At 32.3% G+C, this 57,671-nt stretch carries 53 protein-coding genes, 5 pseudogenes and 1 riboswitch (2 of these 59 cut by a window edge); of the genes and pseudogenes, 34 read left to right on the plus strand and 24 right to left on the minus strand.

Annotated elements, in window-relative coordinates; translation table 11 throughout:
* The 4 genes from M1D64_RS00210 to M1D64_RS00225 all read left to right on the plus strand — a co-directional run.
* Window positions 1-2,500: the 3' portion of a YhgE/Pip domain-containing protein gene (locus M1D64_RS00210; protein ID WP_129531079.1), read on the plus strand. Its footprint begins 356 nt before the window's first position; only the last 2,500 of its 2,856 coding nucleotides appear in the window; the start codon falls outside the window, past its left edge; its stop codon occupies window positions 2,498-2,500.
* Window positions 2,501-2,585: 85 nt separating this feature from the next.
* Window positions 2,586-3,041 carry a MarR family winged helix-turn-helix transcriptional regulator gene (locus M1D64_RS00215; RefSeq protein ID WP_075340034.1) on the plus strand — a complete coding sequence of 152 codons (456 nt, stop codon included), beginning with the start codon at window positions 2,586-2,588 and terminating at the stop codon, window positions 3,039-3,041.
* A 546-nt stretch (window positions 3,042-3,587) separates the two neighbouring features.
* Window positions 3,588-4,205, plus strand: coding sequence for a CadD family cadmium resistance transporter (locus tag M1D64_RS00220; protein WP_037538729.1), 618 nt, complete (start codon window positions 3,588-3,590; stop codon window positions 4,203-4,205).
* Window positions 4,206-4,223: 18 nt separating this feature from the next.
* A complete protein-coding gene (locus M1D64_RS00225) occupies window positions 4,224-4,565 on the plus strand; it encodes an ArsR/SmtB family transcription factor (protein ID WP_075340033.1) in 342 nt (113 codons plus the stop codon).
* Window positions 4,566-4,584: 19 nt separating this feature from the next.
* Here M1D64_RS00225 and arsC read toward each other — a convergent pair whose 3' ends face one another.
* From arsC to M1D64_RS00240, 3 genes are read right to left on the minus strand one after another with little or no spacing between them, the layout of a single operon-like run.
* Complete coding sequence (gene arsC, locus M1D64_RS00230; protein ID WP_075340032.1) at window positions 4,585-4,986, minus strand: arsenate reductase (thioredoxin); 402 nt, start codon at window positions 4,984-4,986, stop codon at window positions 4,585-4,587.
* Window positions 4,987-5,003: 17 nt separating this feature from the next.
* Complete coding sequence (arsB, locus tag M1D64_RS00235) at window positions 5,004-6,293, minus strand: arsenite efflux transporter membrane subunit ArsB (protein ID WP_115338267.1); 1,290 nt, start codon at window positions 6,291-6,293, stop codon at window positions 5,004-5,006.
* Complete coding sequence (locus M1D64_RS00240) at window positions 6,293-6,607, minus strand: ArsR/SmtB family transcription factor (protein WP_037538716.1); 315 nt, start codon at window positions 6,605-6,607, stop codon at window positions 6,293-6,295. Before M1D64_RS00240 ends, arsB begins: the two co-directional genes overlap by 1 nt.
* 186 nt (window positions 6,608-6,793) lie before the next feature.
* Between M1D64_RS00240 and M1D64_RS00245 the strand changes: the two genes are divergently transcribed.
* From M1D64_RS00245 to M1D64_RS00270, 6 genes and pseudogenes are all read left to right on the plus strand, one after another.
* Window positions 6,794-7,369, plus strand: a complete 576-nt coding sequence (locus M1D64_RS00245) for an SIR2 family protein (protein WP_129531080.1) — start codon at window positions 6,794-6,796, stop codon at window positions 7,367-7,369.
* Between the two features lie 36 nt (window positions 7,370-7,405).
* Window positions 7,406-7,870, plus strand: a complete 465-nt coding sequence (locus M1D64_RS00250) for a hypothetical protein (protein WP_129334951.1) — start codon at window positions 7,406-7,408, stop codon at window positions 7,868-7,870.
* Window positions 7,871-8,046: 176 nt separating this feature from the next.
* Window positions 8,047-8,328: pseudogene (locus M1D64_RS00255) on the plus strand (DUF6038 family protein); the annotation flags it as partial.
* 83 nt (window positions 8,329-8,411) lie between these two features.
* Entirely contained in the window at window positions 8,412-8,543 is a 132-nt protein-coding gene (locus tag M1D64_RS00260; protein WP_257616959.1) for a hypothetical protein, read from the plus strand.
* On the plus strand, window positions 8,536-8,904 hold the full coding sequence (locus M1D64_RS00265; RefSeq protein ID WP_075340029.1) for a hypothetical protein: 369 nt from the start codon (window positions 8,536-8,538) through the stop codon (window positions 8,902-8,904). The genes M1D64_RS00260 and M1D64_RS00265 overlap by 8 nt, the downstream gene beginning before the upstream one ends.
* Window positions 8,904-9,482: pseudogene (locus tag M1D64_RS00270) on the plus strand (DUF5906 domain-containing protein); the annotation flags it as partial. The gene M1D64_RS00265 and the pseudogene M1D64_RS00270, both read left to right, overlap by 1 nt.
* Window positions 9,483-9,696: 214 nt before the next feature.
* Here M1D64_RS00270 and lip read toward each other — a convergent pair.
* Window positions 9,697-11,958: a YSIRK-targeted triacylglycerol lipase gene (lip, locus tag M1D64_RS00275; RefSeq protein ID WP_075340028.1), complete on the minus strand. Its 2,262-nt coding sequence runs from the start codon at window positions 11,956-11,958 to the stop codon at window positions 9,697-9,699.
* A 697-nt stretch (window positions 11,959-12,655) separates the two neighbouring features.
* On the opposite strand from lip, the gene M1D64_RS00280 reads away from it, so the two are divergent.
* Window positions 12,656-12,838 carry a hypothetical protein gene (locus M1D64_RS00280; protein ID WP_075340027.1) on the plus strand — a complete coding sequence of 61 codons (183 nt, stop codon included), beginning with the start codon at window positions 12,656-12,658 and terminating at the stop codon, window positions 12,836-12,838.
* Between the two features lie 513 nt (window positions 12,839-13,351).
* Here the strand turns inward: M1D64_RS00280 and M1D64_RS00285 are convergent.
* Entirely contained in the window at window positions 13,352-13,699 is a 348-nt protein-coding gene (locus M1D64_RS00285; protein WP_037538708.1) for a MerR family transcriptional regulator, read from the minus strand.
* Window positions 13,700-13,776: 77 nt separating this feature from the next.
* Between M1D64_RS00285 and M1D64_RS00290 the strand changes: the two genes are divergently transcribed.
* From M1D64_RS00290 to M1D64_RS00345, 12 genes and pseudogenes are all read left to right on the plus strand, one after another.
* Window positions 13,777-14,460 (plus strand): type 1 glutamine amidotransferase domain-containing protein, encoded by a 684-nt coding sequence (locus tag M1D64_RS00290; protein ID WP_069821798.1) that lies wholly within the window; start codon window positions 13,777-13,779, stop codon window positions 14,458-14,460.
* Window positions 14,461-14,481: 21 nt separating this feature from the next.
* Window positions 14,482-15,147: an SDR family oxidoreductase gene (locus M1D64_RS00295; protein WP_069821799.1), complete on the plus strand. Its 666-nt coding sequence runs from the start codon at window positions 14,482-14,484 to the stop codon at window positions 15,145-15,147.
* Between the two features lie 3 nt (window positions 15,148-15,150).
* On the plus strand, window positions 15,151-16,155 hold the full coding sequence (locus M1D64_RS00300) for an NADP-dependent oxidoreductase (RefSeq protein WP_002483586.1): 1,005 nt from the start codon (window positions 15,151-15,153) through the stop codon (window positions 16,153-16,155).
* Between the two features lie 8 nt (window positions 16,156-16,163).
* The gene (locus tag M1D64_RS00305) at window positions 16,164-16,529 is read left to right on the plus strand and encodes a DoxX family protein (protein ID WP_069821800.1); all 366 of its coding nucleotides are present in this window, start codon (window positions 16,164-16,166) and stop codon (window positions 16,527-16,529) included.
* A gap of 315 nt (window positions 16,530-16,844) precedes the next feature.
* Window positions 16,845-17,230, plus strand: a pseudogene (gene isaB / locus M1D64_RS00310) (immunodominant staphylococcal antigen IsaB family protein); the annotation flags it as partial.
* A gap of 446 nt (window positions 17,231-17,676) precedes the next feature.
* The gene (locus tag M1D64_RS00315; protein WP_002483583.1) at window positions 17,677-19,176 is read left to right on the plus strand and encodes an NAD-dependent epimerase/dehydratase family protein; all 1,500 of its coding nucleotides are present in this window, start codon (window positions 17,677-17,679) and stop codon (window positions 19,174-19,176) included.
* A gap of 50 nt (window positions 19,177-19,226) precedes the next feature.
* Window positions 19,227-19,727 carry a TspO/MBR family protein gene (locus M1D64_RS00320; RefSeq protein WP_002467556.1) on the plus strand — a complete coding sequence of 167 codons (501 nt, stop codon included), beginning with the start codon at window positions 19,227-19,229 and terminating at the stop codon, window positions 19,725-19,727.
* Between the two features lie 4 nt (window positions 19,728-19,731).
* On the plus strand, window positions 19,732-20,205 hold the full coding sequence (locus tag M1D64_RS00325) for a glycosyl-4,4'-diaponeurosporenoate acyltransferase CrtO family protein (protein ID WP_002467534.1): 474 nt from the start codon (window positions 19,732-19,734) through the stop codon (window positions 20,203-20,205).
* Window positions 20,206-21,696, plus strand: coding sequence for a phytoene desaturase family protein (locus tag M1D64_RS00330; RefSeq protein WP_047211166.1), 1,491 nt, complete (start codon window positions 20,206-20,208; stop codon window positions 21,694-21,696).
* A 66-nt stretch (window positions 21,697-21,762) separates the two neighbouring features.
* On the plus strand, window positions 21,763-22,806 hold the full coding sequence (locus M1D64_RS00335) for a glycosyltransferase family 2 protein (protein ID WP_075340026.1): 1,044 nt from the start codon (window positions 21,763-21,765) through the stop codon (window positions 22,804-22,806).
* 55 nt (window positions 22,807-22,861) lie between these two features.
* On the plus strand, window positions 22,862-23,743 hold the full coding sequence (locus M1D64_RS00340; RefSeq protein ID WP_075340025.1) for a phytoene/squalene synthase family protein: 882 nt from the start codon (window positions 22,862-22,864) through the stop codon (window positions 23,741-23,743).
* Window positions 23,740-25,245, plus strand: coding sequence for a phytoene desaturase family protein (locus M1D64_RS00345; RefSeq protein WP_075340024.1), 1,506 nt, complete (start codon window positions 23,740-23,742; stop codon window positions 25,243-25,245). Before M1D64_RS00340 ends, M1D64_RS00345 begins: the two co-directional genes overlap by 4 nt.
* Window positions 25,246-25,421: 176 nt before the next feature.
* On the opposite strand, the gene M1D64_RS00350 is transcribed toward M1D64_RS00345, so the two are convergent.
* Window positions 25,422-25,847 (minus strand): pyridoxamine 5'-phosphate oxidase family protein, encoded by a 426-nt coding sequence (locus tag M1D64_RS00350; protein WP_041080228.1) that lies wholly within the window; start codon window positions 25,845-25,847, stop codon window positions 25,422-25,424.
* A 182-nt stretch (window positions 25,848-26,029) separates the two neighbouring features.
* Between M1D64_RS00350 and M1D64_RS00355 the strand changes: the two genes are divergently transcribed.
* The 4 genes from M1D64_RS00355 to M1D64_RS00370 all read left to right on the plus strand — a co-directional run bounded on the left by M1D64_RS00355 (window position 26,030) and on the right by M1D64_RS00370 (window position 29,390).
* Complete coding sequence (locus M1D64_RS00355; protein ID WP_069821805.1) at window positions 26,030-27,403, plus strand: cryptochrome/photolyase family protein; 1,374 nt, start codon at window positions 26,030-26,032, stop codon at window positions 27,401-27,403.
* Window positions 27,404-27,424: 21 nt separating this feature from the next.
* Entirely contained in the window at window positions 27,425-27,865 is a 441-nt protein-coding gene (locus M1D64_RS00360) for an antibiotic biosynthesis monooxygenase family protein (protein WP_230623014.1), read from the plus strand.
* A 407-nt stretch (window positions 27,866-28,272) separates the two neighbouring features.
* Window positions 28,273-28,533 (plus strand): hypothetical protein, encoded by a 261-nt coding sequence (locus tag M1D64_RS00365; RefSeq protein WP_075340023.1) that lies wholly within the window; start codon window positions 28,273-28,275, stop codon window positions 28,531-28,533.
* 71 nt (window positions 28,534-28,604) lie between these two features.
* Window positions 28,605-29,390: an SDR family NAD(P)-dependent oxidoreductase gene (locus M1D64_RS00370; RefSeq protein ID WP_002482015.1), complete on the plus strand. Its 786-nt coding sequence runs from the start codon at window positions 28,605-28,607 to the stop codon at window positions 29,388-29,390.
* 217 nt (window positions 29,391-29,607) lie between these two features.
* On the opposite strand, the gene M1D64_RS00375 is transcribed toward M1D64_RS00370, so the two are convergent.
* The 8 genes from M1D64_RS00375 to M1D64_RS00410 form a co-directional block, all read right to left on the minus strand.
* Complete coding sequence (locus tag M1D64_RS00375) at window positions 29,608-30,609, minus strand: HesA/MoeB/ThiF family protein (protein ID WP_075340022.1); 1,002 nt, start codon at window positions 30,607-30,609, stop codon at window positions 29,608-29,610.
* Window positions 30,606-31,373, minus strand: a complete 768-nt coding sequence (locus M1D64_RS00380; RefSeq protein WP_048787134.1) for a thiazole synthase — start codon at window positions 31,371-31,373, stop codon at window positions 30,606-30,608. The genes M1D64_RS00375 and M1D64_RS00380 overlap by 4 nt, the downstream gene beginning before the upstream one ends.
* A 1-nt stretch (window position 31,374) precedes the next feature.
* Entirely contained in the window at window positions 31,375-31,575 is a 201-nt protein-coding gene (thiS, locus tag M1D64_RS00385; protein ID WP_002482018.1) for a sulfur carrier protein ThiS, read from the minus strand.
* Window positions 31,572-32,687, minus strand: a complete 1,116-nt coding sequence (thiO, locus tag M1D64_RS00390) for a glycine oxidase ThiO (RefSeq protein WP_075340021.1) — start codon at window positions 32,685-32,687, stop codon at window positions 31,572-31,574. The genes thiS and thiO overlap by 4 nt, the downstream gene beginning before the upstream one ends.
* Window positions 32,671-33,258, minus strand: a complete 588-nt coding sequence (locus M1D64_RS00395) for a thiamine phosphate synthase (RefSeq protein ID WP_075340020.1) — start codon at window positions 33,256-33,258, stop codon at window positions 32,671-32,673. Before M1D64_RS00395 ends, thiO begins: the two co-directional genes overlap by 17 nt.
* Before the next feature lie 66 nt (window positions 33,259-33,324).
* A riboswitch (TPP riboswitch) is annotated at window positions 33,325-33,433 on the minus strand.
* A gap of 174 nt (window positions 33,434-33,607) precedes the next feature.
* The gene (xylB, locus tag M1D64_RS00400) at window positions 33,608-35,101 is read right to left on the minus strand and encodes a xylulokinase (protein ID WP_069838127.1); all 1,494 of its coding nucleotides are present in this window, start codon (window positions 35,099-35,101) and stop codon (window positions 33,608-33,610) included.
* 569 nt (window positions 35,102-35,670) lie between these two features.
* Entirely contained in the window at window positions 35,671-36,426 is a 756-nt protein-coding gene (locus tag M1D64_RS00405; protein ID WP_075340019.1) for a DUF4811 domain-containing protein, read from the minus strand.
* A 1-nt stretch (window position 36,427) separates the two neighbouring features.
* Window positions 36,428-37,945 carry an MDR family MFS transporter gene (locus M1D64_RS00410; RefSeq protein WP_069821812.1) on the minus strand — a complete coding sequence of 506 codons (1,518 nt, stop codon included), beginning with the start codon at window positions 37,943-37,945 and terminating at the stop codon, window positions 36,428-36,430.
* Window positions 37,946-38,035: 90 nt separating this feature from the next.
* Here M1D64_RS00410 and M1D64_RS00415 point away from each other — a divergent pair, with 90 nt between their 5' ends.
* Complete coding sequence (locus tag M1D64_RS00415) at window positions 38,036-38,665, plus strand: TetR/AcrR family transcriptional regulator (RefSeq protein WP_232334977.1); 630 nt, start codon at window positions 38,036-38,038, stop codon at window positions 38,663-38,665.
* A gap of 256 nt (window positions 38,666-38,921) precedes the next feature.
* Here the strand turns inward: M1D64_RS00415 and M1D64_RS00420 are convergent, their stop codons facing one another.
* From M1D64_RS00420 to M1D64_RS00430, 3 genes are all read right to left on the minus strand, one after another.
* Window positions 38,922-40,328: a glycosyltransferase family 2 protein gene (locus tag M1D64_RS00420; RefSeq protein WP_041080211.1), complete on the minus strand. Its 1,407-nt coding sequence runs from the start codon at window positions 40,326-40,328 to the stop codon at window positions 38,922-38,924.
* Window positions 40,329-40,740: 412 nt separating this feature from the next.
* A complete protein-coding gene (locus tag M1D64_RS00425) occupies window positions 40,741-41,829 on the minus strand; it encodes an acyltransferase family protein (protein ID WP_081324761.1) in 1,089 nt (362 codons plus the stop codon).
* A 283-nt stretch (window positions 41,830-42,112) separates the two neighbouring features.
* Window positions 42,113-42,649 (minus strand): TetR/AcrR family transcriptional regulator, encoded by a 537-nt coding sequence (locus tag M1D64_RS00430; RefSeq protein ID WP_228481625.1) that lies wholly within the window; start codon window positions 42,647-42,649, stop codon window positions 42,113-42,115.
* Window positions 42,650-42,776: 127 nt separating this feature from the next.
* Between M1D64_RS00430 and M1D64_RS00435 the strand changes: the two genes are divergently transcribed.
* Window positions 42,777-43,703: a ketopantoate reductase family protein gene (locus tag M1D64_RS00435; RefSeq protein WP_069821816.1), complete on the plus strand. Its 927-nt coding sequence runs from the start codon at window positions 42,777-42,779 to the stop codon at window positions 43,701-43,703.
* 164 nt (window positions 43,704-43,867) lie between these two features.
* Here M1D64_RS00435 and M1D64_RS00440 read toward each other — a convergent pair whose 3' ends face one another.
* Window positions 43,868-45,343, minus strand: coding sequence for a trypsin-like serine peptidase (locus M1D64_RS00440; protein ID WP_081324763.1), 1,476 nt, complete (start codon window positions 45,341-45,343; stop codon window positions 43,868-43,870).
* A 269-nt stretch (window positions 45,344-45,612) separates the two neighbouring features.
* Here M1D64_RS00440 and M1D64_RS00445 point away from each other — a divergent pair, with 269 nt between their 5' ends.
* Window positions 45,613-46,344: a class I SAM-dependent methyltransferase gene (locus tag M1D64_RS00445; protein WP_069821818.1), complete on the plus strand. Its 732-nt coding sequence runs from the start codon at window positions 45,613-45,615 to the stop codon at window positions 46,342-46,344.
* Window positions 46,345-46,670: 326 nt separating this feature from the next.
* Here the strand turns inward: M1D64_RS00445 and M1D64_RS00450 are convergent, their stop codons facing one another.
* From M1D64_RS00450 to lqo, 5 genes are all read right to left on the minus strand, one after another.
* Entirely contained in the window at window positions 46,671-47,177 is a 507-nt protein-coding gene (locus M1D64_RS00450; protein WP_228482889.1) for a hypothetical protein, read from the minus strand.
* A 163-nt stretch (window positions 47,178-47,340) separates the two neighbouring features.
* On the minus strand, window positions 47,341-47,787 hold the full coding sequence (locus M1D64_RS00455; protein ID WP_232010366.1) for a hypothetical protein: 447 nt from the start codon (window positions 47,785-47,787) through the stop codon (window positions 47,341-47,343).
* Window positions 47,735-48,595, minus strand: a complete 861-nt coding sequence (locus M1D64_RS00460; RefSeq protein WP_232010368.1) for an ATP-grasp domain-containing protein — start codon at window positions 48,593-48,595, stop codon at window positions 47,735-47,737. Before M1D64_RS00460 ends, M1D64_RS00455 begins: the two co-directional genes overlap by 53 nt.
* A gap of 278 nt (window positions 48,596-48,873) precedes the next feature.
* Window positions 48,874-48,975, minus strand: a complete 102-nt coding sequence (locus M1D64_RS00465) for an SE2200 family small protein (protein ID WP_075340018.1) — start codon at window positions 48,973-48,975, stop codon at window positions 48,874-48,876.
* Between the two features lie 39 nt (window positions 48,976-49,014).
* Window positions 49,015-50,511 (minus strand): L-lactate dehydrogenase (quinone), encoded by a 1,497-nt coding sequence (lqo, locus tag M1D64_RS00470; protein WP_002482034.1) that lies wholly within the window; start codon window positions 50,509-50,511, stop codon window positions 49,015-49,017.
* A gap of 763 nt (window positions 50,512-51,274) precedes the next feature.
* Between lqo and alsS the strand changes: the two genes are divergently transcribed.
* From alsS to M1D64_RS00485, 3 genes are read left to right on the plus strand one after another with little or no spacing between them, the layout of a single operon-like run.
* Window positions 51,275-52,939, plus strand: a complete 1,665-nt coding sequence (gene alsS / locus M1D64_RS00475) for an acetolactate synthase AlsS (RefSeq protein ID WP_041080201.1) — start codon at window positions 51,275-51,277, stop codon at window positions 52,937-52,939.
* A gap of 58 nt (window positions 52,940-52,997) precedes the next feature.
* Complete coding sequence (budA, locus tag M1D64_RS00480; RefSeq protein WP_041080199.1) at window positions 52,998-53,702, plus strand: acetolactate decarboxylase; 705 nt, start codon at window positions 52,998-53,000, stop codon at window positions 53,700-53,702.
* Between the two features lie 17 nt (window positions 53,703-53,719).
* On the plus strand, window positions 53,720-55,324 hold the full coding sequence (locus M1D64_RS00485) for an L-lactate permease (RefSeq protein WP_041080197.1): 1,605 nt from the start codon (window positions 53,720-53,722) through the stop codon (window positions 55,322-55,324).
* A gap of 367 nt (window positions 55,325-55,691) precedes the next feature.
* On the opposite strand, the pseudogene M1D64_RS00490 reads toward M1D64_RS00485, so the two are convergent.
* Window positions 55,692-56,582: pseudogene (locus M1D64_RS00490) on the minus strand (LysR substrate-binding domain-containing protein).
* Between the two features lie 150 nt (window positions 56,583-56,732).
* Here M1D64_RS00490 and M1D64_RS00495 point away from each other — a divergent pair.
* A pseudogene (locus M1D64_RS00495) lies at window positions 56,733-57,671 on the plus strand (MFS transporter) (it continues 250 nt past the right edge of the window).

Below are 57,671 nucleotides of genomic sequence, written 5' to 3' on the forward strand. Positions count from 1 at the left end.
AATTACCGGCACACTTCGAAAAAACCCACAGCAAGCAGATGTAGAATACAAAGTGAATCAAAAACTTAATGCGATTGCGCCTAAAATGACAAATGCAGGGACGAGTGCCATTGTTCAAAAAGCAAATGAACAATTTAATGAGACAGTAACAAAAGCATTATTAGATGAAGCAAATCGACTTGGCGTGAAACTTGAGGAAGAAATTCCAACCATAAATAAAATTGAAGATGCAGTATCTAAAGCTAATGATTCTATACCTAAAATTAATGATTTTGCTGATAAAATAATATATTTAGATGAAAATCAGGATGAAATTGACAATTATGCTGATGAATTTAGAGCGTTAGGAAATCATAAAGGTGAGGTTATAGATGCTGCAGATAAATTAAACCAAGTTAATGCGGCCATTCCGACATTAAATGAGCGAGCTAAATTGATATTGGCATTAAATGACTACATGCCAAATATTGAAAATGCCTTGAATGTTGCATCTAATGATGTACCAGAAGCTTTTCCAAAAATTAATCGTGGTGTAGACCTTGCAAGCGCAGGGGTTGACGCAGGGTTACAAGGCCTGAATGAAGCGCAAGGATATTTACCTGCAGTGCAACAGCGTGTCGAAGGCTATCAAGAAGTCGTTGATAATGCACAAGAAGCAAATCAAAATGCTAATAATCGATTACAAGAAAATGTTGAAACCGAGCAGCAAAGTTCTAAAGGGTCAGATAGTTATTCAAATATTAAAACTTCGCAAATAAGTAATAGTAATAGTAATAGCGACAATGCTGGAAATAATCAAAATGGAACAGCAATAAGTAGTGAAGATGTAAGCGCAATGGAAGCTTCACTATCAAAATCATTATTATCTTTATCCAATTATACCGACAAACAAGCGGAAAGTAGTCAAGAAGATATTAATGCGCTAAAAAATGTCACTTACGGTATTATATCTACAGATAAGCCAAAAGATTTCAAAGAAACTTTAGATAATATTAAATCTAGGCTTGAAGTAACAAGTAAGTCCAATCAAAAGTTTATAGATATATTATCAGAGCTTGAAGATAGAGAAAAGGTAGATCTTTCTGATGAGATTAAGGAATTAGAATCAGCAAATAATAGAATTAATAATTTAATTAAGACACAAAATCAACTTAGTGAAGCACTTTCGAATGGAAGTTCTGGTAAAGAAGAAGCAGTAGAATTACTTAAAGAAATTCCACGCGTGAATAGTAGCTTAGATGATTTAAGAAACTATATTAAGTCAGAACTAAACCAAAAATTATTAGATGTATCTAATGATGTGATGTCATTATTAGATGACGGCGATATAAAACTATCAACTGTTCAATCGAAATTAAACACAATTGATCAAGTTATAAATTCAGGAGAAAGTATTTTAACTACTGGTAAGGATAGAATTGAGACGATTCAAAGTGCACTACCAGTCATTGAGCAAAGATATATGGATGCAATGTCTATTGCTCAAAATTATTATCCACAATTTAAACAAAGTGTTTCTAACGCAGCATCATTTATTGAAAATGACTTGCCAGGTTTAGAACAACAGTTATCTGATACAACAGCAACTGTGAACAATACAATACCTACACTGTTTAATCGCTATGATAATTTGGTAGATATTTTAGATACAAATCAACCACGTGCAAAAGAAAGATTGCACAATTTGGCAGATTTTGCACGTAATCAATTACCAGATGTTGAAAAAGATCTGGCTAAAGCGAACAAACTATTTGATGAGATTGAAGACGACGATGCAGTGGATAAAATGGTAGACCTATTGAAAAATGATTTGAAAAAACAAGCTAATGTAATCGCAAATCCAATTAATATAGATCAAAAAGATATATTTCCTGTGAAAGACTACGGTTCAGCAAGCACACCATTTTACACAGCATTAGCAATATGGGTAGGAGCTTTATTACTAGTAAGTTTATTAACGACAGATAATAAACATAAATCATTAGAGCCACATCTAACGACAAGAGAAATTTATCTAGGAAAGAGTGGGTTGTTCTACACGTTGGGTATTATCCAAGCACTCATCGTATCAATTGGAGATATAGTGATACTGAAAGCGCAAGTTGAATCTGTTGTATGGTTTATTGCTATATCAGTATTCTCATCACTTGTATTTATTTCAATTGTATATACTTTAGTGTCATTGTTAGGAAATCCAGGGAAAGCAATTGCAATCATCTTCCTTGTACTACAAATAGCAGGTGGTGGAGGAACCTTCCCTATCCAAGTTACACCAGAGTTCTTCCAAGTCATTCACCCTTATTTACCTTTCTCTTATTCAATAGATGCTTTAAGAGAAGCGGTTGGAGGACCTGTACCTGAAATTTTAACTAAAAAATTAGTAATACTTTCATTATTTGGTATAGGATTTTTATTAATTGGTGTTATCTTTAAACCAATTACTGATCCACTGATGAGAAAAGCAACTGAAAAAGCTGAAGAAAGTGATGTAATGGAATAAAGTTATTATGCTTATAATAAGTAATATTTAATTTTTAAAAAATCAATGATGGTTGAAAAACGATAGTTTAGTAAGGAAGGTTAATATGGAGCATAAAGAGGGAAACTTAGAAATAATAATTAACCAATTCTATGATGCTACAGCGAATATTAATAAAGCAATTACTAACATGGTTAAAGAATTGGAACCAGGTCGTTACTTATCTTATGAACAAATAGAAACAATGTATTTTATTCAGCATAATGAAAAAGTATCGATTAACGACTTAGCAAATAAGCAACGTACTTATAAGACAGCTGCATCAAAACATGTTAAGAAGTTAGAATACAAAGGTTATGTGCAACGAGTTTATTCTAATGATAAACGTACTAAATTAGTGAGTTTGACGCATAATGGAGAACGCTTATTAAAAGAAATAAAAAACAACTTAACAAAAGAAATAAAATTACTTTTATTAAGCTGTTTTGTTAGAGAAGATTTTGAAAAATTTATGTATCAGCTCATGAATTTTGAAAAGACATTTTTAAAAAAGTACTACTAGAGTAAGTTAATTTCACTAAATTAAAGTATCCGCTGTAACTTAGATATTTAAAAAAATAAAAATTTAACGTTTATTAATCGTAATCATATTAGTAAGAACATTGAGTCATTTATTATAAGAAACCAACCGCTACATATTTGTATTATACATGTAGATTGCTATCAGTTAATTCATTCATCCTAAAATTACTGTTCATATTGCTAAAAGATTATTGTAGTTACTATCCCAATATATAAAAATCATAAAATTTGTTTAGCCGGTTTCATATTGAAACCGGCTATTTATTAACCAAAAACCGCATCATAAATGATGCGGTTTTTATAAGGTTCTTCTTATTAGTGAAATTGTTAAAAAAAACAAAATGCAATGAACTGACAAATTAAAATCGCTTTAAGTCGTATTCTCAAAGACTCTATAAATCACTCGTATGTACACAGCCCCTTACTATCAGTTAAAGTGTCACTTTTCGGTTCTAATATTTATTATTCATAAGATATGCAATATATGATACAATTCATTCAAATGTATATTTGAATGAGGTGCTCTATGGTTCAGACTATTATAACTGCGGCAATACTTTATATTGCAACTGCGGTAGATTTATTAGTGATTTTATTAATATTTTTTGCTAGAGCAAAGACTAGAAAAGAATATAGGGATATTTATATAGGTCAATATTTAGGATCGATTATCCTCATATTAGTCAGTTTATTTTTAGCTTTTGTGTTACATTATGTTCCAGAGAAATGGATATTAGGTTTATTAGGTTTGATCCCCATCTACTTAGGTATAAAAGTTGCTATTTATGATGATTGTGAAGGTGAAAAAAGAGCAAAAAAAGAATTAAACGAAAAAGGTTTGTCCAAATTAGTAGGAACTGTTTCTTTAGTGACAATTGCAAGTTGTGGTGCAGATAATATTGGTTTATTTGTCCCTTATTTTGTAGCATTGGATATTATTGAATTACTGACTACCTTAATTGTATTTTTAGTTTTAATTTTCTTTTTAGTATTCACAGCACAAAAACTAGCTAGAATTCCTGGTGTGGGTGAAATTGTTGAGAAATTCAGTCGTTGGATTATGGCTGTTATTTACATAGCATTGGGCTTATTTATTATTATTGAAAATGAAACCATACAAACAATATTAGGATTTATATTATAAATTAAGGTGTGACTTAATATGAGTAACAATAAAATTTGTGACGTCATTTGTGTTCATGAGGAAAAAGTGAATTATGCTTTAAGATTTTTAAAAGAAGAAAAAACTCAATGGCTTATCAATACATTATTAAAGATAAGTGATGAGAATAAGCTGAAAATTATATTAGCTCTAATTAAAGAGAAAGAATTATGTGTTTGTGACTTATCTATAACATTAGGTTTGAGTATAGCTTCAACATCACATCATTTGAGAGCCCTGTATAAAAGAGACGTGCTGAATTTTTACAAGGATGGGAAAATGGCATACTATTATATCAAAGATATAGAAATGAAATCATTATTAATAAAATGTATGACTTAAATATAAAGAAACGCTCACATTAAACGAGCGTTTCTTTGAATTCTTGTATTCTTTTTCCAATTTCATCTCTAACACGTTGAAATTCTGGCCATTCTTTTCCTGCTGGATCATCAAAGCCCCAGTGTTCTTTTTTAACATTAGGTGGTAATATAGGGCAATTATCGTCTGCATCACTACATAATGTTACGACCAAATCTGACTGTTCAAAGATATCACCATCAATCAAATCTGATGTATGGTTTGAGATATCAATATCTACTTCTTTCATAGCTTCTATTGCTTTAGGATTAACACCATGTGTTTCAATACCAGCAGAATAGACATTCCAATCTTCACCCAATATTTCTTTTCCCCAACCTTCAGCCATTTGGCTACGACAAGAGTTTCCTGTACATATAAAATAAATTGTTTTCTTATCCATAATTAAAGCCTCTTTTCTTAAAATATGATTAGTGTAAGGTATAAACCTAAGAGTGTTACAAATAGGACTGGAATAGTAATGATAATTCCAGTTTTAAAGTATGTCCCCCACGAAATCTTCACACCTTTTTGTGTTAAGACATGTAGCCACAATAATGTTGCTAAAGAACCAATTGGTGTAATTTTAGGTCCTAAATCAGAACCTATGACATTCGCATAAACCATACCTTCTTTAATTGTTCCAACTACATTCGATTGTCCGATAGCAATTGCATCTATTAAAACTGTAGGCATATTATTCATAATTGATGATAACAAAGCAGATATAAAGCCCATGCCCATAACACTACTGAATAGTCCATAACTTGAAATATTGGATAATACATCAGCTAAAATTGCGGTGATGCCTACGTTTTTCAAGCCGAATACGACTAAATACATACCAATTGAAAATAGGACAATATTCCATGGCGCACCTTTAATTACTTGTTTCGTATGCACAGCTTCGGAATTGCGAGCTAACAGTACAAAGATAATAGCAATAATACCAGCAATGATTGATACAGGGATTTGAATAAACTCACTAACAAGATAACCCACAAGTAGTATTGCTAATACAATCCATGAAACCTTAAATAATTTAGGGTCTTTAATTGCATTTTTAGGGTCTGAAAGATTTTCTGTATCGAACCTTTTAGGTATAGATTTTCTGAAATATATCCATAAGACGAGAATACTAGCAATCAGAGAGAATATATTAGGAATAATCATTCGACTAAAATACTCAACAAACCCAATATCAAAGTAATCTGCAGAAACAATATTAACTAAGTTACTTACAATTAAGGGCAGTGATGTCGTATCTGCAATAAAACCACTGGCAATAATAAAGGGGAAAATCATTTTTTTATTAAATCCTAGATTCCTTACCATCGCTAATACAATGGGCGTTAAGATTAAAGCTGCACCATCATTTGCGAAAAAGGCTGCTACAATTGCCCCAAGTAACATGATAAAAACAAACATTTTTAATCCATTACCGTTTGAAGCCTTGACCATATGTATCGCAGACCATTCAAAAAATCCAATTTCATCTAATATTAATGAAATAAGAATAACAGCTACAAATGTTAAAGTAGCATTCCAAACAATACCAGTTACTTCTAATACATCGGAAAAACTTACGACTCCCGTAATGATCGCAACGATAGCTCCAATTAAAGCTGTGATACCAATATCTAAACCTTTCGGTTGCCATATCACAAAGGTTAAAGTTAAAAGAAAAATCACAATTGCTAATATTGTCATTAACACTCACCTGACTTCATATTTTTACATACACATCGTTCGTTAGATGTATTAATAAGATTTAAGTTATGATTAACATCATCTAAAATTTCATGATTAAGTCGATACATATGTTTATTACCTTCTTTTCTTGAAAGAACTAATTGCTTATCGACTAATGACTTCATATGATGACTTAGCGTAGGCTGTGAAAATTGAAAATGTTCCAGTAAATCACAAGCACATAGTTCACCACATGAAAGTAAATCTATTATTTCTAATCTGCTTGGATCAGATAAAACTTTTAATATTGTTGCTAGTTCTTGATAAGACATAACCATACCTCCCTTACAATATATAGAGTACCATCTATATAGATTATTGTCTATGTTATGTGTTCTTGTGGATCTATAGGATTGGGGAATGAGAAAAAAACCGCATCATCTACCGATAAGTAGAAGCCTATCACAAATAAAACTAAAAAATAATTTGTTCATAACAAAAAGAAAAGAAGTATAATTTTGAAAATAGAAGAGTTCATTAAAGGGTATTTAAATCATCGGGTATTATTTATAGGTACTGGATTAAGCTTAAGGTACTTAAATAATAGCTATAGTTGGGAAAATCTACTGCAACATATCTGTTATCAGTTAATTGGAAATAAAGAAATCAATGATGAGTATTATAATTTAATGGAAAAAGGAATAAATATTAGTAGGTTTAAAATTTATATATCAAAATTATTTAAGAAACTAGATTTTAAAATCAATTTTGAAGATGAATTTATTCATATGAAAAAGGCTAGAAAGAATATTGGATCAATTGTTACTACTAACTATGACAAATTGATAGAAAACTTATTCGAATTTAATCCTTTAATTGGTAATCAAATATTATTAAGTAATCCTTATGGATCAGTTTATAAAATACATGGCTGCATAAGTCAACCAGATAAAATTGTATTAACTAGTGAAGATTACAATAAATTCAATACTAGTTATGAACTAATTAGAGCACAGTTATTATCTTTATTTATTCATAATCCAATTATTTTTCTGGGTTATAGCATAAACGATGAAAACATAAGAGATATTTAAGAAACTATTTATAAATATGTATATATAAATAGTGATTTGTCTGAAAGAATTAGAAGTAACTTTTTACTGGTAGAGTTTGACGAAGGTTCTAAAAATAAAGAGGTTGTGGAACACGATATTCAACTAGAAAATAACAAAGTTATTAGAATTAATAAAATTAAAACTGAAGATTATAGTAGTATATATAAAGCATTAGGCAATTTAGAACTATCAGTTTCTGCCTTGGATATACGTAAGGTTCAGAATGTTGTTAAAGATATTTATAAAGGTGGTAAAACTAGAGTTGAAATAACAGAAGATATAGATGATTTAAATAATAGTGAAAAAATACTAGCTATTGGAACTTCAAAAACGATTAAATATGAGTTTCAAATTGTACCAGAACTTATGCAAAAATATTTTCAGATAGAAGAAGAAGAGAACAAACAAATTCTTGATGTAATTAATAAGCAAATAATTCAAAAAATCAATTTTTCCCAATTTATTGTTTTAGAAGATTAAAAAAACATCTACTTGAATTCGAAAATAAAAATAATACATCATACAAAAAATTATTGTGTGCATATGATTTGAAAAAATATAGTTCAAATGTAGTAATGGATAATGTGTAATAGTAGCGACTTTAGAGAAAGCATTCAAAAAATGTATACAAAAAAAGATCTGAGAAAGCCTTAGGTCTTAAAAATAAGGCGCAGTTACAGAAAAGAATTAATAAACTAGTCGATATTTATAAGATTGATATGAAAAAATTTCAAAAAAACCCTGGAGAAAGTGAAAGAGCTGCATATAATTTTAATGGTATAGCTTTTGATATATTATGCGTCTTATTGAATAATATGTCAGACGATAAGTTACCTAATGCAATAATGGATGAAGATGTTAGGTTAAGAAAAGGGGCGATAGAGAATATAGATATTACCCAATATGCAAATTTTATTAAAGTATTAAGAATGATATAGATAAAATTGAATTTAAACCATTAAGGTTACATATACATGCACAAAAAGCGTTCAAAATTATCGTACCCATACATGATGCGATTATGATTGAATGTGATGATAAAGAGACTGCACAGGATGTTGCCCAACTAATGAAAGATACAGCTAACCAATTGTTCAATGGTGAATTTGCGCATGTGACATTGGAAGAAATAGGAGGTGTTGACCATGAATAATGATAGAGGACAAAGCCTACACATTCCAAGTATTACATCACTTAAAGAAAATAATATATATGTAGCTACGTTACATTTTGTGATCCAAACAGATGTTTCAAGTGAAGTAAAACACCAATTCACATATAAAATTAAAGTGAACAATCAAATTGTATATACGAATCATAATATTTCAACACAAGCGAGCACAAATCAGGTGTCAATCAATGATTGGCTTAAACGTTGTAGTAACTATAGCGTGGGTTACAAAACGTATGAATCTTACATTGACGGAAAGCATTTAATCCATATTGATCAATATAATGATAATTATTATGTACACGATGTAGCGCCATTAAAAGAAACTGAAGGTATATTATAATGAACAGTATATTCGAAATGCTAACTAAAATAATAAGTGTGGCTAAGGAGGCAATTGACCGTCAAGGTCTGATTGCTATCCTAACTATTTCTGTTAATAATGACAATGAAATAGAAGAAACGGCTCAAGGTGAAATTGTGTATAACGAACTTATCGATTAGTTACGACTTAATATCCCAAAAGATACGGATTATCGACCTAACATCTATAGCTATTTTTGTTATTAAGAAGAAACCCAATGACACCGTACTCATAGAAATGATGATAAAGGTTTTTCATATCAAACGCTTTAATTCAGAACGGTTTGTTTTCAAAGCTAACGGGTGGCAAAAGATAAATGGAGATGAATTACAAGGCATGATATCTAAAATAAAATGATATAAGTATTGCTTGTAGGTTATAAGCCTTCATTAAGCATTCTAAGAAATGTCGTAGATGGATTGCAAAAACCCTCAGATACAGAAGAACTCAATGGGGATAAAGATTATATTGACTGTGGGAGAAACATGTTTAATCTAAAGACATTTAAAGTGGTTGAAAATGATACAAAAATATTCCCTAAGACACGATTAAATTTGAATCCAATATTACTTAACCATAGACAATGTAATACATACTTTTTCACAATGAAAAACCCCTCCAAAGGAAATGATTTTTCTCTCATTTGAAGGGGGTTTTGCTTATATTAAATTAGAAAAATAATGCTTTAACTACTCTGAAAAGAGAACTAAATAATTGAAAGATATCACCAGACATTAGATTAACCACCTTTCTCTAAATACCTATTAAAGACTAAGCTTTTTGAGTTTGAGTGAGCGTTTCACTTTGAACTAAATCATCGGCTAAATCGTACCAAAATTGTTGTAATTCTTCACGTGTACGTTTTGTATCTTTACTATCTTGTCCTACAAAATCGACATGATCCCAGTTATGTTTTGTAGATGTTACTTGCCAAATACCTTTTTGATTTGTATCTGTTGCTTCTGTGTAAGCTTGATTGAAAGGATGCTGGGATGAAATAACAGAAACTAAGCCATCATTTTCTCTCCATTCTTTTTCAGTAGCTTTACCAATGACATTTGCAGTAGCTGTGAATGGTAAGAAAAGATTATAGTCCGCTTTATATTTACCCGATAATGTAGAGTGTGTTGCTTCACCTGTATACGTTTTGTAAACGATATTAGGATTGAGTGATGTTTTACGGTTAAGATCTGTGGCACCATCGCGTGTTAAATCGTAAAAAGCATTATCTTTTGTTTGCCATAGTTTAGAAGTTTTAGCTCGTGAAAGGTATGATAAATAAGATTCTCCAGGTTGTTGTTTTAACCCCCATTGAGATAGACCGAAGTCTACACGAGAGTATTTATTACCAAGTTTTTTACCTAGATCAAACGCAATTTGACGAACAATGGCCTCATTACCCAATTTATCAGAGGCGTGTGTACCATTGTGTGGTGTACCTAATGTGGTAATTGAAGAAACCATATTATCTTGACCACCTTGTAGTAAAGGAGAAATATCACCACCATGTGCTTTTTGATATTCAATTTCTTCTTGACTACCATTTCTTAATAATTCTTCTAATTGACGGACAGTTTGTCCTCCCATACTATGACCGACTAGATGTACTTTTTGGCCAGGTTGCCAATCTTTATAAACACCTTCGTATGTTTTACCGTAGCGTTCATGTCCATATCTTTCTGCATGTGCAGCACCATAATCAACAGTACCACCTTTAATATAGGAATAAAGTTCAACTGCACGGTCATAGTTACTACCAAACGCACTAATGCTTGCTTCATAAGCATTATAACCATTTTGTTCCAAGTCTTGACGAATGTTTAATTTATCTCCACCCCAATAATGTGATAAAATGCTAGGATTAATATCGTCAGTAAATCCATTAAAACCATGAACAAGAATAATTGGATCTTGATTTTTGTATTGACCTTGCTTAGCAGGTTTGTTTGTTTGGTCTTTTGTTTCCGTCGTACCTTGTTGTTGAGACGTATTATTTGTCGTGGCTACTGTATTGTTAGCTAACATCTCTAATTCTGCCGGTGAGTCTTTTTGATCTTTAGCACTTTTATTTCCAACAGTTTCATTTGCTGCATCATTGATTGAGATAGTTCCCTTTTTAATATTTAAAGTATTCTCTTTAGATGTAGTGGAATCTATTGATTGTTTAGTTGGTATTGTTTGTTTTGCTGCATTTGTATTTATGATACCATTGTTTTTTTCAGTAGACAGTGTTTCTACATCATTATTATCATTTTTTGTTGAATCGTGATTTACATTTGAATTATCTTCAGCTTTTGATGACGTGGATTGTAAAGTTTCTTCGGTTGGCTCTGATTGAATCTTTTCTGATGAATGATTGTCAGTTATTTTTGATGTATTATCTTTTGTAGATAGTGTTTTTGATTCATCAGTAGTAGTTGGTGTTACTGAAAGTTCTTGATTAGTCGCTTTCTCTGCTGTGGGATTTACATTTGTAGATGTTTCTGTTGTGTTATCTTTTTTATCTGAAGTTTCTGTGTCTTTTTGAAGTGTGCTTTTAGTCGTTTCTTGTTTTTCAAGAGAAGGTGAATCCTCTCTAGTTAAGGCTGATTGAGAGTTATCGGAATGTGTTTCTGTAGTTGATGCTTCTGTAGCTTCAGTTGATTGATTTTTTGTAGTTTGATCAGTTAGGCGGTTTGTTGTTTCTTCATTAGTGTATGATTTATTCGTGTCATCATTAACTGAAGTTGAAGGTGTATTTTCATTATGTAAATTTTGTTGTTTTTCATTTTCATTAGTTACTGACTGCGATGTAGAGGCTGTTTGTTCGTTAGATTGAACTTTGTTTTGTTGTGTTTCCTGTTCATCAGCTTGTTTTTGATTATCACCAGTAGATTGCGCTAAAGTTGATTCAGAGGTACCCACTTTCTGATGTGTTTCTGTTGCCTGTGCAGCACCGCCGCCACCTCCCATAAATAGCAATGTCGCTACTAAAATGGATGATGCACCTACACTGAATTTACGAATACTGTATCTGTTTTCTCTATTTTTCATGAATAGCACCTCTATTAATTAGTTATTTAAATATATAAATTAGATAAAAATGTTGATAATTGCACGGGGTATAAATCCAAAGAACTTACTAAATACTGCTTTAACATTTTCCAAAACAATCATCCTTTCTTAAATCGATATTTTTAGGAAGCGCTTACAATTATAAAAAATTTCTATGTAAAAAGAAGTTACATACGAGACTTATAAATTACCGTTGGTGAGGGAATTTAAATATATAGTAGCTCTAAATGAAAGCGCCGTCAATATTTTGTCACAATTTTATAAGTAAATATACGCTTTAAAAGCATATAGAGTTAAAATTTGTAAATAAATGATAAAATAAAAGAACGGAAAACTAATGAAATAGTCTGCTTTTTGAAAATCGTTATTTTTATGTTTTCAAATGTAAATCGAAATTTTAAGCGAACGAGGTAGCGTAATACGTCTCCCTTTCCCAAGTAACATTTGAATAATCAAAACATTAACATCATCGAATTAAAAATAATCATAAGTAAAAAGACGGTATGATTAGCCTTAACCGAAATGTCTTTTGTACGCTTTATATAAACTAAAGATTTGTAATATTTTCTGTATAAACAGATGGCGGTGAATCCTAAGAATGGGAATTTAATAAAAATACAATGGTTCTAGGCTACTAATTCTCTGAATTTATAGAGGCTAAATCGCCTAATTTTTGTTGAATTCGATTATTATTGCAGTTTTTGCATGTGTTGTAGCTATTATAACTGCCATACATACAAGAAAAGCATATTTCACGCTTAACGCAGATAGTTTAAATGACCATTTGCATGAAATGTTCAATGGGTTTCTTAAATATAAAGAAGAAATAGAAAAAGTAATGTTGATATTTGAATATTAAATTAGTACGCTTTATCAAGATATTAATAAATTTTTTAGATTTGTTACCAATTAATATGAAAACAAACAGAACATTGAATTCACATATAGACAATACTTAAAAAGAATACAAGAAAATTATAATAATTCGTTGAGAAAAAAGGTGGTTTTTTACTAATATAGGTAATGATGAATAAAAAAATATAATGATAACAAAATGAATTAGCTATATTTAATTAGAAGTACAGTAATTTTATCTATTATAAAATTTTAATAATATAAATTCATTTACTTAATGAGATTTTTTAGCTAAACCACTAACAAGGGGAACGCGTCAAGAGATGGCAGATAAGATAGTTTTAGTACTCTGTAATTTTAGGTATAAGGTATATTATAACCGTTATAGTCTATCCACCTATCGCCCTTTATCTACGCACTCCACCTTTAAAATCTACAATTTCCTTATGCTTATTCATTCACTATCCCTCCGTACTCTTCTCATCGTACTTTTAATTCACACATCCCTTTTCCTTCGTCACTCGGTCATGGCAGTTTGTATTTCTTGTTCAATTAAGTCGATATGTTTACTGATCAAATTCCGTTGTTCATTCAAGAATTCTAGGTGTGCGCGTAACACGCTTGGGACATCTGTTTGGTTTTGATAAAGCATGTCTGTGTTTTTTCGGATTTCTTTTAATGGCATATTCAAATTGCTTAGGCACTGGATAAATTTAATCATTTCGATATCGTCGTCTGTGTATAAACGCTTGTTATTGCTATCTCTGTCGATGTGTTTCAAGATATTCTTTTTCTCGTAATAACGCAGTTTGCTTTTAGGTATATTGCAATAATCTGAGACATATTCAATGTAATATTGTTTCATGTAAGCATATCCTTTCTCTTAAACCAAGGTTTAACTGATATTGTACTCTATATAAACATGAATGAGGAGGAAATACAATGAAAAAAGCTTTAATTGTTGTAACAAACATTGCGAAATACGATAATTTAGACAGACCTACGGGTGCGTGGTTCTCAGAGGTTACGCACTTTGCGAAAGATTTCTATGACGCAGGTTATGATGTTGATTTCGTAAGTCCGAACGGTGGATATGTGCCTCTTGATCCTGTCAGTCTTAGCCCTGAAATGATGCGAGCTGAGGACTGGGAATACTATACGGATCATGATTATATGAACAAATTTGGACAAACTTTATCTCCAAAAGAGGTTAATTCTAGCGACTATCAAGCCATTTACTTTGCAGGTGGACATGGTGCGATTTGGGATTTTAGAAATAACAAAGAACTTAACGACATTGCGTTAAGTATTTACAATAACCAAGGCGTTCTCTCTTCTGTATGTCATGGTGCGGCTGGTCTACTCGATATTAAAGAAAATGGCGATTACCTCGTTCGTCATAAAGACGTGACTGGTTTTACAAATAGTGAAGAACAAGCAAATGGTACAACTGAATACATGCCATATTTATTAGAAGACGAATTTATTAGTAACGGTGCACATTTTAAAAAAGAGGATGACTGGAGCAATTTCGCAGTCGTAGATGGTCGCATTGTGACTGGTCAAAATCCTCAATCAGGACATGCTGTTGCTGAACATGCTTTAAAAATCTTAGCTAATCAATAATTTCATAAAGGAGCGATACACATGAAATCATTAATTATTGGCGCTAATGGTGGCGTCGGTCAACATCTCGTACGCAAACTCAAAGCACGAAACGTTGACTTTACTGCCGGTGTTAGAAAAGAAGAACAAGTTGAAGTTTTAAAAGCAGATGGTATTGATGCAACTTACATTGATGTTGCAAAACAATCTATTGATGAATTAATAGAATTATTTAAACCGTATGATCAAATCCTTTTTTCCGTCGGTTCTGGTGGAAGCACAGGTGACGATCAAACAATCATAGTAGATTTAGACGGTGCAGTGAAAGCAATTAAAGCAAGTGAACACGTCGGTCGTCAACACTTTGTTATGGTATCAACGTACGACTCACGTCGAGAAGCGTTTGATGCGTCAGGCGACTTGAAACCATATACCATTGCAAAACATTATGCGGATGACTACTTAAGACATTCAAATTTAAAATATACCATCGTGCATCCAGGCGCATTAACTAACGATCATGAAACGCAACAATTCAATATGAGTGCGCAATTTGAAAATGTACAAAATCCGTCTATTACAAGAGAAGATGTAGCAGAAGTGCTTGTTTCTGTGTTAACTGATGTAACATTAAAAGGTCACGAATTCCAAATCATCAATGGTGATTTGTCATTATCAGACGCTACGACTAAATATCTGGAGGAATAATAAATGAATAATCAACAAGTTGTACTTGCAAAACGACCACAAAGTATCCCTCAAGACGATGTATTTAGATTTGAAACAATAGAAACTCGAGAACCACATGCAGGTGAGGTTCAAGTAGAATCCATTTATGTATCTGTAGATCCTTACATGAGAGGCAGAATGAATGATACAAAAAGTTATGTTCAACCTTTCCAAGTGAATGAGCCATTACAAGGTCATATTGTTGGAAAAGTCACACAATCGAACGATGAACGTCTATCTGTCGGCGATTATGTCACAGGCATATTACCATGGAAAAAGATAAATACAGTGAATGGAGACGATGTGACCCCTGTGCCATCAAAAGATGTACCATTACATTTATATTTGAGTGTTTTAGGCATGCCGGGAATGACGGCCTATACAGGATTGCTTCAAATTGGTCAACCACAATCTGGCGAGACGGTTGTCGTGTCAGCTGCATCAGGTGCAGTAGGCTCTGTCGTAGGACAAATTGCTAAGATTAAAGGCGCAAAAGTTGTCGGTATTGCTGGTGGTAAGCAGAAAACAACATATTTAACAGATGAATTAGGATTTGATGCGGCCATTGACTATAAACAAGATGATTTCGCACAACAACTCGAAGCGGCTGTACCAGATGGTATTGATGTGTATTTTGAAAATGTAGGCGGCGCAATTTCTGATGAAGTGTTTAAACACTTAAATCGATTTGCACGCGTTCCGGTATGTGGTGCAATTTCAGCATATAATAATGAAAAAGACGATATTGGACCACGTATCCAAGGAACGTTGATTAAAAATCAAGCATTGATGCAAGGTTTTGTAGTAGCACAATTCGCTGATCATTTTAAAGAAGCAAGCGAACAACTCGCACAATGGGTGTCTGAAGGTAAAATTAAATTTGAAGTGACGATAGATGAAGGTTTTGACAATTTACCTTCTGCATTTAGAAAGTTATTCACAGGAGAGAATTTTGGTAAACAAGTTGTCAAAGTCGCTGAAGAATAGAGAAGACTATGAAAAATATCATCGTAAGATTCATATTTAGTTTACTGTTTTATAAAAGTGGTGTTGCACACTTTAAAAATAAAGATATGTTTTTAAAAATCGTGCCGTCCTATTTACCTTTCAAACACGCAATAGTTAAGTATTCGGGCATATTAGAATTTATAATTGCTTTTTATGTACTCGGTGCTAAAAATAGATCACGCGTAAGAAAAGTAGTACAAGGATTCCTTTGGCTCGTATTTCCTGCAAATATTTACGCTGCACGTAAGAACATCTCTTATAAAGATGAAAGAGATGAAACAGATAGTGTTAAGCAGCATGTCATTCGTTTACCATTACAATTTGTCATGGTCGCACTTGCGAAACTATTATAAGACTTATCATAGCCACGCCTGGAACATTACTTTTGTTCCAGGCGATTTTTTAATATTTACACTTAAAATCGACGTATATCAAATGATTCTCTTGACAACGCTTATGTGCTCTTTGTTTAAATAAGCTCATATCAGACATTTACTTTTCAATTTTTCTATAGTGATAAGCTTCTAAATTAAGAAAAGCATAAGTTAATTTGCGTGTATGAGTGTAAGAAGAAATAAAAAATGTATTTTATCATGTGATGCTATCGCAACATTGTAACATTAATGTAATAACGTGACCTGTAAGACAAATATGAGGGGAGGGTTTTTATGAAAAAAGTTTCTAACTTTATTTTAGCTAGTAGTTTAGTTTTGGGCTTTTTCGTAACGCCCGAATTATTTAATATCACTCAAGCACATGCGCAAGAATCTGTGAAACCTTATTATAGTTACAGTGGTTATACAGCAAATCAAAGTAATTTTATTCTAGATAAGAATTTTAAAACATCTCAAAAAGCTGATAACTTCAAGATTAATAATCACAAGATTACTAAAAATGCATTAGCTAAAAATAATAAAGATTTACACGATCCAACATATTACGAGGTTTCTAATCATAAAACGAATGGTGTTTTCTTCTTATTAGACGGTAAGTCAGTGAGCAAAAAAAATTATTGAATCATTACGGTGAACCAAAGTATACATCTACATCAGCCTGAGCCAAAGAATATATGTATAAAATAGAAAATGATGACTTTTAAAATATAAAGTTGTAGTAGATACATTGTAAAAATAAACTTAAATTGCTCAAATACTTTTCAATAATATCAAGATATATATTAAATCGAAAGTGATTATATAGTACCAAAGCAAATATGGTACTAATTCCAGATTATACAGGAAAAGATAAAGAATTTTTTATACTAGTGACATCATTAAAGCAAGTAAGATTATTCCTTTTTTAGTCAAATTCTTGTGGTTTGATAAATTTATTGATTAATTATTATAAATAAAGATTGAAAAGCTTTAAGAAGGGTATAATTTTAAATAAGAGACTTGGAGCTCTTGTAAATTAAGATAATGAGCAAGTGAGCTCGTTAAGTTAAAGATGAGCTGAGGTAAAGTTTACCTGCTCATCTTTTTCTATTTGGAGGCTAAATATATGAAAAAAATATTATTAACAGGCGCTTCGGGATATATCGGTAGTCACTTAATGAATAAATTAAAAGATAACTATGAAATTATAGCTATTTCTAGAAATATAGAAAATAAATCAAATGAACACAATGTTACTTGGAAGGCAGCTGACTTGTTTGATTTAAATGAAATCACTGAGGTAATGGAGGATATTGATATCGCTATATATCTTGTCCATTCTATGATGCCTTCAGCTAAGTTGACGCAGGCGAGCTTTGAAGATATGGATGCATTATTAGCTGATAATTTTGCTAAAGCCGCAAGTTATAACAAAGTTCAGCATATTGTATTTATGAGTGGTTTGATACCTAATACAAGTGAATTATCACCACATTTAAGAAGCCGTTTAGAGTGCGAACAGATTTTAGGATCATATGGTGTACCAGTAAGTACTTTAAGAGCGGGTTTGATTATAGGCTCTAAAGGAAGTTCTTACCCTATATTAAAAAAATTAGTGGATAGATTACCTGGCCTGTTACTGCCAAAATGGGCTTATAATACAACATTGCCAGTTGCAATAGACGACGTGATTGACGGTTTATATAAAATTGTAGAGCGTAATCCAAATGAGAACGAATCGATAGATATTGGTGGACCTAGTCATATGACTTATAAAGATCTATTCAAGCAAACTGCAGAGGTACTAGATAAACGATTACCTACGATAGATTTGCCTATTATTCCCATTTGGCTAAGTAAATATTGGGTGAAACTTATTTCAGGTGTTCCAAAAGAAATGGTCTATCCGTTAATGGATAGCTTAATTCATGATATGATTAGAAATGATGAAAATATTGTGAAAGACATTTCTATAGGCAAGATTGATTATAAGGAAAGTGTGCGTAATGCCTTGGAAGAAGAAACTAAGACACAAAAGAAAGGGAAGTCATCACGTAAGGGCGATATTAAAGATGTTAGAGCAATATCAAGGGTAGTCTTACCTAAAGATGTAAATATGATTCAATTGGCAGAATCATATGCAAATTTTTTAAATAGAATTACATTAAATGTCGTTAATAGTGATTTTAACGAAGATAACTTTACGATTAGTGTGCCGTGTTTAAATAAGGACTTACTATTATTAAGTAAAGATTTTAAAGCTTCTAATAACGAGAGAATTTTATATCGAATTGTTGGTGGAGATTTCGCTTTAGATTCAGATGGTGGTAATGCGAGATTAGAGTTTAGAAGATTACCTAATAGTGACGCATGTATCATAGCGTTACAAGAATATGAACCGACGTTACCTTGGTGGGTATATAAGTATACCCAAGCAAAAGTTCATAAAAGTGTAATGAATCTTTTTAAATTCAAGATTAATAGCCAAAAAACTAATAAAGGAGAATACTTTAATATGAAGAAGTTTATTTTGCCAATTGTTATTACAGGTGCAATTGTTTTGAAAGTATATGGATTGAAAAAGTATTTAGCTAGAAAAAATAACATGTCTAATGCCGAACTATAGCTATTAGATATAATAGCTAGTTACTTTTACAAAAAAAGAGGGGATCAACTATGAAAGCAAACGAGATAATTAAAACAATTATAAAAGTTATAACACCAATTACAGGTGGTAAATTTATAGGGAAATTTGCAGTGAAAAATGCGAGAAAAGATTATAAAAATAATGTTAAACCACCTTTTTCACCACCCGGCTATGTCTTTCCAATTGTGTGGCCAATACTTTATACAACGATGGGCGTAGCTTATGCATTAGTGACTAATAAATCTACTAGTAAGGCTTTGAAAGGTGCTTATTACTCACAATTAAGCCTGAATTATCTATGGTCGATATTATACTTCAAATATAAATTACGCTTTAGTGCGTTGATAGAGAGTGTTGTATTACTGGGCGCAGTAGTTACAACAACTGTAAAATTTTTCAATGTAAAAAAAGTTGCTGGCATTTTACTAGTTCCATATATGCTTTGGAGCGCTTTTGCTACTTATTTAACAGCTGGTAATTGGTATTTAAATAAAGATAACCCAAGCTATACAGCGAAATCTGAGCATTAAATTGATGAAAAAGATTATATATATTGCGCTATATTGGTTTATAGTTCAAATGATTATTGCTCAACTTGGTACTCGTATTAGTTATAAGTTCTTAGAAAAAGATAATAAGTATTTTCGAAGTTGGAATATTGAACAAGAGGGTCAATTATGGCAACAATTAGTTAAAGTGCAATATTGGAAAGATCATTTGCCAGACGGTCAAAATCTTAACCCTAATATCAGTAGTAAAGCGACTTTCGATCTATCTAAAAATATGAATGATATACAGCGATTTATATTAGAAACTAGACGTGCAGAGGTGGTTCATCTGCTATCCATATTTCCTGTTATTGCGTTTTTTAAAGCGTCAAAAAGTGTTAAAATAATTAATTTTATATATGTCATTATAGCTAATGTGCCTTGTATGATTGTTCAGCGCTATAATCGCCCTAAGTTAATACGTATTTATAATAAATTACAAAAAAGAAAAGGTGATTAAATGGGAAATAAGAAAGTGGTTGTCATAGGAGGTGGCTTGGGAGGGATTGCTAGCGCAATTTGTATGGCTCAAGCAGGCTATCAAGTGGATTTATATGAACAAAATAAGCATATCGGTGGAAAGGTAAATAGGTTAGACATAGATGACTATGGATTTGATCTCGGTCCATCAATTTTAACCATGCCTAAAGTATTTCAACGCTTATTTCAACGATGTGATGAAAGGCTAGAAGATTATGTTAGCATTCGTAAGTTAAGTTTACAGATTAGAAATGTTTATCCAGATGGCCAAATTTTAGATTTATATGAATCCATGGAAGATATGTTAACAAATAATGAATCGTTAACAAATAAAGATATAGAGCAACTTTCTTCGTTTTTTAGTTACGCACAAAAGATACATCAAGTTGCTGAAAAAAGCTACTTTGATAAGGGATTAGATACGATGTTTGCAATTATTCGTTATCATGGTCCGTTTTCAGCTTTAAAACAATTCGACTATTTTCATACAATGCAACAAGCCATTAATAAAAGGGTGGATAACCCTTATTTAAGAGAAATGCTAGGTTATTTCATAAAATATGTCGGCTCCTCATCTTATGATGCTCCGGCTGTATTGAGTTTATTACCTCAAATGCAACATGAGGAAGGTTTGTGGTACGTAGATGGTGGCATTCATAAGTTAGCGGAAGCGATGGAACAATTAGCGAGAAAATTAGGTGTGGGCATACATTTTAACACCCCTGTAAAACGTATCAATTATAATAGTCAAAATAAGGTGACAGGGATAACAATAGAAAGTAATAAGGAAATATATGCAGATTACATTATATCTAATATGGAAGTAATCCCTGTTTATAAGTATTTATTGAATTTTGATGCAAACCAAATAAACAAATTGGAACGTAAATTTGAGCCAGCTAGTTCAGGTTATGTCATGCATCTTGGTGTGGACAAAAGTTATCCAGAGCTTCAACATCATAACTTTTTCTTTTCAAGTAATTCTAAAGTTAATTATGATCAAGTCTTTCACCAGTATGTTTTGCCTGAAGATCCGACTATTTATGTAGTGAATACAAATAAAACAGATAAGACACAGGCGCCAGAGGGACACGAGAATATAAAAATATTGCCACACATACCGTACATTCAGAGTAAGTCATTTAGTGAAGCAGAATATCTGCAATTCCAAGAACGTATATTGGATAAATTAGAGTCCATGGGCTTGAAAGATTTGAGAAAGCACATTGTATATGAAGACGTATGGACACCACATGATATAGAAAATACATACAATTCTAATAAAGGAGCTATATATGGCGTAGTATCCAATAAGAAGAAAAATAAAGGTTTTAAATTTCCTAAAAAAAGTCAGTACTTCAAAAATTTGTACTTTGTAGGTGGTTCTGTAAATCCTGGCGCTGGTATGCCTATGGTTACTTTGAGTGGTATGCAAGTAGCAGAAGCTATTATTAATGGAGAAAGTAGTTGAGGCTGAATGATACTTTATATAATAGCAATAGTATTGACGATACTATCACTAATAAGTGGAATGTGTATGTATGCGCGTCGAGCGATTATAAATAACTCCGGAAAAGGAAGAGGTCAGACAGCCGTCAGTGTTATTGTACCTGCTAGAAATGAAGCGGAGAACTTACCTAAATTACTTAACAGTATAAGTAAAGAGCAAGAAATAGAAGTAATTGTTATGGATGATGGTTCAACTGATGAGACAAAAGTTGTCGCTAGATATTATGGTGCGAGCGTATATACTGTTGAAAATGATACTACATGGCAAGGTAAGTCACATGCTTGTTGGCAAGGTAGCAAATATGCAACGCATGATTTATTAATGTTTGTTGATGCTGATGTTCAGTTTGCTTGTGATGATAGTATTCAAAATATAGCCAATCAATATGATTTACAAGGTGGTAAAGGTTTGTTGTCAATACAACCTTATCACAAGATAAAAAAGCTATATGAAAATATATCGGCGATTTTTAATTTAATGACAATCGTAGGTATGAATCAATTTTCAATCACGAAATCAGCAAATAATGAGCAAGGCGCGTTTGGACCAGTCCTTGTGACAAATAAGCAAGATTATAAATTGACACAAGGACATTTGAAAGCTAAAAATCAAATCATTGAAGGCTTTGCAATAAGTAAAGCATATAATCAGCAAGGTTTGCCAGTTAGTTTGCATGAAGGCCAAGGCGTAGTGAATTTTAGAATGTATTCTCAAGGATATAAAGCGCTATTAGAGGGTTGGAGTAAACACTTTGCACTTGGCTCTCAAGTAACTAAAAAGTCTACGCTTACGTTTGTATTTTTATGGCTATTTGGTTCACTTACAACAGTTTTAGCGATAATTTTTTCAATTAATTTAGGCTCGTTATATATATTATTAGCTATTACTCTATATTTTATATATGCGATACAATTTCATATATTTATTCGAAGAACAGGAAATTTTAATATCGTTGCGAGTTTATGTCATCCACTGCTCTTCATATGCTTTGTCGTGATATTTTTTAAATCATGGTTAGATATCAATGTATTCAAACGTATATATTGGAAAGGTCGTAGAATAGATTTATAGCTTAGTTTTTTATACAAATGTCAAGAAGTTCTAGGCTTACTGAGGAGGTCAATAAATGAATCAATTAGAGAGAGATTATAACCATTGTCACAATATAATGAAAGAACATTCAAAAACGTTCTCATATGCCTTTGATTTTTTGGATTTAAAAAGGAAAAAAGCAATTTGGGCTATTTATGCAGTTTGCAGAATTATAGATGACAGTATTGATAAATACAAAGACCTTGAGCAATTAAACGGCATAGCTAGAGATTTAGATGTGATTTATAGCGATTGTGATTATATTCAAGCGTATCAAAGTGATGCAGCTATTATGAATGCTTTAAGTAATACATTGAATACATATTCAATACCTAAAAAACCTTTTGAATCTTTAATTCAATATGTGAAGGAAGATTTAGTTTTAAAAGAAATGAAAACTGATTCAGATTTATATGAGTATTGCTATGGTGTGGCAGGTACTGTCGGTGAATTGTTAACTCCTATATTAACTTCATCAAATGAAAATAATTTCGAGCAAGCTGAAGAAGCTGCGATTGCTTTAGGCAAGGCAATGCAAATAACTAATATTTTAAGAGATGTCGGCGAAGATTTTCAAAATGGAAGAATTTATCTAAGTGTAGAAAAATTAGCTCAATATCGAGTTAATCTACATTCTATATATTATGAAGGAGTTACGCCAAATTATATAGAACTGTGGGAAAGTTACGCTACAGAGGCAGTTAGGTTATATGATAATGCATTAAACGGTATTAATTATTTTGACGAAGAGGTACGTTACATTATCGAATTAGCTGCGATAGCTTATCATGAAATACTTGTGGAAGTAAGGAAGGCAAACTATACGTTGCATAAGAAAGTATATGTAAGTAAATTGAAAAAAATGAAAATTTATCGTGAACTTAGTGCGAAATATAATAGGAGTGAAACATTATGAAGATTGCAGTTATAGGCGGCGGTGTTTCAGGTTTAGCTGCAGCTTCAAGATTAGCAGCAAACGGTCACCAAGTAGATTTATATGAAAAGAACCAACAAATAGGTGGCAGGATGAATCAAATCAAGCAAGATGGCTTTACATTTGATATGGGACCAACCATCGTAATGATGCCTGAGATTTATCGAGACGTTTTTAATTACGCTCAAAAAAATATGAATGATTACTTGGAAATTAAACAATTATCACATATATATGATGTTTATTTTAGCGAAACAGATCAAATTCGCGTTCCTACAGATCTTGCTCAATTAAGAAATATGCTTGAAGGTATTGAACCTAACTCTACATATGGTTTTATGTCCTTTTTAACAGATATATACGAAAGATACGAAATAGCACGAAAATATTTTCTAGAACGTACGTTTAGGAAACCTACGGATTTTTATAATCCTTTTACTATATATCAAGGTATGAAACTCAAAACATTTGATAAAGCAGATAATTTAATTGAAAAATATGTTGATAATGAAAAAATCCAAAAGATTTTAGCGTTTCAAACATTATATATAGGTATCGACCCTAAACGAAGCCCGTCATTGTATTCAATTATACCCATGATAGAGTTAATGTTTGGCGTTCACTTTATAAAAGGTGGTATGTATAGCTTTGTCAGAGCGCTTCAAACGCTAAATGAAGAATTAGGTACTCAAATTTATACCAACGCAAACGTTGAAGAAATTATCATTGATAGTAGGTATAAGCGTGCGGAGGGACTAAAAGTAAACGGACATATAGAAAAGTATGACAAAATAATTTGTACTGCTGATTTTCCATATGCTACTTCATCTTTAATTAAAAATGAACATCATCCTAAGAAGTATACGACACAGAAAATTGATAATATGGACTATTCTTGCTCAGCCTTTTTAATGTACATAGGGGTTGATAAAGATTTATCTGAAGATATCTTGTTACATAATGTTATATTTTCAAAGGATTTTGATAATAATATCAATGAAATATTTTCCGGGGAAATATCCCAAGATCCATCAATATATGTATACGCTCCTAGTGTGGAAGATCAGTCGTTAGCGCCAGAAGGTCAAACAGGTATTTATGTGCTGATGCCCGTTTCAGAATTGAAAACAGGTGATACGGATTGGTCTGATGAGTCAACAATCACACAAGTGAAAGATATTATTTACAATAAGCTTTCTACGATTAAAGCGTTAAAAGATTTGAAAAAGCAAGTTGTGACAGAAATTATTTATACGCCTAAGGATTTTGAAGGAGATTATAATGCTAAATTTGGAGCAGCCTTTGGTTTAATGCCTACTTTAGCGCAAAGTAACTATTACAGACCGCCTAATGTGAGCAGAGATTACAAAAATTTGTATTTTGCTGGAGCTAGTGTTCATCCAGGGGCAGGAGTGCCAATTGTACTGACGAGTGCTAAAATTACAGTTGATGCTATGTTAGAAGATATTAATAATGGTATATAAAAAACGGGAGTGGGACAGAAATCAAATTTTCTAATATAGATTTCGTAGTCCCACCCCGGCAAGGATGACTAGGATTGAAAAAAGCTTGATATAATCGCATTTTCAATTCAGTCACCTACTGCCAAATTGAAAACGAGCCTGAGACATCTATTTATGTCCTAGGCTCGCCTTTTTAACTAATCGAACGTAATGGTTTGTGGTGCGTCTAATTTTTTATCGTTCATAATTTTTATGGATTTTGGTATTACTTTAATTACACACAAGTTTGGATCATCCTTAGAGTCAAAAAAGGACTTATCTTGTTTGTTCCAAATCCAATCAATAGTCTCTTGATCTTTCAGTATTTCAACATTAGCATCAATTTCTAGAAAACTACGATTATTCGTTTCATCGTAACCTATAAGTACGTGAGCTTTGGGATTATCTTTAAATTCAGCAATTTTTTTAGACTCAATGCTTGTCTTAGTATAAAGTGTGTGTCCATCATTATAAAATACCATGTATCTACTATTAGGTGTATTGTTATGTGCAGTAGATAGGACACCTATTTTTGATGTATTTAATATATTTTCAATTTCATTTTGTAATTGTTTGTTATTCATAATTTAATCACCTCTGATAATAATATACCCTGAAGTTGCCTATAATATGTAAGGTATTAAAATTTATTTTATTTTTAGTGAATTATACAAAAGTTAAAACGGGTATATGATTGAAAACACAATCTTAAGTTAAAGGACAATTATAAAGTGAATTTGTATGAAACAAGCTGGGAGGCAGTAAAATGCATTTAGGAGTCATACTTAACAGAGTTTTTAGAACGAAAGATAATCCACTTTTTCAATATATAGTGAAGCATCAAAATGAGATAAATAAATTGTATTTTATCTTACCTTTAGAAGATTTAACTGACGCATCAGAAGTAAAACGTGACTATTACTATAAAGTTGTAAAAGGATTTGTAAATGCTTTAGATAAGCATGATATACAACCTTATATTGTCACATACGAAAAGCTAGGTGAATTAGCAGAAACATTGGCGTTATCTCACGTATTAGTAGCAAAAGATATTATGAGTTATCACAAAGAAATATATGACTATCCTCATGTAAAAAAGGCTTTCGAAAATCACCAAGTTACAGTAATTGGACAGCGCGTGAATCATTATTTTGAGCCAACAAAGACTTTTAATAAACAGCAACAGCCTTATAAAGTATTTACTAGTTTTTATAAAGCAAATCGTCAGGACTTAGTACACACCCCTAAAAAAAGTTATCAATTTAAGCAGTTGTCTCAAATTGCGGAAAAGGGTTCAAATCAAAGTGACTTAAAATTTGAAAATAATAAAGATATAGAAAAGTTAGCGCGTAAAGCTTGGGATGATTTTTTAAATGGTGACATAGCTCATTATGATAAATTGACTGACGATGTGTCGCAGGATTTTGTAAGTGGATTAGGTAAATATTTAGCATATGGACTACTCGATATTCGTGAAATTATAAATGATTTACTTGAAGATTATGAGAGCGATGAAAAAAATTTTGAAGCTTTTATAAGAGAGGTTCTATTCCGTGAATTTTATTATGTGTTAATGACACAGTATTCAGAAACGGCAACTAAATCTTTTTCTGAAAAATATCGAAACATGCAATGGTCGTATAATAAAACACATTTTGAAGTATGGAAAAAAGGTCAAACTGGTTACCCAATCGTTGATGCTGCAATGAAGAAGCTGAATCGTACAGGATATATGCATAATCGCTTACGAATGGTCGTATCACAATTTTTAACGAAAAATTTATTTATTGATTGGACTTGGGGGGAGGAGTACTTTAGACAGTATTTGATAGATTATGATAATGCATCTAATGTACATGGATGGCAGTGGTCAGCATCAACTGGAACAGATGCAGTGCCTTATTTCAGAATGTTTAATCCTATACGTCAAAGTGAGCGTTTTGATGCGCAAGGGTATTTTATTAAAACACAGCTAGAAATATTTAATGATGTGAGCAGTAAATACATTCATGATCCAACTAAATATAAAGACAAGTTACAAGAAATTTATCATATTGAAATTGGAAAAGATTATCCACAGACTATCGTGAATCATAAAAATAGTAGAGATTATGTTATGGATAAATTTAAGCAATTTTGACATATCATCCAATAAAAAGGAGTGATTCATTTGTTGAAAAATGAAATACATCGTATTTATTTAGACAAAAATAATAATGAGGTAACTATTAATAGATTTAATGTGACATATCACTATACTATATTAGAACAAATTAATGATTTGCCACAATATGGTTATGCAGTTTTAAACCATTTATATGCTAATCCTGGTTTAGAGGCAGACTTCGAGCGTGTGTTCTTAAATAGAGATAAACATCTAGAGAATACTGAAGGGTTTGAAAATCTATTATTTCTAAAGCCACATAGTACACATGAACATCATGTTATCATTACGTTTTGGCAAGACGAAGCAGCTTACAAACATTGGCAAGAGTCTCAGGAATATAAAGCATCCCATAAAAATAGAGGAACCAAGCAAGGTGCTGATAAATCTATTGTAAACAGAAACCTATCATTTAATATTAGTTTAGAATTTAAATAACATAATTTTTGAATTAAATGATATTTCTGCAAACATATAGGCGAGTTATTTAAATACTAACTTGCCTATTTTTTAAGCGATATAAAAATTTTAGCAAAATCACTGATAAGCAGAAGCATATCATAAATAATTTAGCTGAAGTTTTTACCATGTTTAAAAAGATATAGTAGTAGATTTATCAGTTCAAAAAACATGACTTAGTTGCTATTCAAGCGAATTTTTATAATGATAAAATTGTTGAATCAGAGATAAAAATTGTACATTATTTATCTTAAAACTAAAGTTTTGAATGGAAATAACTATTGATTTTAGTTACTTCCATTTTTTTATATGAAAAAGGAAACTAATAATAATCTGACAATATGGTAATGTTACAGTAATAGATATAGATAAAGGTGGAAAATATTATGAGCGAATTATTAAAGAGAAAAGATTTAATGCAATTGTTGAAAATAACGGGTATGTCTATCAATGATTTAAGAAAAATTATTACAATGACCGTGAATGGAGAAAAAGATTTTGACTCTAGGCGTAAAATTTTATTAGATCATAAGAAAGTTTTAGAACAGCAACAAGAAGCGTTAGACAAAGCATTTAATAAAGTAGACGTAAAACTTCAATATTTCAATGATTTAGAAAAGGAATATGAAAAGAACAGTCAAAACTAATTATTTGCTATAAAGTGCACTTTAACCTTTAGAATAAAAATATAAATATTAAATTAAAGGGAGCGTTTCAAATGGTTGAAAATAAAAAACTCGTATTGATAACAGGATCAAGTTCAGGATTAGGTTTTGAATTGGCAAAATTATTTGCAAAAGATGGTTATGATGTTGCAATGTCAGGCTCAAGTGATAGAATTTACGATTCTGCAAAAGAAATTGAAAAATTAGGTGTTGAAACGTATCCATTTCAAGCCGATGCGTCAACTTATGATGGGGTAGAAGATTTTTGGCGTTTTGTTGAAAATAAAAATCGTACTGTTGATGCGGCAGTTTTAAATGTTGGTATTAGTATTGGCGGAGCATTTTTAGAAAATGATTTAGATGAAGAGTTAAAACTGATTGATATTAATATTTCAGGTATGGTTCATATGGCTAAAAGGGTTTCACAGCATATGGCCAAAAATAAATCTGGTGATATTCTAATCGTTTCATCATTATCAGCTACGTTACCTACACCATATGAGACTGTTTATGGACCGTCCAAAGCATTTGGATTTATGTTTGCTGAAGCGTTAAGAGAAGAATTGAAAGAAAAAAATATTAATGTAACGGCTATGTTACCTGGGGCAACAAATACGGATTTTCATCATAATGCAGGTATGGATGCAACATATTTTGGAGATGAAAATCATAAAAATGATAAAGTGCTTGTTGCTGAACAAGGCTATGAAGCATTAAAAAATAAAATCGACCACGTGGTGTGTGGTGATGAAGCTACAAAAAAAGAGGCTGAAGAAAATAGAAAAACAGCTGAAGATGTTAAAGCAGCTAGACATGCAGCAAAAGCGAAACCACAATAACATTAATATACTTTTGGCATCTATTTGAAACAAATAGAGTAGGGCGTATCTTTAATAATAAAGGGATACGCCCTATTTTTATCATAAATTAATTCATACACCATGCCTATCTAGTAATGCGACTTATCCCATCACGCGCTCTAAACGACATGCCGCACAAATCATCATTCCCCAGTGCTTCACACGCAATATAAATCAAACAAGTAAAATCGTGGCGCTATTTTATAGCTTTCAAGAGTTGGTTATAAACTGTTTTGGCTTGTGTCTGATTTTTAATACCGTATACGTGTGTACGTCCATCTTTAAAAATGGTCATCGTATAGTCTCCGTAATGCGCTAATTTCACAAAATGATTACTTTTCGTTACATTGAGTGGTAGATAGTCTACGTGTTCAAAGATTTGAGTGCCAAACCGAAACAAGAATGCATCTCCGCAAAGTGCTTCGATAGATTGTTTTTGCTGTGTATGGAGTAGCTCATAGTTATGACGTATACATGTAGGACATTGGGGATCCTTTAAATTTTCTGCGTTAAATGTGTTAAATTTTAAATTAAAGCAATCGAAGGTCATTATTTTTTGAGAAAAGCCTTCACCAGCGACCCATCGAATGAGTTCTGAGACTTGCATGCTTGTTACTTGAGATACGACGGGAGGTAAGACGCCATTAATAGCGCAACTTTCACCGGTCGTTGGTATGGTTTGGAGCATGCATTTTAAGCAAGGACCTGTATAATCTATGCCAAAGACTGTACCTTTACTCCCAACGGCGGCGCCATAAATCCACGGGATATGCAGTTTATGGCAAGCTTCATTAATGAGGTATCTGATTTCAAAATGATCCATACCATCTATAACGATATCGGGTTGTGCCTCTGTTAAAACGGCTTCAATATTGGAAGGTGTTAGTTCTTGATTTACATCGGTAATGGTTACCTCGCTATTGATAAGACTGAGGTGGGTCTTCAATGCTTCTACTTTAGGCACCATACGGGCTGCGTCGGACTCATCGTAGGTTGCTTGTCTGTGCAAGTTGGATTCATCAACGATATCCATATCAATGATTGTTAACTGACCCACACCCATGCGCGCTAGCATTTCTGCGCTATGACTGCCTAATGCACCGGCGCCCATAATCATCACGTGGAGCTTCTGTAGCCGATTCTGTCCTTCTTTGCCAAAATCGTGATAGCGTATTTGCCGACTATAGCGTTCATTCATAGAAATCCAATGCCTTCTTGTGGGCTAGATGCTTGAGCAGTGTATTTAACTGGAATGCGACCAGCTTCATAACTTAGTCTACCTGCATGAATGCCTAATTTCATTGCTTCAGCCATTTTTACAGGGTCTTTGGCACTAGAGATGGCTGTATTTAGCAACACTGCATCTGCACCTAACTCCATTGCATGACAGGCGTCTTTAGGTGACCCGATGCCTGCGTCAACAATGATCGGTACATTGGCTCGCTCAATAATATAACGTAGATTCAATGGATTATTGATTCCGCGCCCCGTTCCAATTGGTGATGCTAAAGGCATAATCGCGTGTACGCCTAAATCCTCTAAACGTTTGGCTAATACCACGTCATTAGATACATATGGACAAACGGTATAGCCTTCGTTTAATAATATTTCACAAGCTTTATAGGTTTCTAATGGATCTGGCAACAATGTTTCGTCATCACCGATCACTTCAACTTTGATCATGTCACAGACACCGGCGTGATTGGCAATTTTAGCAATATGCACTGCTTCATCTGCTGTTTTTGCGCCTGCCGTATTTGGAAAAGTAATGAATTTTGATAAATCAACTTTTGCTAATGGATTAGGCAATGCTTTGTCGTATAAGTTCATACGTCTGACTGCAAAGGTTAATACTTCAGTTTCAGACGTTTCAATCGCTTGTGTTTGTATCGCTTCGTTGTCAAACTTACCTGTACCTAATAATAATCTCGCTTTTAATTCAAAGTCACCAATTTTAAACATTTTATCCGCCTCCTACAAATTCTAATAGTTCAAGACAATCTTGATCATTAATCTTTACTGCTTGAAAATCTGCTTGTTTTACTAAATTTTCATTATGCTGAACAATGACTCTATCGGCATCCAACTCTAATTCTTGTAAAATAGCTTGGATACTGACTGCTTGATTAAAAGTAAAATAATCACCGTTTATAACGCATTTCATGTTTTACAGCTCCTTTCAATTGAAAAGTCTTCAAATTCAGTGGGTCTGCGTCCACTTTCAATCCATTCACTCATTTTTAAACCAATCAGTGGTGATAACAGAATGCCGTTGCGATGATGACCCGTAACAACGAATAAATGATGGTCTACTTCATCCATAATGGGTTGACCGTTTGTTGAAGTCGGTCTGATACCAGACCATTGATGAATCAGTTTACTGTTTGCTAAGTTTGGTACGTAGTGTTGCGCTTGTTTGCACAGCCAATGTTTTCCGGGTTTCGTCACGCCGATAGAATAATCATCAACATAGCTCGTAGCACCGATTAAATAACGGTGATTCTTTTTTGGAACGATATAGCAACCATTTGTCATAAATAGGGTGGTCTGCAGGTTTAACGTGGGGTGTTCGACTAAGAGTACTTCACCTTTGACACCCGTGACAGGATTTTGGGAAAAATATTGATTTAATAATTGACCGCTCCAAGCACCAGCTGCAACGACAACCTTTTCGGCGCGGTACGTGTCTTTTTGCGTCATGACTGTATAGCCGTTATTTTGCTTTGTAATTGCTTGAACTTCACTATGATCAATCAATTGGATATGGCGTTTGGCTAAGGAAAGTAATAGGGCTTTGGTATATTGATTCGCGTTGACTTGATGATCTTTAGGTATCAGCATCGCGGTTAAAGTTTGAGATTGAACGTTATTGTCTGTAATGGCTTCAAGGGACTTGGAAGATAATAATTGCGTGTTCGAATCGTGCTGGTGTAGAAATTGGAATTGCTGTTCCACAATGGGATTATCTGTCTCATTTTTTGCCATTTTAACTAGGCCGCTTTCCAAATATTCAATATCTAGACCGACCTCAGACAGCAAACGATCTTTAAGGGATTGAAACATGTCTTGAGATTGTCTTGCTAAATGAAATAAACTACAAGATTCCGTAAATTCATTATGTGCACCTAACATACCTCCAGCTGCGTAAGAGGCATACATACCGCGAACATTGCGATCTATAATGGCTATCCGCAGGCCTTTTTGACTTAATTCTCTTGCAATCGACATACCTATTACACCGGATCCAATAATAATGACATCAAATTTGGTATTCATTCCATCGCTCCCTTAATAATTCCATCGTTTCTCTGTTTTTTCGTCTGAATAGCGTTATACCTGCAATCCCATCAAATCCTTTCGGCAAATCATTCAAGGTTTGTTCATTCACACCCCCAAGTGCTACGGTTGGTATAGAGTACTGTAATGCTTTATCAATTTCTGACTTTGTTCGTGGTGGTTGATTAGGCTTAGAATTTGTTCTGAAAATATGACTAAACAATATAAAATCTAAATTGAGTGCTTGTGCTTGTTTGACACTTTCCTCGTGGTGTGTCGACATACTGATTTGAATATGAGGGTGTGACTTTTTAAAATCCTTTATTCGTGTGTCAGCTTCTCTAAAATGGATTGCTGATAAATGGCATTGTTCTAAAACTATAATATGACTATGAATAATGATTTTATTTTTCGGAAACCCTGCCTGTATTAAGCGATTCATCCAATCTATCAGTTGCTGTTGTGACATAGGGGTACGTATCATTAAATAATCAATAACGGATGCTATGGTTGTGTAATGTTGAATATCGTCTGAATCTAAATTTTCAAATTCAGTAATGGCTATAAACATATAATTCACCTCATTAAAAAAACGTCACTTCTCCGGCTGGAAAAATGACGTTGAAATAACGAGTAATATACCTAAACGCCACTTTCCTACGCCAGTACAAACTGGATCAGGTTCAGGGAATTCCTAAGTTACTACTTCGGTCTCAGCCTTTTACAAGGCACTTCCAGTGGTTTCTCAAACTATTTAATTTTTAATAATACGTTTCACTAATTTTCTGAATAATTATCTACAATCTAACGTATTCTATTCCTTTTTGCAAGTTTCACTTAAAAACAAATGTGTATATTACGATATTGAATTAACTGGTTGAACACTCTATGGCGCTCACTCCAGAAAAATATTTTTAGCGTTAATCAACGTCAGATATTTCGAGTAATTTACTTGTAATGGCTTGTGTTTGCTGATAAACAGCTTTATATAATTCAAAATAAGCCATATATTGTTCGTGTCTTTTGGCATCAGGTTCAAAGCTATGTTCATATTTTATAAAATGCTTTGTCATATGCGCTACATCCGGATACCATCCTAAACCTAAGACAGCGAGCATGGCTGCGCCCATACAAGGTCCTTCTTCATATTTCAATTTTTTAATTTTAGCATTAAAGATATCGGCTTGGAGTTGTAACCAAAAGTCACTTTTTGCGCCACCACCAATGGATATCACATGTTCAATATTGTTACCCATGTGACGTAGATAGTTAATGGATTCATATAAAGAAAAAGTAATGCCTTCTATCACGGAACGCGCGATATCACTGCTATGATGCGACGTTTTTAGTCCTATAAAACTCCCTCGAATACTTGCGTCACCATGCGGAGTACGTTCCCCGGATAAGTATGGTGTAAATAATAGACCATGACTGCCTAATGTGGATGATTCAGCTTGTGCAACAATTTGTTCATAGCTTAAATGCGGGAGCATATGATTTTTTAACCATGTCAAACTATCGCCAGCTGCAAGTGTGACGCCCATGACGTACGACATATCGTTTACGACGTGATTAAAATAATGCATATTGTGTTTATAGTCGTATTGCTTGTCAGATTCACTCGTTAAGATAACGCCAGAAGTACCAATGCTACACAGCGTTTGATTTTCATCGACCACTCCTGAACCGAGCGCGCCGCATGCATTATCTCCGCCACCTGCAAATACTGCAACATCATGATTTAGGCCTAATTGTCTAGCTATGTCTTTAGTGACGTAGCCTACAAAGGCATCAGAAGTCACGAGCTCAGGATAAATATGGTCAACACCGAATTGTCGGCCAATCTCTTTAGCCCAACATTTTTGCTGATTATCTAATAACAATGTACTAGATGCATCGGAATACTCCATATTTAATTTGCTTGTTAATTTAAAACGCACGTAGTCTTTAGGCAATAAAAACACGTTTGTTTTAAGCCAGTGCTCAGGTTCGTTTTCCTTTATCCACAGTAGTTTAGTAAGTGTAAAGCCTTCTAAGACGGGATTGTCTAATACATAATCGCCAAGTTGTGCTTTAATTAAATTACATTGTGACGTTGATCTTGTATCATTCCACAAAATCGCATCACGGATGGGGTGGTTTTCATCATCCAGAATAACCAAACTATGCATTTGTCCTGACAAAGATAAGCCCTTCACTTGATAATGATTGAGTGCCTCACTGTGTACTAACTGTTGTATGCAGGAGCATGTAGCCTCAAACCAGTCATCTGGATTTTGCTCACTATAACCGTTGGCCACATGCCTTGTTTGTAGTGGTGCATGAACACTTTGTAATACGTTGCCATACCTGGTTACAGCAATGACTTTAACAGCACTCGTGCCAATATCTATACCTAATACGATATCTTGCATATAACGACTCCTTTGTTTAGATATTTAGGGAGTGGGGACTGAAATCAAATTGTTTAATAGATATTTCGTAGTGCTTCCCTAGTACTTCCCTGGCGAGGATGACTGGTATAAGAGTTTACCTGAGCTAACCCTCATGTATCAGTCTCACTAGAATTTTCATGTAAAATGCATAAGTGCATAAGAATGACTCATTTTCATGACATGAAAAAGGAGTGCTTTAAAGAAGTGAGATTTTAGATTTTCAGTCCAGCCCTCTACTGCCTAATTGAAAAAAGATTCTGAAACCATCGATGGATGTCCCAGACTCTTATTTATAACACGATTTAATTTAAATTAAAAATTTGGGGGAATTTTATTATAGAAAAATGTTAAATATATGGGGGGTGATATAGATTGATATTTACTAAGGTGAATTAACCGTATGACCTGTTATAACAAACAAAGAAAAGGTGTGAGATAGTAAAAACATGGCTTAAATCATAATTAAGCCACAAGTTAGTCGTCGACATAAAAAAAGCGTTAAGTTATTCAATGCTGAGTAACTTAACGCTTTTTATTTATACACAAATTTAGTTCGCTATTTCTTTTTTAATTTGTTTGGTTGCTTGAACTTGTTGTTGATGATTTAAATAGTCGTTTATTTCTTGTTGTGACGCTTCTGGATGTTGTTTTTTATAGTTACTTGCTAACTGTTGCATTGCTTTTTTCTGTTGTTGCTGCTTCGCTTGATTTCCTTCGCTGCTCTGTTTTTGCTGTGATTGTTGTAATTGTTTTGCTTGCTGAGCATCTAAAACGACCCACGTATCTTTAGGGACTGTCACAACGGTCGTTTTTTTGATTAATTCTTGATTGTCATGTCCAAAGCTAAATAATGATTTATAAACATCTGATTTCCAAACCCAAACTGTTTTTTTAGTTTGTGTTGTTGCTTTATCAGTATCTTTTACTTCATATGTCGCTTGGTGTTTAACCGATTCTGATAAATGATCTTTATCCATATTTGGTTTAAAATGTGTCTCGGCTTTTTGATCGTCTGAATGATTTTTATAAACCATAATATAATTATTACTATTCTTGCCCATCTCGTTAGCGATTAACATATTGACTGGACTGTCTTTAGAACCAGCGCTATAGATTTCTTTTTTATCAGAAGTGACTACTTTTTTCTCCATTCCCCAATGGTGTGTCATGTTAGCTGTGATACCAATGATCATAAGTAATAAGGCTACTGTGGAAATATAACCTAAAATATAGCGTGTAACCTTATGAGGAATTAATAACCAACTAACAAATACACATAGCGTTAAAATAATTGTTATGATCATATTATTTCTCCTCACTTTCAGATGAATTCATTTTCAAGAATGTTACGATGAGCACACCGACTAGCGCAAAGAAGATACCTATGATAAATGCTGTATTAAAGCCGTCAATTGACGCTTGTTGCGCCTGTTCAGCATATTTTAAAGGATCGATATCTTTAAGACTAGAAGCAGGCATATTGTTATTAATAATATTTTGTGTAACGGACGTTAATAGTGCTACAGCTATGGATGAAGCAACTTGTCTAGCTGTATTATTGACCGCTGTCCCGTGTGTGCCTTTTTCAACCGTTAATGCATCCATAGCGTTTGTAGTTAAAGGCATCATCAAAATGGCAATACCAAACATACGAATCGCGTAGAGTACAAGGATTAATGTAGGTGAAGTATGATCACTTAAAAATCCAAATGGTATGGATGATAAAGTTAAAATTGAAAATCCGACAAAGGCTAAACGCTTAATGCCCACTTTGTTATATAGCGTACCTGATATGGGTGAAATAAAGCCGAGCATTAAAGCACCAGCGAGCAAGGTCAAACCAGATTCAAAAGGTGAGAAACCATGAATATTTTGTAAATAAGTTGGTAACATCATTTCAACACCATACATGGCCATAGTAACCACAATCAAACCAATCGTTGCGATAGTGAATCCTTTAGATTTGAATACGCGTAAATCTAGGAAAGGATCTTTGGATTTGAGCTGTCTGATTACGAATAGTGTTAAGACAATAACACTGATGATAATCGGTAAGATAACGTAGTTCACACTGTCCCAACCTTCACTTGAAACATTGGAGAATCCCCATAAAAAGAGACCGAAGCCAATACATGACAGAATCAGTGAATATACATCTAATTTCAATTTACGGTTCGGTATAACGTCTTTCATAAAAAAGAAACTCAATACAAATGCGATGGCTACAATAATAATTGGTAATACAAAAATATTTCTCCATGAATCAGAAATCGTAATACCTAATAAGACGTGGTCTTTATCTAAGATCCAGCCTGCAAATGTAGGACCCATAGCAGGTGCTAAACCTACAGCTAAGCCACTTAAGCCCATAGCAGTACCTCGTTTATTGATAGGGAACATATTGATAATAATAATTTGCATTAATGGCATCATCAGCCCTACTGCAATGGCTGTGACAATGCGTCCTGATAAGAAAATAATCCATGCATCGTGATGTGATGGTGCAATAGCCGTTAGTGTTAAGCCGATTAATAATAAACCGTATGCACAGACATGTAACCACTTAGTAGAAATTCTGGTTGCTAGAAAAGCAGATAAAGGCACCATAATACCGTTAGCCAGTAAAAACCAAGTCGTTGCTTGTTGCGCAGTACTAAAATCTATATCAAAGTCATTCATTAAAGTAGGTAAAGGTGTACCTAATGACGTTTGCATGAGTGCACCAGCAAATGTGGCTAGAAGAATAATACTCATAATGATTTTTGGTTTATATTGTTGTCCATGAATGTCTAAGTTCATATTTTTACTTGTTTGGGTAGACATAAACAAGCCTCCTAAAGTTCTTGATAATTAATACTTTGGAAATATAGCATCCTGTATGAATTTGTAAAAGAACAAAATATGATACAATGTATGAAATCGAACAACTTGTATGATTTTGTATTATATTTGAAAAATAGGAGTGATGATGTGGGATATCAAAGGAAGACTACTTTAACTCATAAGCGTATAACAAACAGTTTAGTAACTTTGTTAGAAACACATAAATTTGATTTAATTACCGTTAATCAAATTGTTGAAGAAGCGGAGATCACAAGAAGTACATTTTATAGATATTATGATGATAAATATAATTTGCTATCAGAGATAGAAGAAGAGATTTTGACGCATTTATACGAAGAACGTCAAAAGATAGATCAACAATTTGCGAAAGAAGATATGTTGAATGTTGAAGTATTTCAACAATTGTTTGAAGCATTAGAGCCATATTCAGAAACAATACGACTTTTATTAGGGCATAATGGAGACTCAAGTTTTGAAATGAAAATAAAGAATGAAATAGGTAAAAGGTTTATCAATTTAGGTGAGCTTCATCATGTATCCAAAGTACGTGAAGATTTAGTGAAAGAATATTTGTATGTTATTTTAATTAAAACATTTCAGTATTGGTCCGCTAATAAAGATAGCATTGACGTGAGAGAAGTGGCATCGACGATGAGAGATATTCAATTAAAAGGTATCAGAAAGACAATTGGGTTGTAAATTCAAGGAAAAGTAAATAGTAGAAAAGAGGGAAATAATATGAAAATTCAAATCTTGTTATTTGATCATATTATAAATAAAGGCGAATCCTAGTGGGTTCGCCTTTTTGCATCTATAAGTATTTTATTTATTACTGGCTATGTGTTATGACATCGCTTCAACTACAGGTTATAACTGTCGTTTTTAAATTTTACTGATTGATTTATTTTGATAGTTAGGACGTATCATTAAATCTATAATAAGGAGGATAAAAGTATCATTTCTTAATATAACCGAGATTTCCGTTAACAGTCTCATAAAAATCGAATTGCATACCTGATTTAATAGCAGCTCCATTTAAATCTTTATCAAGTACTGTCAGTGCTAATTTACCTTTTGAAAGTTCATTTGCTTTGAATTGAACTGTGTATTCTCCAGTTTTGAAAAGATGTTTTTTAATCTCTAGAACTGTATAGTTGGTTGGATCTTTTCTATTTTTTATTTCAAGATATTTTAATTCTGAGTTTTTAGAGTAGAGTTTTAAAAATATGTTTTCATCTTTTTTGATTATTTTTTGCAATATGATATGCATTCTTTTTTTATATTTATTTTCTTTATAGACGTAATAGTATTTATCGTTTGAAAGGTAAAGTGGCTTCTCGTCTTTCTTTAAATAAAAGTTAACAAAGTCTATAATCTCTTCTTTGTCACCATTTTTAATGAGCGTTAAGGCATGTTGATTCAATGTGTCATCTGCATAGTCCAAAGAATTAAAATCATTATCTATCGTATTTAAAATATCTTGAAAGACAGGAAGTAATGTATCAATATTTTTAATGAATCCTTTTTTATAAAATTTACCTTCTAAAATATCTTTGTTTATAATTCGGTATAATAAGTTAGCAAAAATTTTATTGTTTTTGTATTTTTTTGTTAAGTAACGGTAGGCTTCATTTTGCCATTTTATACGATTAAGCACGGTAGATGCTTCGGATTTTACTAAAGAAATATTTTCATCATAACGATTAGCGCAATAGACAACGTCTTGTGTGGTACTGATATTTTTAGTGTTAAAAAATACTTCAGCGAAAAATTGTAAATCTTCTCCAAATATCATTTCTGGGAAACGAATATTATTTTTTTTGATAACACTAGATTTCATCATCCTACCAGCAGGCGCTAAATGATAAAATGATTTTCTAAAATTTTTCAAACCAACTTTATTATATGCAATTTTAGATAAGGCAACACCACTACGTGCAATACGATCACTATATACATATTTTGTAAGACCTGTAGCATAGTCAGTTTTATTTGATTTTAAAAGCGTATATAAATTTTCCAAGGCATCTGAAGGTAACCAATCATCTCCATCTACAAACATAATGTATTTACCTTTGCTTAAATCGATTGATAGATTACGAGGTTTGGCAGGTGTTCCTGAATTTTCATCTAATTGAACAAATTGATAATTAGAAAAACTTTCAATCTTTTTAGATATAATATCAAGCGTATTATCTGTGGAACAATCATCTACAATGATTAATTCAAAATCATTTTTATTCATTGTCTGTGCCAATATACTATTTAACGTATTTTCAATAAACTTCTCCTTATTGTATGTACTTATAAGTATACTTACTTTAAATTTATTTGTTACTTTATTACTTTTTATAACTTTCATTTCATATCCCTTTCTATGTTCATAAGATTTATAATTTGATGAAATTTTGTAATTAGCCTCTAGTTGTGTAAATATAAATAATGATTTTTTATGTTTTGTGATAACAATTAACTTTTGTTATTTATTATACTATTAAAACCAGTAATTATGGAATAGTTTTTAAAAGTTGTATAAATTGTGCAATTCTTTTTGGGGTGATTTTAAAAAAGCAGCTTGTGAATAGTAACTATTTTTATAGTAGTGGGGGCATAGCGCAACTTAATGTATTTTTCAGTAAATACGTCTTTTATGCGGTTTTCGTTCTCCTACAAAGTAAAAAAATAGCTTCCTTTACGTGTGGTGTCAAGGAAGCTATATTGCTTTTCGCTATATTAATAGTGAAATGAATTTGATTAGATGGAAAACAGTAAATTTATGATGATGGTTTACTTCTGAAATATTGAGTGGGATTACTTTTAAGTTTTGGTTTTCTAGGGACAGGTACGATATAGTTTCCATTTGGAATTTTAATAAGTAAATGAATAACTAGTACAGATAAACCGACGATAATGATATATGAAAGACCATATAACAGTATGCTATCTCTATTATCAAAAATTGAAATTTTTAATACAAGCCATTTTACTAAAGGATGTACTAAATATATCCCCATAGAGTAATTACCAATTAAAGTTAATGTTTTCATAAGTAATTTATTTTTTCTAATTAAAAAATAAAAATAAATCAAAAATATTAAGAAAAACGGTGTATATAATAAAAATGCTGGATGCGATGAGGTTACAAAATGATCTAAATCAATAAACAATAAAAAAGATATAAAGACGACAACAATGGCAGGTAAAAATAACTTGATATACTTTTTGATCAATGAATTGATTTCTTCATAATACTTAGCAAAAATAATACCCAATATAAAATAAGAAATCCAATTGAGTAAGAATGCCCTACTTGTTATAAAAGTACCGATAACTGGTATATCAATTGAAATGTGTTCATAGTTTAATTGCCATAAAATAGTGATGAATGTAAATAATAAGTAAGTTAGTAATAAGGGAATCCCTTTTTTAATTTTTTGTAAGAATGGAAATAATATGTAAAACTGCAACACGGTTAATATAAAATATAAATGGTAATTTCCAGTTCCAAATAAATAATAGCTAATAAAGTTTTTATTACTATCTAAATTCACTTCAACAACACCTAAATAATATAAATAAACGGTAGTCCAAATGATATAAGGCACAAATATTTTGGTGAATCGTGATTTAGCGAAATAGTTTAAATCAAAACCTCGTTTTAATACAGAATGGGTTAATAAAAAAGCGCTAATCACTGCAAAAACAGGCGTGCCAAGCCGACCAATTTGACTCAAATATCCTGCGAGAATGGTCATATTATGGTTGTTTTCGCTATTCGTATATGAAACTGATAGATGAACACATACGATAAATAGTGTAGCAATAGATCTAATAATAGGTATTTCTTCAAAATACTTCAACATGCTCCCCCTTAATGAAAATAACACACATCAGCTAATTATAACTGATAGGCGCAGTTTAAACTAGAGTTGAAATTATTTTGGATTTAAATCGATTTTATGTATAAACTCTATAACTTTTAATTTTTGTTGAGTGACATAGGGATAGACATTGAAAAATGACTAGTTAATGATTTAGATATTCTTTTTTATTATACATAAAGAGACTGAGACATTTATTTATGTCCCAGACTCCCAATTTATAACACGATTTAATATAAACTTTATGCTCCAATCAATTTTAGCATTATAAGTGCTTTGAATGGGGTTCCAATAAAACGGACAGCTCTGTTGTTAAAGTATCAATATCACATGGTTTTGATGCTTCAATCCACCATACAATAACGCCTACTACAGCTGATGATAAAAATTGAATTGTAATTCCATTATTTTCTTGATTCATGTTGTCGCGCATTTTCTTTGATAATGTTTGTTTAACTATATTAAGATCCGACCTTTTAAACAAAGTCTTTAAAATAGTGTACTGATCGTCAATGACATATAATATTTCACGTAATGCCTTTTCATTATCCTCTGATTTTGCCATGTAAAGATTGCATTGATTTACTGTTGCACTCAAAATAAAATCAATAGCATGGTCTAAAATGTCGTATTTATCTATGAAATTCAAATAAATGGTACCTCTATTTATATTGGCATGCTGAGTAATATCATTCATAGATATTTTATTAAAGTCTTTTTCTCTGATTAGTTCCACAAAACTACTAATAATCAGTTGTTGAGATTTTTCTTTTCGTTTAACCATTTTAACTCCTTTTAACATCAACATTTTCAAGTATTTGTTCATTAAGCGTCAATAAAGTTGTATTGTTCATTGAGTTTAAAGTTTAGTGATGATAATTTAAAGTTATTGAACAATTGTTCAATAACTAAACTAGAGTGATAAGAATATGAAAATTTTAATATATGGTGCTGGTGTACAGGGTCAATTTTTGTCTCACGCACTAAATACTAAAGAAAATACTGTTACAATGTTGGCACGAGGGAAAACTTTAGAACAATTGAATCAAAAAGGACTAAAACTTAAACATTTATTACAAAGAAAGACGACAATTGAATATATACCAACGATGAACACACTTTCAGAACAGGATATATATGACGTGATTTTTGTAACGATGAAGTATTCAGATTTTTATAATGTGGTTCCAACATTAGCTGAAAATAAAAGTCAAAATATTATCTTTGTTGGAAATAACATGAACCCTAAGTTACTTCAAAAAACATTAATGCAACAGAGTCATCATACTAAACATATCACATTCGGCTTTTTGATGACTGGTGGTTCAAGAGAAGATAACGATACTAAGATTTTAAGATTTAATGCTGGTGAACTCAAAGTGGGCAATATGTATGGAGATATTGCATTCGCACATGAACTAAACTCAATATTTAAAAATACGAAAATTAAATTAACATATGAGGCAAAATTTGAAGATTGGTTGATGTCACATGCTGCTTCAATTTTACCAATCAATATGCTTTTTATTCTAAAACAAAGTAAAAGACATCACACGAATGATTTAATAAAGGAAACAATAGCTGCTTTTAATGAAATGTATCAATTGTTGGAACATCAAGGTCATCGTATTAGACCGAAAGCACAGACTATTATTTTTAAAAATTTTAAAGGTTTATCCTATATATTATTGAAAGTAGTTATGAACATTGGACTTATTGATCAAACACAAGGTTCATTTAAAGAGCTTGAAGCAATTTATAACGATATTAAAGTGCTAAATCAAGATACTGCCTTGACTACACGTCATCTAGATAATCTATTTGAGAAAAGTAAATCTGTCAGTGAAAACAACTAAAATCACCGAAGCTAAAATGAAATGTATCCTAAGGTAACGTATGCTACTTCACTATTCTAAAACACACTCTTAGTAGTATTCGAAAATATAGCAAGTAAAAAAGGTAGTATAGAAAAATAAAGTCTAACCCTGCCAATCTATTTCAGATATTGCAGGGTTAGACTTTATTTTATATTTTTGATTACTTCTTGACGAAGTTTGCCTCTTAATTCTGCCATGGTATTAAGGTGATATTTTTTATAATCTCCTGAATCAATTCTGAAAGCATGTACTCCTAAAATTTCATTTTTGCTATTTAAAATTGATCCACCAGAAGACCCTGGTTCAGCCATCATTTGATAATAACCCATTGGATTTACATTTCGAGCCATGAGTGAATATTTACCTTTTGAATGATACATAGTACCCATTGGATCTTTTTTATATTTTCCAGTTGGTAAACCGTAATGATATAAGTGAATAGGTGTATTGGATTTGATATTTGTAATCGATTTTTCAGGAGCAATTTTACGTATCTTCATATATTTTGAAATATCTTCATTTGTATACACTAAAGCAACATCGCCATATTGTAACATTTTGACACCAGTTACTTGGAGAGAGCGCGCCACTTTTGAACCTTCTTGTAATAAGTTTATTCTTAAATTTTGTGTTGATGAAGGTGTCATCGGTTTATGTGCTTGTTGATTATTGATGACATGGTTCGCTGTTATTATTGTATGTTTGCCAATTGCAGTTCCAGTGCCATAAGTTAACGCTTTTGCTGTAGGATTCCAATTGAATACAGTTGCAATATTAGCTGCTTTTGCATTTGTATGTTCTAAAGTAACGCCTTTATTACCTGAAGCTTTCATAATTTTTAATGCATCATTGATACCAGAAGCACTGGTTGTTTGACCGAAGTCTCGAACATTATCACTACCAGGTATCTTGGATGACCATCGTTTTGGCGCTTGATTATAGTAGTTAAGGTTTGTCTGTTTTTTTTTGCTTGATTTTGGCGTAACTTTTACACTTTTAGATGCCTTTGCTTTTTTTATTTGTGTGTTTGATGGTTTGTTTTTTACAGTTGCTGATAATATTTGTGGTTTTTGAATTTTAGTTTGATTGTGTTTTGGTGATGGTTCCACTGGACTTTTCTTAAACTTCGTTACTTTACTAGAAGTTGATGGTACCTGCGGCTTCTTCGCTGTTACTTTGCTAGATTTTTGCCCGGTTTTATTAAGTTTAATTGATTGAACTTGCGTTTTTACCTGCTTAAATTGTCTTGGTAAAGTATATTTTTTTTTCTTTTCACTTTTGATTGCTTTCACATTAGTATTTGTATTATTTTTGGTTATTGTATTCGATTGTACGAGTGTTTTGTGGTTTTGTATGGGTTGTGTTATTGTTTGTAGTTTTTTAGGCTTTAGTATCTGTGATGCAGGTTGTGCTTTTTGATTTACAGTTTTTTTAGAAGATGAATAAATACTATTGTTTTTAACGATATTTTTGGCAACTTGTTTCTTATTGTTATGGTCCAATAAGTTATTTTGATTAAATTTGGTATCCTTTGTTTGAATTGAATTGTTTTTAGTTAATTTATAGTTGGCTGCATGGTACTCATTAGTAGTCGTTTCAGCTGCTTGTAATTTAGTCATATGAAATGTCATTATGAATACAATTGCCATTAATAATGATATAAAGTGGTAAACATATTTATATAAACTTTTGTTCACTTAACCTGTCCCCTTACTGTTATTTGTGTAAAAAGTTAACGCTAACGTATTTATTCAATATTATATACATGTGCTATTTAGTATAGCAATATATTTTTCAAGTAAAAACAAAGAAAATTTTTAAAGTTTTAGATTCACGGTATTTTTTAATAATAAAAATAATGATATATCAGAGATTAGGAGGATGAAATATGCAAAAGAGAAATGATTTTATAGTTAAATTATTAGAAAAAGCATCGATCCAAAACGGAATGCGCGTACTGGACGTAGGTTGCGCTACGGGCGAGGTTACTCAAATTGTTGCCAATAAAGTTGGTGACCAAGGTGAAGTGATTGGTGTGGATATGAACCAAGATATGCTTCATATGGCTGAGGAAAATAAACAATTTGAGAATGTAAAATATATTAAAGGTGATATTTATAATTTGCCTAAAGACATTGGCAAGTTTGATGCAATTGTGGGTAGAAGCGTTTTGATGTATTTACCAGGTGCATATGAAGCTTTAAATGTATTGAGAGGTCATTTGAAACCTAATGGTATATTCTGTTTTCAAGAAAGTGATGCTATTAATAGCGGTGTAGGCGCAGATAATTTACCAATGCATCAAAAAGCGATTCAACTAGTATGGAAAACTGTAGAAAGTGAAGGTAGCGATATTCATATTGGTCAAAAACTTTATACATTATTTCAAAAAGTAGGCGTAGTGCCTGTAGAATTTATCGCAGAAGCAGTGATTCAAACCTCAGACGATAATGATTTGAAGTGGCTTATAGATATCATGGCTACCAGAATGAAAGAACGTCAGATAGTTAAATCATCTTTTTCTATTGAACAATTTTTAAATGATCTAACAAATGAATCTGAAAAGCATCACAGTGCTTTTATAAGAGATATGGCATTTGGCATTTGCGGTAGGATTTGATAAATCAGCACTTTAAATGATAAATAACAGGGAAAGTTTCTAAGAAAAATTAATAGCAACAGTGAGTATATTTGAAAAGTCTTTACAATAGATGAATGATAATAAGGAGCGGATCATTCACTGTAACTATAGACTTATACAAGCGTTAGGTAAGTATGCGGTTTGTCTGAAGTTAGACTGAACGTAGGATAATGTACAATAAAAAAGCTAATTTCATACAAGGTGAAATTAGCATGTAAGTTATCATTCCATAAAGTTGATCAAACAATTTTTCGACATTAATTTCTTGTTGCGAGTAATATACAATGTTATAAATATCTTTCTTTTCAATTAGGTGATTTTTCATGCGATGAAATCTTTTCATGATGTCCAATTTTAAGCAAAAACAGTAATACAATTAATAAAATAAATGATGGTAACCAAACTAAATTTAAATTCAATATGCTTAAATAAATACATAGCGCAAGAATAGGGAGACCTAAAGCATTTCCCAGGGAATAAATGTGTTTTACGGTATGGCTCGCATAGGTTGTAACAATCATTTTTCTGAAAATAATTCTAGCACCACCAAAGGTTAAACCGAATAGTAACATTAAAACTAATTTAAATAAGAGTATATCTTCTAATACATACCATGAGATAGTGATTACAATACTGAGGATGAATAATAAATGCATCCACTTATTTGAAATAAATTTACTAAATAGTACACCAATGACAGCCATGCCTATACCTAAAACACTGTCTAATAGCGCGACTTCATGAACTTCACCGCCTTTATAAGTTGTAAGCGTAGGTAGCATAAAGTTAATTGTTCCCAATATTGGCCACATCAGCATGCTCATAAAATAATGTATTAATTTTACAGATGACTTGGGTGGAGATGATTCGTTTATAGAGGTAAGATGCATCATCTTATTTCTACTTCTAATTGCTAAGCAAAGAATTAGGTAGGCTAAACAGATAAAACGGTATAATGCAGTAATTATTAAATAATTAGTCATGATGCGCATCACTACAATCAAAAATTTTAGATGCGAGTTCATTGGCTTTATGAATATGTTTGAAAGTTTTTGTAGTCGATAATTCAGGCCAGCTAAACTGCACAAGTCCTTCACGACTGCTCCAATTTTCAGGATCGGTTACATTGTCTCCAATCCCCTTTAATAAATTTACTTTTTTTATTTCAGAATCATTGGCTATATCAGGATAGTTAATATTTTGTATCTTACCTTTTTTAGCTTTCATAAAAGCGATAGCAGACGTACGTTTTGGTGTGAATATATCTGCTGATTTAACTTTATTATTAATGTACATAGAAATATGGAGTTGATAAGGATTCATATCATAAGCATTTTCAACTAAGTCCATTATAGCGTCACCACCAGGTCTAGCAGTAGCTTCTATGACATAGAGTTGGTCGCCTTTGATTTTTATTTCCACATGAGCAACGCCTCGCGTAATACCTAAAGTCTGACACGTGCGGATTGCAAGGTTTTTTAATATCTTCATTTTTATATCTGTGACTTGGGACTAAATGACCCATTTCAGTAAACCATGGTCTGGGAGATAAATATTTTTCAGTAACTGTAATGACCTCATAGAAATGATGACCACACAACACTTCAACTGAAACTTCGTCATCACTATCAATAAATGTTTCAATCAGAAATTTATTTTTAAACACATGAAAGGTATCAGCATAAGTCTCCATAATTTGTTTCGATTTTCTATAGGCATCCATGCATTCTTTTTCGTTATTTGCTAAGTAAACCCCACCACTGCCTCCAAAATCCATTGGTTTTATAATTACTGGGAAAGTAAATTCTTTGATACATTCTTTCAATTCTGTTGCATCATTAAATTGTATCGACTTTGCTGTAGGAATGTCTGCTTTTTCAAATAAGGATTTCATGATGTGCTTGTTTCTGCAAGCTTTAATAACCTTTGGTTCAAGGTAAGGCAAACCGTAGTCTCGATTTAATTGATTAGCTACTTCTAATGTCCAATCATTTAAAGAGACAATGCTTTTTGGTTCGTACCCCTGAATTTGATAATATGCTATCTCTTTCTTTATCTCTTCATAGCTTAAAGGATTGGCATCAATACAAAAATCAAAATACGCATTGTACTTATATTTTGCATTTTGAATTGTTGTCCATATTTGAAAATCACCGATTGCTTTGCCACCAGCGTAAGCACGTTCTCTTAAAAACTGATCTGCACCTAATAACAATAGATATTCTGTCATATGAGCCTCCTAATTTTTATGTAATGATTAATATATATAAATAATACTATATAAAATTATATTTGGAATATAGTTGGAATGAATTTTGGGAAATATGAATTTTATTAATTTGAGTATTTTGAATTGGTTTGAGAGAAGTGTAATGAAATTCGAAGCATGATTAAGAAGATTGGAAATATAAAAAAAGACTAATTCGCTCAAGCGAATTAGTCTTTTTACAATTAAGAGTGAAGGTCGTTCTAAACTCTCAATTGAAGCCCTACAATTGTTAGTTGTTTTTAATATTCGATATTCGGTGCTTTATTCACGTGTTTTTGATAACGTTTTAAAGCGTAAAAACCGATAGCGCCGATTACTGAAACTACTAATAGTTTTTTCATTTTTTTCACAATCCTTTAAAATTATTATGCATTAAACTACTATTTACTATAATAGTTTAGGTTTAAGCTTTTAGAAGTTTGTTGACGTGTACGTCTCATTAAATCAGGATCTTCAATTAATGATTGACCATAAGATGGAATCATTTTTTTGATTTTTGGTGTCCATTCTGATTTATATTCAGGGAAGTTTTTCTCTAATACTTCTAATGCAACTGATACTGAAGTAGAAGCCCCTGGAGATTCACCTAATAATGCAATTACAGTATGATCTTCAGAATTAACCACTTCTGTACCGAATTGGATAAAGCCTTTACCGTTTTCAGGTGTATCTTTGATTACTTGAACACGTTTACCAGCATTGTATAATTGCCAGTCTTCGTCACGTGCTTCTGGGTAGAATGTACGAAGATGGTTCATAGTACCTTCTTTAGTCATCAAGATTTGATCAATTGAATATTTAATTAATGGTAAGTTTTTAACTGCTGATGCTAATAAAGTTGTGATGTTATATGGTTTAACAGATTTAAATAAATCTAAATTAGAACCTTGTTTAAGGAATTTAGGTCCAATACTAGCGAATGGTCCAAATAGTAATGTACGTTCACCATCAATATAACGTGTATCTAAGTGAGGTACAGTCATTGGTGGTGTACCTTGAGGTTCTTTACCGTATACTTTAGCATCGTGTGCTTGTATAACATCTGGATTTGTACAGATTAAGAATTGACCAGTGATTGGGAATCCACCTAAGTGTTTACTTTCAGGAATTCCTGTTTTTTGTAATAGTGGAATTGCGCCACCACCTGCACCAATAAATACATAATCAGCTAGTTGTGTTTTTACACTACCACTGTTACGTTGACGTACTTTAACTTCCCATTTACCGTCTTTACGTTGGTTAAAGTCCATTACTTCGTGGTTGTATTGAACATCTACATTAGGTTCTTTTTCTAAGTTTTTGGCCATTTTACGAGTAAGTTCACCAAAGTTTACGTCAGAACCTTCATCAATTTTACTAGCTGCCATAATGTCACCTGCACTATGACCTTGCATCATTAATGGAATCCATTTTCTCATTTCTTCAATATCTTCTGTGTATTCAATATTGTCGAACATTGGGAATTCTTTCATAGCTTCATAACGATCTTTTAAAAATTGAACGTTATTTTTACCTCTTACAAAGCTAATGTGTGGTAGCGGACGAATAAATTCTTCAGGGTTACTGATTGTTTTGTTTTGAACTAAATGACTCCAAAATTGTTTTGATAATTCAAATTGTTCATTGATCTCTTTCGCTTGCTCAATGTTAATTGAACCATCTGGTTGTCTAACTGTATAATTCAATTCACATAAAGCAGCGTGTCCTGTACCAGCGTTATGACGCTCGTGAGAACTTTCATCACCTGGACGATCTAAACGCTCGTATAATTTAATATCCCATTCTGGTGCTAATTCATTAATCATTGTACCGAATGTAGTACTTAATACCCCAGCGCCGATTATTACAACGCTTTTTGACTCTTTGTTAGTAGCCATTATCTAATCACCTTTCCTTATCTCAACTTGCAACTATAGTATAATACTAAATCACCTATCATTAAAATACATATTTTTTATAGGTGCCATTCTAATATGGAATCTTTTTTATTTCTACTATTAAAACATAGAGAGAAATAAATTTTTTAAATATCTTTTTTGTTATTCGATTGATGTATAACTTCATTTAAACAAAAAATTTACAAACATTCCATAATATAGCATTGCTAATTAAATATAGAAAAATTATAGTTCTATGTAATTTTACCCCGATCAATCTTCAACAAACACGACTATCAAAATATTTGTACATTTATTTATTCACGCACGTGCGTATGTACACGTGTGTACATATTAAATAGGAAAGTTTAATTTTCTAATATCAACATTGAGCAACTGGAAAGATAACAGCTATTTTAAAAACTTCCTATATGATAGTTATCCATATACACACAAATTATCCAACTTTCACATGTTCTAACCATTACTTTTTTCTATGGGGTGGATAGATAATATGTATTTTATTTATATGTCGCAGCGTTTTATAATAAGTATGTAATCAATTTACAGCGCAAATCATTCGTTATGACATGCCATGGTATAGGACTAAATGTGAACGGCGCTAATTTAGAGTATTAAATATGAATTTTTCATAATAATATAATGAGATTAAATTTTTAATACATTGTTGAGTGAATAATTTAAATTGTTTGCAATGATTAATGATTTTTTGCATTAAATGTTGAAAGGAAATGAATGTAAAATGGCTGACAAAAATTATACAGCAGCAAATATGGTAATAAATACTTTGAAAAATAATGGTGTGGAATATGTATTCGGTATCCCAGGTGCTAAAATCGACTATTTATTCAATGCACTTGAAGATGATGGCCCAGAACTTATTGTAACGCGTCATGAGCAAAACGCGGCAATGATGGCACAAGGTATTGGACGCTTAACAGGTAAACCAGGTGTTGCCTTAGTAACAAGTGGCCCAGGGGTAAGTAATTTAACGACTGGACTTTTAACAGCGACATCAGAAGGAGACCCTGTATTAGCATTAGGTGGCCAAGTTAAACGTAACGATTTATTACGTCTAACACACCAAAGTATTGATAATGCAGCATTATTAAAATCTTCAACAAAATATAGTGAAGAAGTTCAAGATCCAGAGTCATTATCAGAAGTTATGACAAATGCGATGAGAACTGCAACTTCAGGTAAAAATGGCGCAAGTTTCATAAGCATACCGCAAGATGTTATTTCTGCACCGGTTGAATCACAAGCGATTGCACTTTGCCAAAAACCTAGCTTAGGTGTGCCAAGTGAACAAAATGTTAATGAAGTAATTGAAGCGATTAAAAACGCGAAATTCCCTGTATTATTAGCAGGTATGAGAAGTTCAAGTTCAGACGAAACGAATGCAATCCGTAAATTAGTTGAAAAAACAAATTTACCAGTTGTAGAAACATTCCAAGGTGCAGGTGTGATTAGTCGTGAACTAGAATCCCATTTCTTTGGTCGTGTTGGTTTATTCCGTAACCAAGTCGGTGACGAATTATTAAGAAAAAGTGATCTCGTTGTTACGATTGGTTATGATCCAATTGAATATGAAGCGAGCAATTGGAATAAAGAATTAGATACTAAAATTATTAATATAGATGAAATTCAAGCGGAAATTACAAATCATATGCAACCAGCAAAAGAATTGGTTGGTAATATTGCTGGCACAATCGAACTTATTTCTGACAAAGTCGATGAACCTTTTATCAGTCAAAAACATTTAGACGAATTAGAAACTTTAAGAGCGCATATACTTGAATCAACTGGTATCAAACCAACACATGAAGATGGCGTGTTACACCCAGTTGAAGTCATTGAGTCAATGCAAAAAGTATTATCAGATGATACAACAGTAACTGTAGACGTAGGTAGTCACTATATTTGGATGGCACGTAAATTTAGAAGTTACAATCCAAGACACTTGCTATTCAGTAATGGTATGCAAACGCTAGGTGTTGCGTTACCATGGGCTATATCAGCTGCTTTAGTACGTCCTAATACACAAGTTGTATCCGTTGCTGGTGATGGTGGTTTCTTATTCTCAGCACAAGACTTAGAAACAGCTGTACGTAAAAATCTTAATATCATTCAATTAATTTGGAATGACGGTAAATATAACATGGTTGAATTCCAAGAAGAAATGAAATATGAACGTAGTTCAGGCGTAGACTTTGGTTCAGTAGACTTCGTTAAATATGCTGAATCATTTGGTGCTAAAGGCTTACGTGTAACAAATCAAGAAGAATTAGAAGCGGCAATTAAAGAGGGATACGAAACTGAAGGACCAGTATTAATTGATATCCCAGTGAATTACAAAGATAATGTCAAACTTTCAACAAATATGTTACCTGACACTTTTAACTAATATCGAATCAAACGGCGAAAATGATTAATTATTTATCAAAATAGGAGTGAATAAAGTTATGACTAACGTACTATATCAACACGGCACACTAGGTACATTGATGGCAGGCCTTTTACAAGGTACTGCTTCAATCAATAATTTATTAGAACATGGAGACATTGGTATTGCGACTTTAACAGGTTCAGATGGTGAAGTGATTATCGTTGATGGTAAAGCTTATCATGCCAATGAACATAAAGAATTTGTAGAATTGAAAGGTGACGAATTATCACCATATGCAACCGTATCAAGATTTACACCTGATAAAACGTATAGCACGAGCAATAAATCTTCAACAGAAGTTTATGATGAAGTTAAAGAAAAAATGTTAAGTGAAAATTTATTCTCTGCTGTTAAAATTTCAGGAACATTTAAAAAAATGCATGTACGTATGATGCCAGGACAAGAGCCACCATATACAAGATTGATTAACTCAGCGAATAGACAACCTGAACAAATTGAAGAAAATATCAAAGGTTCTATTGTAGGCTTCTTTACACCAGAATTATTCCATGGCATTGGTTCAGCAGGTTTCCATGTTCATTTCGCTAATGATGACCGTAATTTTGGCGGACACGTATTGGATTTTGAAGTTTCAGATGTTACGGTAGAAATTCAAAACTTTGAAACATTTGAACAACATTTTGCAGTCGATGATGAAGCATTTACAAATACAGATATTGACTACAAAGATATTGCAAAAGAAATAAGACAAGCAGAATAAAGGAGTAGCGAGCAAATATGTTAGTTGAAAGTTTTAACCCTTTTAATAATTTGCTACTTTCAAGTATTGTAGCCGCAATACCAATTATATTATTTTTATTATGTTTGACTGTATTTAAAATGAAAGGTGTTTATGCAGCAATTACAACGTTAATCGTTACAATAATTGTTGCTATGGCTTTCTTTAAATTACCAGGAAGTATTGCAGGCGGCGCTACTTTAGAGGGCTTTTATCAAGGGATTATCCCAATAGGCTTTATTGTAATCATGGCAGTTTGGTTATATAAAATTGCTACAAAAAGCGGCCAATTTGCTATTGTGCAAGATAGTATCGCGAGTGTCTCAAGGGACCAACGTGTTCAATTATTATTGATTGGCTTTGTATTTAATGGATTTTTAGAAGGTGCTGCAGGCTTTGGCGTACCTATTGCCATTTGTGCGGTACTATTAACACAATTAGGTTTTAAACCGTTGCAAGCTGCGATGTACTGTTTAGTAGCTAATGCAGCAGCAGGTGCTTATGGTGCGGTAGGTATACCGATTGCTATCGTGGATACTTTGAATTTGCCAGGTGGTGTAACAACATCTCAAGTAGCGTTAATTGGTAATTTAACGTTAGGCTTTATTAGTTTCGTTGTGCCATTTTTATTAATGTATATTATGGATGGCTTTAAAGGTGTGAAAGAAACTTTCCCTGCTACTTTAGTTGTGGCAGTTACTTTCACAGTTTTACAAGTGCTTATTGCAGCTTTTGCTGGACCAGAGTTGGCTGATATTATCCCTGGCCTTGTAGCAATGATTGCATTAGCATTGTTCTCAAGAAAATGGCAACCTAAAAATATTTTCAGAATTAATAAAGATGAAAAAGCAGATGCCGTGCCTAAACATTCTATTGGACACATCACTTATGCATGGAGCCCGTTTATCATTTTAACGATTGTTGTGATGATCTGGAGCTTACCAGCATTTAAAGGTTTATTTGAAAAAGGTGGTGCCCTAAGTGCACTTGTTGTGAACTTTAATGTACCGGGTACGATGAATGCTGTGACTAATAAACCGAATGAACTGACATTCAATTTCTTTGCTCAAACAGGTACAGCGATTTTAATTACAGCGATCATTACAATTATTATTGCGAAAAATATGAGCTTTAAAACGGCTGGTCATTTACTGGGTCTCACAGTTAAAGAATTATGGATTTCAGTGTTAACCATTTGTTTCATTTTAGCAGTATCTAAAATTACAACATATGGTGGATTAAGTAATGCTATGGGACAAGGCATATCTAAAACAGGCGCTGCCTTCCCATTATTGTCACCACTACTTGGTTGGATTGGTGTATTTATGACGGGATCCGTCGTAAACAATAATTCATTGTTTGCGCCAATTCAAGCCTCTGTTGCTGAACAAATTGGTACAAAAGGTTCATTACTTGTTGCAGCTAATGTCGCTGGTGGTGTAACTGCTAAGATTGTATCACCACAATCTATAGCTATCGCTACAGCAGCAGTTAATAAAGTAGGTAAAGAATCAGAACTGATGAAAATGGCAATGCGTTTCAGTATCGGATTGTTAATTCTCGTTTGTATTTGGACATTTATTTGTAGTTTATTTATTTCATAAAATGAATTTGAAAAGACCGAAATTAAAGCATATCATGCTCGCTACTTATCTATATGAGCATGTATGATAAGTTAAAAAGTTAGTGGAAATACCGCATAGATTATTTCCTGGAAAATATTTATTATAAAACCAATTAAAAAACACTAAAGTCGATGGCGTTTTGTCATACGACTTTAGTGTTTTTTGTGTTCCTCAAAGTTTTGCTGTATATAAAGTATTATTTATGCTAAAGATTCCCCAATCAATTCTATACACATTTTCAATTTTATTTGGACAAAAATGCTAACTGCGATACACCAACTCTAACTATAAAAATTGTGTTAGTTATCGCTTTTTAAAATTAAATATAGGTGTGGCTAGCAGTGGTTTAGTTAAATTGTTTAAGTGTTAAGTCAATGAATTGATCACTTGCTTTTGTTAAATTTTCTAATTTGTTATAACCAATCACTACTGTGTTTGTAAATGATTGATTTAATTCAACGTAAATGGCGTCACTATTATGTTCAGTAGAACTACTTGGTATAAATGTGAGGACGCCTGTAGAAATTGCAAGGCGGTGGACATTGTCTACGTTTGAAGTTTCTAAAATAATATTAGGGTAAATGTTGTATGTTTCTAGAACTTTATTAATGATCTGTTTAAGTCCGTATCTATCTTTTAGAATGATAAAGTGGTCGTGAGATATGAGTGACATGATTTCATTGGAATTTAATTCATTTTGTTGGATTCTTTTATATAAATGGTGCTGAGGTGGCACAACTAAATATATCGGTTCCGTATAGATTTGAGTGTATTGAATATTTTTATTCCATAATGTTAGTGTATTTAGACATAAATCGACTTTACCCTCTAGTACTTGTTTTTCAATGTCTTAGGAATTACCTTCGATTAAGTTAATTTTAATATTAGGAAAAAGATTCATAAATTTAGGCAGAATTTTATGTAGTATATGGAACGCTAATGTAGGTGTAACACCTATATTTAAAAAACCGGAATTCAAGTTTGAAATATTAGTGATTTTTCGCGTTACATCATGATAAAGTCGCTCTTGTTCTTGTAGATATTTATAATAAAGTTGACCTTCGGGCGTAAAGGTAATGGGATGTTTTTTACGATTAAAAATAATGATGTTCCACTCAGCTTCAATATTTTTGATAAAATTACTGAGATAGGGCTGGGAAACATAGAGTTTATTGGCTGCCTTGGTTATTGTTCCTTCATTGATGATCGTTTCAATATATTTATAGTTACGGTTAATAAGGCTCCCTCCTTAATGACATAAGTAATTACTTATATGTTATATATACTAAAAACTATTTTACATTTAGTCAATATGAGCAGACAATATATATGTTGCGTTTAATTCTTAAGGGGAAGGCACTGTAACTAGAAAGGAAGTCAATTTTTTATGGAAAATAGTACAATGGATATGGAACGAATTTGGACAAAAAATTTCACGATGAATTTTGTAGTTAACTTTTTGGTTAATTTGAATATGTATTTTCTGATTGTTTTAATTGCAGGCTATGCGCAGTCTCAATTTAATGCCTCAGATAGTTCGGCTGGACTGGTAGCAGGTTTATTTATAGTCGGGTTACTGATGGGTAGATTTGTTATGGGGAAATATATCAATAGTTTAGGACCTAGAAAGGTACTCTTAATTGGAACTGTATTATTTACAATTACCAGTGTTTTTTATTTTGTAGAATCTTCATTATTATTTTTAATTATTGTTAGAATCATTAATGGATTTTCATTTGGGATTTGTACAACTTCAACTGGATCAATAGCAGGGTATATAACACCGGAAACTAAAAAAGGTGAAGGTATCAGCTTTTTAGTTTGAGTATGGTGCTTGGTGCAGCCATTGGCCCATTTTTAGGTTTATTGTTAATGCAACAATATTCAATAGAAGTCATCTTTGGACTTAATCTTGTATTGAGTTTTATTTCATTGATTTTGGCAATATTTATGAAAGTACCTTTTGAAACAATTGCTAGAACAGCAGAGGATAAAGGGTTTAAGGTTTCAGATTTTATCGCGAAAGAAGCCATTCCAATTGCCATTATCGTGTTTATAGCTGGTCTTTCTTATTCTTCTATTCTTAATTATATTAAAGTTTTTGCGCAAGAGAGAGACTTAATTACAGCTTCAAGTTACTTTTTCGTTGTCTATGCAATCGTCTCAATTTTTTCAAGACCAGTTTGTGGTAGATTAATGGATGCAAAAATGAAAATATAGTTATATACACTAGTATTATATTTCAGGCTATCTATTTCTTAGTTATTGCATTTTCACATTCAGCATGGATGTTATTAATTGGTGGTGCTTTATTAGGATTAGGTTA

The organism is Staphylococcus sp. Z5-21 (genome assembly GCF_056529615.1).

Excerpts from the sequence above, each read along its gene's own strand:
- M1D64_RS00215 (WP_075340034.1), top strand. The coding sequence starts at position 2,586 with ATGGAGCATAAAGAGGGAAACTTAGAAATAATAATTAACCAATTCTAT.
- M1D64_RS00220 (WP_037538729.1), top strand. The coding sequence starts at position 3,588 with ATGGTTCAGACTATTATAACTGCGGCAATACTTTATATTGCAACTGCG.
- M1D64_RS00225 (WP_075340033.1), top strand. The coding sequence starts at position 4,224 with ATGAGTAACAATAAAATTTGTGACGTCATTTGTGTTCATGAGGAAAAA.
- arsC (WP_075340032.1), bottom strand. The coding sequence starts at position 4,986 with ATGGATAAGAAAACAATTTATTTTATATGTACAGGAAACTCTTGTCGT.
- arsB (WP_115338267.1), bottom strand. The coding sequence starts at position 6,293 with ATGACAATATTAGCAATTGTGATTTTTCTTTTAACTTTAACCTTTGTG.
- M1D64_RS00240 (WP_037538716.1), bottom strand. The coding sequence starts at position 6,607 with ATGTCTTATCAAGAACTAGCAACAATATTAAAAGTTTTATCTGATCCA.
- M1D64_RS00260 (WP_257616959.1), top strand. The coding sequence starts at position 8,412 with ATGATTGAATGTGATGATAAAGAGACTGCACAGGATGTTGCCCAACTA.
- M1D64_RS00265 (WP_075340029.1), top strand. The coding sequence starts at position 8,536 with ATGAATAATGATAGAGGACAAAGCCTACACATTCCAAGTATTACATCA.
- lip (WP_075340028.1), bottom strand. The coding sequence starts at position 11,958 with ATGAAAAATAGAGAAAACAGATACAGTATTCGTAAATTCAGTGTAGGT.
- M1D64_RS00285 (WP_037538708.1), bottom strand. The coding sequence starts at position 13,699 with ATGAAACAATATTACATTGAATATGTCTCAGATTATTGCAATATACCT.
- M1D64_RS00290 (WP_069821798.1), top strand. The coding sequence starts at position 13,777 with ATGAAAAAAGCTTTAATTGTTGTAACAAACATTGCGAAATACGATAAT.
- M1D64_RS00295 (WP_069821799.1), top strand. The coding sequence starts at position 14,482 with ATGAAATCATTAATTATTGGCGCTAATGGTGGCGTCGGTCAACATCTC.
- M1D64_RS00300 (WP_002483586.1), top strand. The coding sequence starts at position 15,151 with ATGAATAATCAACAAGTTGTACTTGCAAAACGACCACAAAGTATCCCT.
- M1D64_RS00305 (WP_069821800.1), top strand. The coding sequence starts at position 16,164 with ATGAAAAATATCATCGTAAGATTCATATTTAGTTTACTGTTTTATAAA.
- M1D64_RS00315 (WP_002483583.1), top strand. The coding sequence starts at position 17,677 with ATGAAAAAAATATTATTAACAGGCGCTTCGGGATATATCGGTAGTCAC.
- M1D64_RS00320 (WP_002467556.1), top strand. The coding sequence starts at position 19,227 with ATGAAAGCAAACGAGATAATTAAAACAATTATAAAAGTTATAACACCA.
- M1D64_RS00325 (WP_002467534.1), top strand. The coding sequence starts at position 19,732 with ATGAAAAAGATTATATATATTGCGCTATATTGGTTTATAGTTCAAATG.
- M1D64_RS00330 (WP_047211166.1), top strand. The coding sequence starts at position 20,206 with ATGGGAAATAAGAAAGTGGTTGTCATAGGAGGTGGCTTGGGAGGGATT.
- M1D64_RS00335 (WP_075340026.1), top strand. The coding sequence starts at position 21,763 with ATGTATGCGCGTCGAGCGATTATAAATAACTCCGGAAAAGGAAGAGGT.
- M1D64_RS00340 (WP_075340025.1), top strand. The coding sequence starts at position 22,862 with ATGAATCAATTAGAGAGAGATTATAACCATTGTCACAATATAATGAAA.
- M1D64_RS00345 (WP_075340024.1), top strand. The coding sequence starts at position 23,740 with ATGAAGATTGCAGTTATAGGCGGCGGTGTTTCAGGTTTAGCTGCAGCT.
- M1D64_RS00350 (WP_041080228.1), bottom strand. The coding sequence starts at position 25,847 with ATGAATAACAAACAATTACAAAATGAAATTGAAAATATATTAAATACA.
- M1D64_RS00355 (WP_069821805.1), top strand. The coding sequence starts at position 26,030 with ATGCATTTAGGAGTCATACTTAACAGAGTTTTTAGAACGAAAGATAAT.
- M1D64_RS00365 (WP_075340023.1), top strand. The coding sequence starts at position 28,273 with ATGAGCGAATTATTAAAGAGAAAAGATTTAATGCAATTGTTGAAAATA.
- M1D64_RS00370 (WP_002482015.1), top strand. The coding sequence starts at position 28,605 with ATGGTTGAAAATAAAAAACTCGTATTGATAACAGGATCAAGTTCAGGA.
- M1D64_RS00375 (WP_075340022.1), bottom strand. The coding sequence starts at position 30,609 with ATGAATGAACGCTATAGTCGGCAAATACGCTATCACGATTTTGGCAAA.
- M1D64_RS00380 (WP_048787134.1), bottom strand. The coding sequence starts at position 31,373 with ATGTTTAAAATTGGTGACTTTGAATTAAAAGCGAGATTATTATTAGGT.
- thiS (WP_002482018.1), bottom strand. The coding sequence starts at position 31,575 with ATGAAATGCGTTATAAACGGTGATTATTTTACTTTTAATCAAGCAGTC.
- thiO (WP_075340021.1), bottom strand. The coding sequence starts at position 32,687 with ATGAATACCAAATTTGATGTCATTATTATTGGATCCGGTGTAATAGGT.
- M1D64_RS00395 (WP_075340020.1), bottom strand. The coding sequence starts at position 33,258 with ATGTTTATAGCCATTACTGAATTTGAAAATTTAGATTCAGACGATATT.
- xylB (WP_069838127.1), bottom strand. The coding sequence starts at position 35,101 with ATGCAAGATATCGTATTAGGTATAGATATTGGCACGAGTGCTGTTAAA.
- M1D64_RS00405 (WP_075340019.1), bottom strand. The coding sequence starts at position 36,426 with ATGATCATAACAATTATTTTAACGCTATGTGTATTTGTTAGTTGGTTA.
- M1D64_RS00410 (WP_069821812.1), bottom strand. The coding sequence starts at position 37,945 with ATGTCTACCCAAACAAGTAAAAATATGAACTTAGACATTCATGGACAA.
- M1D64_RS00415 (WP_232334977.1), top strand. The coding sequence starts at position 38,036 with ATGAAATCGAACAACTTGTATGATTTTGTATTATATTTGAAAAATAGG.
- M1D64_RS00420 (WP_041080211.1), bottom strand. The coding sequence starts at position 40,328 with ATGAAAGTTATAAAAAGTAATAAAGTAACAAATAAATTTAAAGTAAGT.
- M1D64_RS00425 (WP_081324761.1), bottom strand. The coding sequence starts at position 41,829 with ATGTTGAAGTATTTTGAAGAAATACCTATTATTAGATCTATTGCTACA.
- M1D64_RS00430 (WP_228481625.1), bottom strand. The coding sequence starts at position 42,649 with ATGTTAAAAGGAGTTAAAATGGTTAAACGAAAAGAAAAATCTCAACAA.
- M1D64_RS00435 (WP_069821816.1), top strand. The coding sequence starts at position 42,777 with ATGAAAATTTTAATATATGGTGCTGGTGTACAGGGTCAATTTTTGTCT.
- M1D64_RS00440 (WP_081324763.1), bottom strand. The coding sequence starts at position 45,343 with ATGACTAAATTACAAGCAGCTGAAACGACTACTAATGAGTACCATGCA.
- M1D64_RS00445 (WP_069821818.1), top strand. The coding sequence starts at position 45,613 with ATGCAAAAGAGAAATGATTTTATAGTTAAATTATTAGAAAAAGCATCG.
- M1D64_RS00450 (WP_228482889.1), bottom strand. The coding sequence starts at position 47,177 with ATGTGGCCAATATTGGGAACAATTAACTTTATGCTACCTACGCTTACA.
- M1D64_RS00460 (WP_232010368.1), bottom strand. The coding sequence starts at position 48,595 with ATGACAGAATATCTATTGTTATTAGGTGCAGATCAGTTTTTAAGAGAA.
- M1D64_RS00465 (WP_075340018.1), bottom strand. The coding sequence starts at position 48,975 with ATGAAAAAACTATTAGTAGTTTCAGTAATCGGCGCTATCGGTTTTTAC.
- lqo (WP_002482034.1), bottom strand. The coding sequence starts at position 50,511 with ATGGCTACTAACAAAGAGTCAAAAAGCGTTGTAATAATCGGCGCTGGG.
- alsS (WP_041080201.1), top strand. The coding sequence starts at position 51,275 with ATGGCTGACAAAAATTATACAGCAGCAAATATGGTAATAAATACTTTG.
- budA (WP_041080199.1), top strand. The coding sequence starts at position 52,998 with ATGACTAACGTACTATATCAACACGGCACACTAGGTACATTGATGGCA.
- M1D64_RS00485 (WP_041080197.1), top strand. The coding sequence starts at position 53,720 with ATGTTAGTTGAAAGTTTTAACCCTTTTAATAATTTGCTACTTTCAAGT.